This is a genomic window from Ruegeria atlantica (genome assembly GCF_013032455.1).
Classification (GTDB): Bacteria; Pseudomonadota; Alphaproteobacteria; order Rhodobacterales; family Rhodobacteraceae; genus Ruegeria; species Ruegeria atlantica_B.
Map to the genome: position 1 here is coordinate 514,161 of NZ_WQCF01000001.1, position 56,917 is coordinate 571,077.

At 56.4% G+C, this 56,917-nt stretch carries 56 protein-coding genes and 1 tRNA gene (2 of these 57 only partly in view); 19 read left to right on the forward strand and 38 right to left on the reverse strand.

Translation table 11 applies throughout. From position 1 onward, the window contains the following. Positions 1 to 1,581, reverse strand: the 5' portion of a protein-coding gene (locus GOW93_RS02505) for a thiamine pyrophosphate-binding protein (protein ID WP_170381482.1). 114 nt of this gene lie to the left of the window's left edge; the window shows 1,581 of its 1,695 coding nt (coding positions 1-1,581); its start codon is at positions 1,579 to 1,581; the stop codon falls past the left edge of the window. A gap of 112 nt (positions 1,582 to 1,693) precedes the next feature. Here GOW93_RS02505 and GOW93_RS02510 point away from each other — a divergent pair, with 112 nt between their 5' ends. Both GOW93_RS02510 and GOW93_RS02515 read left to right on the forward strand, forming a co-directional pair. Beyond that, positions 1,694 to 2,398, forward strand: a complete 705-nt coding sequence (locus GOW93_RS02510) for a GntR family transcriptional regulator (protein ID WP_170381483.1) — start codon at positions 1,694 to 1,696, stop codon at positions 2,396 to 2,398. Continuing rightward, on the forward strand, positions 2,395 to 3,105 hold the full coding sequence (locus GOW93_RS02515; RefSeq protein WP_170381484.1) for an aspartate/glutamate racemase family protein: 711 nt from the start codon (positions 2,395 to 2,397) through the stop codon (positions 3,103 to 3,105). Before GOW93_RS02510 ends, GOW93_RS02515 begins: the two co-directional genes overlap by 4 nt. Before the next feature lie 558 nt (positions 3,106 to 3,663). Here GOW93_RS02515 and GOW93_RS02520 read toward each other — a convergent pair. The 14 genes from GOW93_RS02520 to GOW93_RS02585 all read right to left on the reverse strand — a co-directional run bounded on the left by GOW93_RS02520 (position 3,664) and on the right by GOW93_RS02585 (position 12,613). After that, positions 3,664 to 3,975, reverse strand: coding sequence for a hypothetical protein (locus GOW93_RS02520; RefSeq protein WP_170381485.1), 312 nt, complete (start codon positions 3,973 to 3,975; stop codon positions 3,664 to 3,666). A 15-nt stretch (positions 3,976 to 3,990) separates the two neighbouring features. Next, positions 3,991 to 4,596, reverse strand: a complete 606-nt coding sequence (locus GOW93_RS02525; RefSeq protein WP_170381486.1) for a virion core protein, T7 gp14 family — start codon at positions 4,594 to 4,596, stop codon at positions 3,991 to 3,993. 3 nt (positions 4,597 to 4,599) lie between these two features. Continuing rightward, positions 4,600 to 4,881: a hypothetical protein gene (locus GOW93_RS02530; protein ID WP_170381487.1), complete on the reverse strand. Its 282-nt coding sequence runs from the start codon at positions 4,879 to 4,881 to the stop codon at positions 4,600 to 4,602. Positions 4,882 to 4,982: 101 nt separating this feature from the next. Beyond that, on the reverse strand, positions 4,983 to 5,303 hold the full coding sequence (locus GOW93_RS02535; RefSeq protein WP_170381488.1) for a hypothetical protein: 321 nt from the start codon (positions 5,301 to 5,303) through the stop codon (positions 4,983 to 4,985). Next, positions 5,300 to 5,917, reverse strand: a complete 618-nt coding sequence (locus GOW93_RS02540) for a hypothetical protein (protein ID WP_170381489.1) — start codon at positions 5,915 to 5,917, stop codon at positions 5,300 to 5,302. Before GOW93_RS02540 ends, GOW93_RS02535 begins: the two co-directional genes overlap by 4 nt. A gap of 28 nt (positions 5,918 to 5,945) precedes the next feature. Continuing rightward, on the reverse strand, positions 5,946 to 6,686 hold the full coding sequence (locus tag GOW93_RS02545) for a hypothetical protein (protein ID WP_170381490.1): 741 nt from the start codon (positions 6,684 to 6,686) through the stop codon (positions 5,946 to 5,948). 20 nt (positions 6,687 to 6,706) lie between these two features. Further along, entirely contained in the window at positions 6,707 to 7,186 is a 480-nt protein-coding gene (locus GOW93_RS02550) for a hypothetical protein (RefSeq protein ID WP_170381491.1), read from the reverse strand. 4 nt (positions 7,187 to 7,190) lie between these two features. Beyond that, the gene (locus GOW93_RS02555) at positions 7,191 to 7,691 is read right to left on the reverse strand and encodes a hypothetical protein (RefSeq protein ID WP_170381492.1); all 501 of its coding nucleotides are present in this window, start codon (positions 7,689 to 7,691) and stop codon (positions 7,191 to 7,193) included. A gap of 92 nt (positions 7,692 to 7,783) precedes the next feature. Then, positions 7,784 to 9,088, reverse strand: a complete 1,305-nt coding sequence (locus GOW93_RS02560; protein WP_170381493.1) for a DEAD/DEAH box helicase family protein — start codon at positions 9,086 to 9,088, stop codon at positions 7,784 to 7,786. Between the two features lie 155 nt (positions 9,089 to 9,243). After that, entirely contained in the window at positions 9,244 to 9,885 is a 642-nt protein-coding gene (locus GOW93_RS02565) for a hypothetical protein (protein WP_170381494.1), read from the reverse strand. 244 nt (positions 9,886 to 10,129) lie between these two features. Beyond that, complete coding sequence (locus GOW93_RS02570) at positions 10,130 to 10,885, reverse strand: hypothetical protein (RefSeq protein ID WP_170381495.1); 756 nt, start codon at positions 10,883 to 10,885, stop codon at positions 10,130 to 10,132. A 121-nt stretch (positions 10,886 to 11,006) separates the two neighbouring features. Further along, on the reverse strand, positions 11,007 to 11,450 hold the full coding sequence (locus GOW93_RS02575; protein ID WP_170381496.1) for a hypothetical protein: 444 nt from the start codon (positions 11,448 to 11,450) through the stop codon (positions 11,007 to 11,009). Between the two features lie 43 nt (positions 11,451 to 11,493). Beyond that, positions 11,494 to 12,300: a restriction endonuclease gene (locus tag GOW93_RS02580; protein ID WP_170381497.1), complete on the reverse strand. Its 807-nt coding sequence runs from the start codon at positions 12,298 to 12,300 to the stop codon at positions 11,494 to 11,496. Positions 12,301 to 12,421: 121 nt separating this feature from the next. Next, positions 12,422 to 12,613, reverse strand: coding sequence for a hypothetical protein (locus GOW93_RS02585; protein ID WP_170381498.1), 192 nt, complete (start codon positions 12,611 to 12,613; stop codon positions 12,422 to 12,424). A gap of 1,797 nt (positions 12,614 to 14,410) precedes the next feature. Here GOW93_RS02585 and GOW93_RS02590 point away from each other — a divergent pair. Next, on the forward strand, positions 14,411 to 15,763 hold the full coding sequence (locus GOW93_RS02590; protein WP_170381499.1) for a hypothetical protein: 1,353 nt from the start codon (positions 14,411 to 14,413) through the stop codon (positions 15,761 to 15,763). 153 nt (positions 15,764 to 15,916) lie between these two features. Then, positions 15,917 to 16,336, forward strand: a complete 420-nt coding sequence (locus tag GOW93_RS02595; RefSeq protein ID WP_170381500.1) for a hypothetical protein — start codon at positions 15,917 to 15,919, stop codon at positions 16,334 to 16,336. A gap of 139 nt (positions 16,337 to 16,475) precedes the next feature. Here the strand turns inward: GOW93_RS02595 and GOW93_RS02600 are convergent, their stop codons facing one another. After that, on the reverse strand, positions 16,476 to 17,813 hold the full coding sequence (locus GOW93_RS02600; RefSeq protein WP_170381501.1) for a tyrosine-type recombinase/integrase: 1,338 nt from the start codon (positions 17,811 to 17,813) through the stop codon (positions 16,476 to 16,478). A gap of 100 nt (positions 17,814 to 17,913) precedes the next feature. Beyond that, positions 17,914 to 18,000: transfer RNA gene (locus tag GOW93_RS02605), tRNA-Leu, on the reverse strand. A 140-nt stretch (positions 18,001 to 18,140) separates the two neighbouring features. On the opposite strand from GOW93_RS02605, the gene GOW93_RS02610 reads away from it, so the two are divergent. Both GOW93_RS02610 and lipB read left to right on the forward strand, forming a co-directional pair. Next, the gene (locus tag GOW93_RS02610) at positions 18,141 to 18,800 is read left to right on the forward strand and encodes a DsbA family oxidoreductase (RefSeq protein ID WP_170381502.1); all 660 of its coding nucleotides are present in this window, start codon (positions 18,141 to 18,143) and stop codon (positions 18,798 to 18,800) included. A 39-nt stretch (positions 18,801 to 18,839) separates the two neighbouring features. After that, positions 18,840 to 19,496: a lipoyl(octanoyl) transferase LipB gene (gene lipB / locus GOW93_RS02615; RefSeq protein ID WP_170381503.1), complete on the forward strand. Its 657-nt coding sequence runs from the start codon at positions 18,840 to 18,842 to the stop codon at positions 19,494 to 19,496. Positions 19,497 to 20,005: 509 nt separating this feature from the next. Here lipB and GOW93_RS02620 read toward each other — a convergent pair. Beyond that, entirely contained in the window at positions 20,006 to 20,425 is a 420-nt protein-coding gene (locus GOW93_RS02620; protein WP_170381504.1) for an HIT family protein, read from the reverse strand. Positions 20,426 to 20,729: 304 nt separating this feature from the next. Between GOW93_RS02620 and ctaD the strand changes: the two genes are divergently transcribed. The 3 genes from ctaD to GOW93_RS02635 all read left to right on the forward strand — a co-directional run bounded on the left by ctaD (position 20,730) and on the right by GOW93_RS02635 (position 23,665). Then, a complete protein-coding gene (gene ctaD, locus GOW93_RS02625; RefSeq protein WP_170381505.1) occupies positions 20,730 to 22,388 on the forward strand; it encodes a cytochrome c oxidase subunit I in 1,659 nt (552 codons plus the stop codon). Positions 22,389 to 22,529: 141 nt separating this feature from the next. Beyond that, positions 22,530 to 23,129, forward strand: a complete 600-nt coding sequence (locus GOW93_RS02630) for a 2-hydroxychromene-2-carboxylate isomerase (RefSeq protein ID WP_170381506.1) — start codon at positions 22,530 to 22,532, stop codon at positions 23,127 to 23,129. Between the two features lie 44 nt (positions 23,130 to 23,173). Further along, positions 23,174 to 23,665, forward strand: a complete 492-nt coding sequence (locus GOW93_RS02635; RefSeq protein WP_170381507.1) for a DUF2244 domain-containing protein — start codon at positions 23,174 to 23,176, stop codon at positions 23,663 to 23,665. Positions 23,666 to 23,698: 33 nt separating this feature from the next. On the opposite strand, the gene GOW93_RS02640 is transcribed toward GOW93_RS02635, so the two are convergent. Then, entirely contained in the window at positions 23,699 to 24,178 is a 480-nt protein-coding gene (locus GOW93_RS02640; protein ID WP_170381508.1) for a GatB/YqeY domain-containing protein, read from the reverse strand. Between the two features lie 183 nt (positions 24,179 to 24,361). On the opposite strand from GOW93_RS02640, the gene carA reads away from it, so the two are divergent. Both carA and GOW93_RS02650 read left to right on the forward strand, forming a co-directional pair. Further along, positions 24,362 to 25,528, forward strand: coding sequence for a glutamine-hydrolyzing carbamoyl-phosphate synthase small subunit (gene carA / locus GOW93_RS02645; RefSeq protein WP_170381509.1), 1,167 nt, complete (start codon positions 24,362 to 24,364; stop codon positions 25,526 to 25,528). Between the two features lie 84 nt (positions 25,529 to 25,612). Beyond that, positions 25,613 to 27,490 carry a glycosyltransferase gene (locus tag GOW93_RS02650; RefSeq protein WP_170381510.1) on the forward strand — a complete coding sequence of 626 codons (1,878 nt, stop codon included), beginning with the start codon at positions 25,613 to 25,615 and terminating at the stop codon, positions 27,488 to 27,490. Here the strand turns inward: GOW93_RS02650 and GOW93_RS02655 are convergent, their stop codons facing one another. Then, a complete protein-coding gene (locus tag GOW93_RS02655) occupies positions 27,491 to 28,138 on the reverse strand; it encodes a GntR family transcriptional regulator (protein ID WP_170381511.1) in 648 nt (215 codons plus the stop codon). It lies immediately after the preceding gene. Positions 28,139 to 28,238: 100 nt separating this feature from the next. On the opposite strand from GOW93_RS02655, the gene GOW93_RS02660 reads away from it, so the two are divergent. The 3 genes from GOW93_RS02660 to GOW93_RS02670 all read left to right on the forward strand — a co-directional run bounded on the left by GOW93_RS02660 (position 28,239) and on the right by GOW93_RS02670 (position 30,492). Then, the gene (locus tag GOW93_RS02660; protein ID WP_170381512.1) at positions 28,239 to 28,883 is read left to right on the forward strand and encodes a pyrimidine 5'-nucleotidase; all 645 of its coding nucleotides are present in this window, start codon (positions 28,239 to 28,241) and stop codon (positions 28,881 to 28,883) included. Positions 28,884 to 28,970: 87 nt separating this feature from the next. Continuing rightward, complete coding sequence (locus GOW93_RS02665; RefSeq protein ID WP_170381513.1) at positions 28,971 to 29,219, forward strand: hypothetical protein; 249 nt, start codon at positions 28,971 to 28,973, stop codon at positions 29,217 to 29,219. Between the two features lie 76 nt (positions 29,220 to 29,295). Then, entirely contained in the window at positions 29,296 to 30,492 is a 1,197-nt protein-coding gene (locus GOW93_RS02670; protein ID WP_170381514.1) for a UbiH/UbiF family hydroxylase, read from the forward strand. A 9-nt stretch (positions 30,493 to 30,501) separates the two neighbouring features. Here the strand turns inward: GOW93_RS02670 and GOW93_RS02675 are convergent, their stop codons facing one another. After that, positions 30,502 to 31,629, reverse strand: coding sequence for an aminotransferase class V-fold PLP-dependent enzyme (locus GOW93_RS02675; protein WP_170381515.1), 1,128 nt, complete (start codon positions 31,627 to 31,629; stop codon positions 30,502 to 30,504). A gap of 233 nt (positions 31,630 to 31,862) precedes the next feature. Here GOW93_RS02675 and GOW93_RS02680 point away from each other — a divergent pair, with 233 nt between their 5' ends. Further along, complete coding sequence (locus GOW93_RS02680; RefSeq protein WP_170381516.1) at positions 31,863 to 32,564, forward strand: GntR family transcriptional regulator; 702 nt, start codon at positions 31,863 to 31,865, stop codon at positions 32,562 to 32,564. Between the two features lie 6 nt (positions 32,565 to 32,570). On the opposite strand, the gene GOW93_RS02685 is transcribed toward GOW93_RS02680, so the two are convergent. Beyond that, the gene (locus GOW93_RS02685; RefSeq protein WP_170381517.1) at positions 32,571 to 33,029 is read right to left on the reverse strand and encodes an Lrp/AsnC family transcriptional regulator; all 459 of its coding nucleotides are present in this window, start codon (positions 33,027 to 33,029) and stop codon (positions 32,571 to 32,573) included. Continuing rightward, positions 33,026 to 33,481: an Lrp/AsnC family transcriptional regulator gene (locus tag GOW93_RS02690; RefSeq protein ID WP_170381518.1), complete on the reverse strand. Its 456-nt coding sequence runs from the start codon at positions 33,479 to 33,481 to the stop codon at positions 33,026 to 33,028. Before GOW93_RS02690 ends, GOW93_RS02685 begins: the two co-directional genes overlap by 4 nt. A gap of 131 nt (positions 33,482 to 33,612) precedes the next feature. On the opposite strand from GOW93_RS02690, the gene ilvC reads away from it, so the two are divergent. Continuing rightward, on the forward strand, positions 33,613 to 34,635 hold the full coding sequence (ilvC, locus tag GOW93_RS02695; protein WP_170381519.1) for a ketol-acid reductoisomerase: 1,023 nt from the start codon (positions 33,613 to 33,615) through the stop codon (positions 34,633 to 34,635). A 132-nt stretch (positions 34,636 to 34,767) separates the two neighbouring features. Continuing rightward, a complete protein-coding gene (locus GOW93_RS02700; RefSeq protein ID WP_170381520.1) occupies positions 34,768 to 35,670 on the forward strand; it encodes a DMT family transporter in 903 nt (300 codons plus the stop codon). Here GOW93_RS02700 and glmM read toward each other — a convergent pair. From glmM to GOW93_RS02745, 9 genes are all read right to left on the reverse strand, one after another. Continuing rightward, positions 35,667 to 37,010 (reverse strand): phosphoglucosamine mutase, encoded by a 1,344-nt coding sequence (glmM, locus tag GOW93_RS02705; RefSeq protein WP_170381521.1) that lies wholly within the window; start codon positions 37,008 to 37,010, stop codon positions 35,667 to 35,669. The two genes, GOW93_RS02700 and glmM, sit on opposite strands and share 4 nt — an antisense overlap. Before the next feature lie 35 nt (positions 37,011 to 37,045). Then, positions 37,046 to 38,044: a dihydropteroate synthase gene (gene folP / locus GOW93_RS02710; protein ID WP_170381522.1), complete on the reverse strand. Its 999-nt coding sequence runs from the start codon at positions 38,042 to 38,044 to the stop codon at positions 37,046 to 37,048. Further along, positions 38,041 to 38,961, reverse strand: a complete 921-nt coding sequence (locus tag GOW93_RS02715) for a dihydroneopterin aldolase (RefSeq protein ID WP_170381523.1) — start codon at positions 38,959 to 38,961, stop codon at positions 38,041 to 38,043. Before GOW93_RS02715 ends, folP begins: the two co-directional genes overlap by 4 nt. 101 nt (positions 38,962 to 39,062) lie before the next feature. Next, positions 39,063 to 40,436: a multicopper oxidase family protein gene (locus GOW93_RS02720; protein WP_170381524.1), complete on the reverse strand. Its 1,374-nt coding sequence runs from the start codon at positions 40,434 to 40,436 to the stop codon at positions 39,063 to 39,065. A gap of 73 nt (positions 40,437 to 40,509) precedes the next feature. Continuing rightward, positions 40,510 to 41,121, reverse strand: a complete 612-nt coding sequence (locus GOW93_RS02725) for a cell wall hydrolase (protein WP_170381525.1) — start codon at positions 41,119 to 41,121, stop codon at positions 40,510 to 40,512. 216 nt (positions 41,122 to 41,337) lie between these two features. Beyond that, positions 41,338 to 43,878 carry a putative PEP-binding protein gene (locus GOW93_RS02730; protein WP_170381526.1) on the reverse strand — a complete coding sequence of 847 codons (2,541 nt, stop codon included), beginning with the start codon at positions 43,876 to 43,878 and terminating at the stop codon, positions 41,338 to 41,340. 64 nt (positions 43,879 to 43,942) lie between these two features. Continuing rightward, complete coding sequence (gene glyS / locus GOW93_RS02735; RefSeq protein WP_170381527.1) at positions 43,943 to 46,144, reverse strand: glycine--tRNA ligase subunit beta; 2,202 nt, start codon at positions 46,142 to 46,144, stop codon at positions 43,943 to 43,945. A gap of 9 nt (positions 46,145 to 46,153) precedes the next feature. Beyond that, complete coding sequence (gene gltS, locus GOW93_RS02740; RefSeq protein WP_170381528.1) at positions 46,154 to 47,368, reverse strand: sodium/glutamate symporter; 1,215 nt, start codon at positions 47,366 to 47,368, stop codon at positions 46,154 to 46,156. Between the two features lie 7 nt (positions 47,369 to 47,375). Next, the gene (locus tag GOW93_RS02745) at positions 47,376 to 47,897 is read right to left on the reverse strand and encodes a DUF6446 family protein (protein WP_170381529.1); all 522 of its coding nucleotides are present in this window, start codon (positions 47,895 to 47,897) and stop codon (positions 47,376 to 47,378) included. A 91-nt stretch (positions 47,898 to 47,988) separates the two neighbouring features. Between GOW93_RS02745 and GOW93_RS02750 the strand changes: the two genes are divergently transcribed. Continuing rightward, entirely contained in the window at positions 47,989 to 48,621 is a 633-nt protein-coding gene (locus GOW93_RS02750; RefSeq protein WP_170381530.1) for a MarC family protein, read from the forward strand. A gap of 8 nt (positions 48,622 to 48,629) precedes the next feature. Here GOW93_RS02750 and GOW93_RS02755 read toward each other — a convergent pair whose 3' ends face one another. Next, positions 48,630 to 49,559: a glycine--tRNA ligase subunit alpha gene (locus tag GOW93_RS02755; protein WP_170381531.1), complete on the reverse strand. Its 930-nt coding sequence runs from the start codon at positions 49,557 to 49,559 to the stop codon at positions 48,630 to 48,632. Positions 49,560 to 49,764: 205 nt separating this feature from the next. Between GOW93_RS02755 and GOW93_RS02760 the strand changes: the two genes are divergently transcribed. After that, positions 49,765 to 51,504, forward strand: a complete 1,740-nt coding sequence (locus tag GOW93_RS02760) for a serine protease (protein WP_170381532.1) — start codon at positions 49,765 to 49,767, stop codon at positions 51,502 to 51,504. A 51-nt stretch (positions 51,505 to 51,555) separates the two neighbouring features. Here GOW93_RS02760 and GOW93_RS02765 read toward each other — a convergent pair whose 3' ends face one another. The 5 genes from GOW93_RS02765 to metZ all read right to left on the reverse strand — a co-directional run. After that, positions 51,556 to 53,130, reverse strand: a complete 1,575-nt coding sequence (locus GOW93_RS02765; RefSeq protein ID WP_170381533.1) for a thiamine pyrophosphate-binding protein — start codon at positions 53,128 to 53,130, stop codon at positions 51,556 to 51,558. After that, positions 53,130 to 54,578: a TrkH family potassium uptake protein gene (locus GOW93_RS02770; RefSeq protein WP_170381534.1), complete on the reverse strand. Its 1,449-nt coding sequence runs from the start codon at positions 54,576 to 54,578 to the stop codon at positions 53,130 to 53,132. The genes GOW93_RS02765 and GOW93_RS02770 overlap by 1 nt, the downstream gene beginning before the upstream one ends. A gap of 50 nt (positions 54,579 to 54,628) precedes the next feature. Further along, positions 54,629 to 55,312, reverse strand: a complete 684-nt coding sequence (locus GOW93_RS02775; RefSeq protein WP_170381535.1) for a hypothetical protein — start codon at positions 55,310 to 55,312, stop codon at positions 54,629 to 54,631. Positions 55,313 to 55,576: 264 nt separating this feature from the next. Then, complete coding sequence (folE2, locus tag GOW93_RS02780) at positions 55,577 to 56,680, reverse strand: GTP cyclohydrolase FolE2 (protein WP_170381536.1); 1,104 nt, start codon at positions 56,678 to 56,680, stop codon at positions 55,577 to 55,579. A 168-nt stretch (positions 56,681 to 56,848) separates the two neighbouring features. Beyond that, positions 56,849 to 56,917: the 3' end of an O-succinylhomoserine sulfhydrylase gene (gene metZ / locus GOW93_RS02785; protein ID WP_170381537.1), read on the reverse strand. 1,122 nt of this gene lie beyond the right edge of the window; the window shows 69 of its 1,191 coding nt (coding positions 1,123-1,191); its start codon lies beyond the right edge, outside the window; its stop codon occupies positions 56,849 to 56,851.

The window sequence follows — 56,917 nt, forward strand, 5'->3', positions numbered from 1 at the left end:
CTCGGGGTTTTTGACCGTCCATGATTTCACACCAAAGGCCGACGCCACAGCCGCGTGATCCGTGCGGTTGAAATCGACGTTGTAATATCGCTGACCGAACCCTGCATTCTGGCCAGCTTTGATCCAGCCAAAGACCGAATTCGAAAACACGATCGAGGTGATCGGCATATTGTGTCGCACCATCGTTTCGAACTCACCGCAGGTAAAACCAAACGACCCGTCGCCCATGACCGACAGGGTTTTGACGGATGGCCGCCCCACGTGCGCGCCCATCGCTGCCCCCAGCGAATAACCTAACGCCCCATGCGCCCGGTTGGTGATGAAATGCCGCCCCGGTTTGCGCCAGCGATAATGTGCGCTGAAATACGGGCAAGGAGTACCGGGATCAGCAACGACGATCGCGTCATCGTCAAGGATATCCATCAATGAGGCCATGACCGCCTCGGGCGCAATTGGGGCTTCTCGGCTTGCCGCAAGGGGTGCAAACGCAGCCATCTTTGCCTCCCATGCTGCGCGGGCCTTGGCCCCACCACCAAGGCTGGGCAGGTCCTGCCGCGTCTCCAAAGCAGTGGCCAGAGCCTCCAGCGCCAGACGGGCATCGGCGCAGATGGCTACTTCGGTCTGATAATTCGCACCGATCACCATCGGGTCGCTGTCGATATGGATGATGGTGGCGTTGCGGCCCGGACTGCTCCAGCGTTCCGTGGTGACCGACCCCGCGCGGCAACCGATGAACAGGACCACGTCGGCCTGATCAATGACCGCACGCGTTGCAGGGATGCCGCCGTTCGACCCGACGACACCCAGGGCCAGCGGATCGGTTTCAGCAATAGAGCCCTGCCCCGATACCGTAGTCGCAACCGGCATGTCCAACAGACCGGCAACGCGGCGCAGCGCGCCTTCGGCGCCAGACAACACCGGACCACCGCCACAAACGGCCACGGCTGATTTTGCCTTGGCCAAAATCTCGGCCGCTTCCTCAATCGCTTCGGTATCTGGTGCAGCACGTTCCGCAGGATAGTTGCGATGCCGTGCGTCGGCCCAGATCTCGGCCTCGTCCACCTGCGCCTTCTGCGTATCAAAGGGCAACGCGAGATGCGTCGCGCCGGGGGTTCCGGTGGTCATCGCCCGGAACGCAGCCCGAACCATGGCTGGTAATCGCGCCGCGTCGTCCAATGAGGCATTCCACTTGGCCAGAGGCCGGAACAATCCGGGCTGATCCAATTCGGTCAAAGGGTACTTGCCGCGGCTGGTCGTCGCGACATCCGAGGTGATCGCAAGAATCGGAACCGAGCTTTCGTTGGCCTCGACAACACCCGGAAGGATATATGTCGCGCCTCCGCCCGAAGGGCCCTCGCACACGCCGGGCTTGCCGGTCACACGGGCATAACCATCGGCCATATAGGCCGCGTGGCGCTCATCGCGGGTCAGAATATGCTGAATACCATGATCCATCCGCGCCATCGCATCATAGAATGGCAGCGTGGTATCACCGCAAAGACCGAACATATGCTTCACGCCATGCGCTTCGAGCATGCGTACCATCGCCTCGGCCCCAGTCAGATAATTGGTCCCCGTCATTGCTTGCGTTCCCTACACCACACGATTGCACACACGACTGTATACACTTTTGTATATTGATTTCAAGAACTGGCTGTGGCACCTGTTCACTGCAATCGAAGGGACAAACGATATGGCAGGGCCGCGCGTCGATGACATCTATGATCAGGTCAAGGCGATGGCGGTTTCATTCCGTCTGCGCCCCGGGGATCGCTTGAACGAAGTAGCCCTTTCCAAAGAGCTGGGCGTCAGCCGCACGCCGCTGCGCGAGGCACTGAACCGGCTGGTGGCCGAGCGGCTGTTCGACTTCCGCCCCGGACAAGGTTTTTTCTGCCGCCCGCTTGATGCCCAAGGCGTATTTGACCTGTTCGAACTGCGTCAGATAATCGAGGTCGCTGGCGTTCGCGCTGCATGCTCCAAGGCCTCGGATAAAGACCTTCTGTCGCTCCGTGATGAACTCTACGCGACAGGGATCGACATTACCGGCCTGACGGTCGAGGAAGCCGTCAACCGCGACGAGGCGTTCCATTTGGGCATCGCCGCACTGTCCGGCAACGCAGAGCTTTTGCAGACGCTGACCCGAATTAACGAACGCATTCGTTATATTCGCTGGATATCGATGAGCATGGACAGGCTTCATCGCTCTAAAGATGAACATAAACGGGTCATGCAAGCCCTTCTGGATCGCGACGCAGACGAGGCAGCACGTGTGTTAGGAACGCATATCGCCAAGCGGATGGATCAGGTGCAAGAGGCGGTAAGGCAAGGAATATCCAGCATCTATATGGATGGACCCGACGTCATTTCGACCCGCATCATTGAGGAGGCACAAACATGATCGCCCAAGGCGGAAAATCCATCTACGGCGCGTCCGTCGGCATCCTCATGCTGGACGCGCAATTTCCGCGTATTCCCGGAGACATGGGCAATGCGCAGACATGGCCGTTCCCGGTGCTCTATCGCATTGTTCGCGATGCATCGCCCGACCGGGTCGTTCGCCACAAGGCCGAGGGCATGCTGGATGCATTCATCGAGGCTGCCCAAGGGCTGGTAAAGGATGGGGTGGATGGGATCGCCACAAATTGCGGGTTCCTGTCGCTGTTTCAGAAAGAACTGGCAGAGGCGGTTCCGGTTCCGGTTGTCACATCCTCATTAATGCAGGTTGATATGGTCAACCGCATACTTCCAGCCGGCAAACGCGCCGGGGTTCTAACAATCTCGGCCTCTTCTCTGACCCAGGATCACCTGCTGGCTGCGCAGGTGCCGCTGGACACCCCCATCGGTACCACCGAGGGAGGCCGTGAGTTCACAAGGGCCATTCTAAAAAATGAATTAGAGTTGCACGTGGAAAAAGCCCGCGCAGACAACGTCGAGGCTGCCCGTGCGCTTAAGTCCAACAACCCGGATCTGGGTGCAATAGTTCTGGAATGCACAAATATGTGCCCCTATGCGCGCGACATTCAGCGGGAGACAGGTCTGCCAGTTTACTCGATGGTGACGCTGGTCAGTTGGTTCCAAGCGGGGCTGGCACCTCAGGCTTATTAGCCGCTTAACGCTGGTCCGAAGCCAAGCTTGTATCAACAAAGTCGGATAGGTGCCTAAAGAAATGTCCAAACAACGCGAGATTGGGAGGACTGTCTCAGCAGACTCGTAATACGAGTTTTCTATTTTCAAACGATTTTAGGAGTTATTCTGGTGCGGTCGAGAAGCATCTAGAACAATCGAACTAGCGCCTATGACCCCTTATTTTTATGAGCAAAACGCCCTAGGGCAGCCTTCAGGTTTCCCCAAATGTGTGCTGTCCTAAGGCGTATTGTGTGTTGTGGCACCTGTCAAGCGACCTTGGCTTTCTCGTCCAGATAGGTGACCAGAACACGAAAGGTCGCGCTCTGGTGCCCACGCTTGATCAGGTCAATGCGCTTGCCTTTGGTCTCTTCAGCCGTACGTCTCTGAGACGCCTTTGCTCCGCTTCATGGGCAGCAATGCGTTCGTGAAGCCTGCGGAGTTCTTCAACCGGGTCCGCGTAAACGATGGTGCGGATGTACCCGCCGTCTGGGGTACGGGTTATCGTCTCGGTGGCGTGAGGGTGTTGCTTCCGCCTCTTCATGATCGTTCTGCTTTCTGGTCCAGATACTCTACCAAAACGCGGTAGGCCGCGCTCTGATGCCCGCGTTTGATCAGACCAATACGCTTGCCTTTGATCTCTTCGACCGCTTCGGCCATCTGATCGGAATTGAGCCAGCGGGTGTGACCGTCATCCGGCTGACCGTAGTACTCTAAGGCCAACCCTCGGGCGACGATAGCGGCCCCTCTGGTGCGGAACCTTCCCATGTGCCGGAACTCGCCTTCAACTTTGACAAAGGCTTTCCATAGGCGACGACTGGCGTCCAGTTTGATGCCGGGGATTTCATACATGGCGATCACTCGTCTTTAAGGTTTCTCGGAAAGGTCATCTTTCCGGGCTTCTGCGATTACTTTGAACTTGTCTTTGTACGCATCCATGACACCCAGCCCTGCCTGAACACCGTACCCGAGGGCGCTGGGCTTCTGGGGCGTCGGGAGGCTTGCGACGGTGCGCGTGTAGTTGGTCGCCAGAGCATCACGTTCAGCATTAAGCTGATCAGTCGTGTTCTCTAGGTTCATGTTGATGCGATCTTTGTTGGTTGCGTGCTGGCCGTAGAGGTCACCCAGTAGGGCGTCCACGCTAAAGCCTGTCACACCGCTGCCCGAGGCACCTACCTTAGCGGAGGCGACGGCGCGGTTGGCTGCGTTCTGGTGGTCGATCTGCTGCTCAGTCGCTGCTTCGGTTTCCTGCTTCTGGCGCAAGTTGATCTGGTCAACACTGTCTTGCATGTCAGTGCGTGCGATCGCTTCCATGTTGGCGTTTGTCTTGGCTTGTGCTTCGGCCTGAGCGGAGGCTTGGCCGTAGGCAGAGGCAGCACCAATCACAGATAGTCCAGCGGAGATGGCAGGAGCGGCAGTAGAGATTGCGGTCACGGCTGTTTGAAGCGCAGGTAGGATTAGGGGTAAACTCATGATTTATCCTTCGAATGTTGGAACCCCTGCCCGCAACAGGACAAGGTAGGAACGGTTGAACTCTTCGCTGGCTGCGGTCTTTACGCGCTGAGCAACGTCGAGGTTTGCCTTGGCTTCCACGTAGTCCAGAGCCAAAACTTTTGCCTCTGTCTCGGAACCGTCAAAATCGGCCATCCGTTCAGTCACGGCTTCGATCTCAACGCGGGCATCAGAGGCCCTCAGGCCAGCCTCTCGGAGTTCCTTATGGGCAGCCCCTAGGGCGGTGATTATATCGGTGTAGGTCATTCTTATTTCTCTCCAAGACCCAAAACGCAGAAGGCCCCAAACAATCACCACGAGGTAAACCGTAGTAGCTGCTCAGGGCCTCATCAGGGGCGTGTTAAGGGTCAGTTGATGGTTGTCGGAGGCGGTGCGCTATCCGCATCCTCAGGGAACTCAGGCATGCCTTCGAGTGCTTCTTCTAGGGCACTACTGCGCCGAACCTTCTCTTTGGCTTCGGCCTCTTCTGCCTCACGTTTCTTATCCTCTGAGTTGAGGAACCTGTGAGCTTCTGCCAGCCAGCTAGCCTTAGGTTCAGAACGCGAGACAACCGCACCAGAGGCAGGGTCAATCTCAGGGACACCATTCGTCAGGCCGTCGAGGAACTTCTCTCTCAACAGAACCCTGATTTGTTCGATGCCCCCATAGTGGTCTTCACGTTCGCTCATTTGGAACCATACGCTTTCCGCTTGGTCTTGGCTGTCAGGTCTGCAACCTGCGCCTCTAGCTCTGCAATCCGTTCCGCGTCGGACTTAGGAATAACTGCACTCTTCGACGTGTCGGCATCCTGAGCAGCGACCTGTCGAAGCATGTTGGCACGATGCTTGTTGAACTCGTCGTCTTTAGCTTTCTTGGCTGCCTTAACGGCCTCAGCCACAGGGTCGGCTGGGGGTTCAACCTCGGCGTATGTGTAGCCGTAGTATGGGCTGTTCTCGCATCCGGCAGGAATGGGACCAGACATTCGCATGACCGCGTTGCCACGTCGGACAAAGTGGAACTTTATTTTAGACGGCTCCAATACAGTCTCAACAGCACTCAAGGCTGCTTCTTCGTCATCCTTAGCGCGTTGGTTTAAGAGTTCCTTGTAGGCGTCCACAACAACAGCCTCAGTGCCACCTGCACGCAGGCGTTCTTGTTTCAGCCGCTCAGCCGTGGCTTCGGCTTCCTTGGCGATCTGTTCAGAAAGTTCCTTGGCAGCGATCTCACTTTCACCGCGTTGGGCTTCTGCCTTCAGGTCATACGAGCGGATACCTTGGGGCAGGAATTGGTCTTGTTCATTCATGGGTAGTAAATCCTTTTAGGGGGTTGGGTTATGCGTAGACCTTGTCGAGAACGGCTTTGATGCCGGTCATCGACCCATCGGTCAGGAAGTCGGCAAAGGCAGCTTTGCTTTCAGCCAAAAGTTCGGGGTCATTTGCGATGACTTGCGCCACCATGTCGGGGTCCATGCCAGCGGCAGCTACTTGCTCGGTCAGGTAGTCAAGACCATCCTCAAGTACATCGGCAATATCGTTGACGGCATCTTCAACTTCCTCTTCAGTGGCACCTTCGCCTAGCGCCTCTCGGACGGCGTCAACGTCAATCGTGTTATCGTCTTCAATAGCCTGTCCAAGGATGCTGCCTGTCGTCTCTTCACCCATGCTGTCGACCAGCGAGTTCACAATCTCTGTGTTCTCTTCACCCAGCAGTTCGTCCAAGTCCTGCGGACCCAGCGCTTCATCAACGGTGTCGTCATCGTCGGACCCTTCGGGCTTGCCTTCAGGTGCTTCCTGAGGAGTTGCCTCAAGTTGTTCTTTGGTGATCAGACCAGCAGCCAATGCGGCCTCAATAGAAGTACGGCTTGCGGGATTGCCGGGTTCAATCTCAATGGTCTGTACGCCGCCATCATTACGGATGGTTTCAGCGATGTTGCTGGGCGCTTCCTGACCAGCGATGAAATCACCTTCATCGGTAAGGCCGCTTTCCATAAGGACGCCATCGGTGACGCCTTGGTCATCCATAGCTGCGGCAGCTTGTTCTAGGCTCATGCCTTCATAGGGGTTCATTGTCATTCAATCCTTTCGGGGGCGGGTTATGCGTGTGATTGTTCTCGGGCGATGCGGCGGAAGTTCCGGCGCTTGCGCTTGTCGACGTCCTGTTTGATCTGCTCGACTTGTTCAGGGGTGATCTTTCCAGCCGCCAGTTCAGCGTTCAGGCGTTCCTCTAAGGTCGGCCCTGAGTTGGCTGCTTTCATGTGCCTGAAGTGACCCTTGGCGTTGCCGTAGATCGTTCTCAGCAGAGCGTTGCTAATGTCTACGCGCAGGTCCACTTGCTCTGCCTCAACGCCAACCTGAGCGGCGAAGTGAACGCGGACACGGTTGTAGAGAGTGATCGGGTCAACGTGGCTTACAATCACCTTCCAAGGGGCTTGCTTGTGGTCGCGCCATTCGAAGGAAAACAGGTCTTCATCCTGCGCCTTGGTGATTTTCCAGAAGTCGTCACCGCAATACTCGCTGGATGACGTCTGATTGCGGCGGGGAACGTTCGCCACAACGATACGCTTTGTGTTCATGGTCTTATCCTTTTGTTGGGAGTGTGTCGCTGAATACGTCGTCTTCAGAGGCAGAGATGGCCTCCAAACCCTTCGCCAAGAGACCAGCGACAATCTCTTGGTTCCCAAGTTCAAACGGAATTTCTGGGTGTGCTTCGGCAAAGCGTTCGCGGACTATGTCCAGCAAGACATACGTGGTCGGCTTCAACCTCACAGGCACGTTCACGGGCAGCTTGTAGCCCTCGTAACCAAGGGCCGAGCGGCGATCTCTCATCTTGTCCAGCATGCGGCCCACTTCAACGTCACCAAACATGTCCCTCAGGACGTTCTCTAGGCGGGTCGTTTGGATGCGCCTTATGGGGTGACTGGCAGACCTCAGAGACTTGCGTTCAGCTTCGGCCTTCTGCATCGGCGTCATGTATCGCTCGCGGGCGAACTCAGTTCTTGCCTTGCGGCCTTTGACTTTGCCGGGGATGAGCACGCGCTTCTTTGGTCCCGTCCTAGGGGGCACCATAGGTTTCGGCATGGGGTATCCTTTCGAAATAGAAAAAGCCCCACCTTCGGTCAGGAAGGCAGGGCCAGGAATTTGGGTGTGGTGGTGAACTTGGCGGGTACTGCTTAGGCAGCCATCGGCAATTGTTCAGGTTGGGCCGAGTTGAGCCAATTGGTCAGGATGCGTCTCATCCTGTCAGACGGGACGTAGACGGTGACGGGTTCCCCTACCCGTACACGGGAACGATAGAGCCACTGCACCAACTCGGTCAGGGCGTACTGTTCGCCCCACTTGTCCGCGTCCTTCTTTAGATAGCTGCACAGCACAGGATTGGGGTGTTGGTCGTACAAGTAGAGGGCACATGAACAGTTGATGTAGTCGTTGATACCTCGGGTCTGGTTGGCAACCCATTGTAGACCGCCCTTCACTTTCCACTGCCCGTCTACCTCAGACCAGCGACCGTACAGTCCGGTGCTTTTCATCATCGCACTGGCCTTCCTGCGTTTGTCGGCACCACCATCGAAGTAAAGGTTGGCCGCGCAGGTGATCATGATGTTTTCCTTGGGGATGTCCCTGAGGGGGCCGTCAAAGTACATCTTGCGGAGTTTGCTGCCCAGCGTCTTAGCGACACCGGGAGGCAGCCGATTGGTCTGACCGCTGTGTGTCAGCTTCATGGGCTTCCCTTTGACGACGGGTAAGTCCATATTCTCAACGGTGATCAGGTCGCGCTGGGCACGTAACCAGTCAGCTTCACCTTCATACTTTTTGACCTCATACGGCTCACCTATCCGGTCGAGATAGGCGGCGATCATGCTGCCCTCTGTGAGATACGTCAGGATTGTCAGGCTGGCGGGGGCTGTTAGTAGCGCCGTGGGGATTGCCAGTACGATGGGCCGACCATCCTCAGCAACGAAAAGGCGACCCCTTGAGGCTTCCTGCAGTAGTCGGCCTAGGGTGCCCATAAGTCCCGTGTTGGTCATGTGCTGAAACCACAACGGGTTTGGGCTGACCTTCTGTGTATGTGGATCGACGCTGGCAAAGCCCGTATCCAGCACCTGTTCCTGAAAGTTCCTCTTACTGATGGCAGGACCAATCTCAAGAGGCGTCGGGCATTCGTCGATCACCAGACGGTAGCGGGCTAGCAGACCAGCCATCGCCAGATGTTCAAGGCGAATGTACAGGGCATGGGTACAGACGATATTCGCGCCAGCCTTGAGCAGCCCCTCAATGTCTATCGTTTTGTTGTTGCCCTCGGGGACTGTGAGCATGGCCTCAGGGGCACCCGATACTATTCTTTGAACCTCTGACAATCTCGGGGTCACTACCAGTACAGGCAAGTGTGTGTCTGGGTTCCACCGTTTTAGTTCGTCGATAAGTTTGGTGGTCTTTCCTGTACCGCAAGGTTGGTCAATGAAAGTGATCTTGGTCATGTCTACCTTCCTTATGGTGACAGGTGATGGGATTGATTTGGGGAAAGGCGGCGGGCGTCCCGAAGCACACATCTAGGACGCCCGCCAAGGTCCCCTCACGGCCAAAGGATAAGAAACGCCAAGGGAGGGAACGAAACTATCATGTGTTATTCATGTTATGGGTGTTTTTGGTAACCCGCTGTTTTCGGAGCATTTTCATATGGGTTCTGGTGCAAGACACTGTTTCGGCTGTCAAACTCGGCAATTAGCCCTGCTTCGACGTCTGATGCATCCAGACCAGCAGCCAGTTCCCGTGCCTTTAGTGTCGCCTTGTTCATCTCGTGGAACCATTCGGAGTTGCTCTCTCTCGGTGCTACTTCAGCTTCCAATTCGGTCTCAAATTCCGCTGCCCTATGTTGCCGCCACTCTTTTACCTTCATGGCCACCCACTGGCGGCGACGCTCGGCAAGCTCATTGGCAGCCTTCTGTTCTGCCCACTTCTCTCTCATGGTCTCACTGCGCTTTTGATTGGCGGCGGCTTGCTTGGCTTCACGCTCGATCTGGGGCTTGGTCAGGGGCTTCCTGTTCTTCTGGTGCGCTTTCTTCTGCTTCTGCGTTTGCTTCGGCATGAGGGAACGGCACAGGGCCACGCGGGATTTACTGGCGTAGACCTTCCGGCACAGTTCCTCGCGCTCTGCCCTCGGCTTGTATTTCATCTTCATGGCCTTCCAGAGATTGGCGAAGGCGTCCTGCTGGGGTCGTGTCAGTGGCTTGAAGCCCATGCTCTGGGGGGTGGGCATAGTCCATGTGTCTGTCATGGTATCCTTTGGGTGATGTTGGGGGGCTTGTGCAGATGGCCGGATGGGTGGCCATAAGGCTGCCTCAGCGGCGATTGCGACCGTTCTGTCTGTGCAATAGTGGGGGTGTTTCACGAGCTTCACCCGCTGAATTGCGGCAAGGAATTGAATACGCTCAAAGTTTCCCAACATTCGACAACAACACAAACGTGCGCCTCAAACGATGTCTTGTGAGCTTGGGAAAGTCATGTGCTTTCGCCAAAGATCAAGCCTTGCGATATTGTTGTAGAATACCGACCAGCTTTTTTAGAGTTGCTTCATCTTTGCCATAAGTTTCTAGGAATGCGCGCTTGACGATGGCACAGGCACGTTCGCTTTCGTACACACCTGATAGAACAACCTCAGCGGCCTGCTGCGCTAGGTCGGTATGAACGACCTTCCTTTTGGCCTCTCGAATGGAAGGCTCGACCTTGCCGATCTCTTTTTCGATGGTGTCCAGCTTTGTCTGGGCCGCTCGCTTTTCCCCTTCAGTCGCTGCTGGGTTGTCCCTCAGGGCACGTAGTCTTTCCACCTTGCGTAAGTCGTCCAACGTCGGCGCTCGGGTCTCAACTTTCTGCGCCGCTTTAAGTCCCGCCTTAAACTTCGCGTGAAGTCCCCGCACAGTCCTAACCTTAGGGTGCGCCTCTTTGGTGGCCGTGAAGTCTTCCGGGTTGGCTGCTGCCCACATGGCTGCGAGACGGTCGTGCGGATGCGTGTCTGCCAAGTTGGCATTCACCACCCACTGACCGAACTTGTTGTCGCTCGGGAACAGTCGCCGCCCGTCGTTCAAGGCAGCGCCGTAAACAATCCACCCTTCCATTGTCTTCTCTTCCCCAAGGTGGACCAAACGCAGCCCTTCACGGGCACGTTCAGCGCACACCTCTTCGTTCGCTAGGGCGATGCCTGTTTGGTTTGGCAGGGTGTCAAACGCCCCTGCGGAACCGAATTTGATGGCGTGATCTTGGGTCAGAAAGTCTTTCATAGGCAGTGTCCTGTTGTTGATGACACCACCCACGTAAGGCGCGATTAAAAACCTATCAACCTTTTATTTTTGCTTAATTTTTCTGATCTTCGTGCGTTGGTGACATACAAGTCACTCGTGCCTATTGAAGCCCCTGAAAACTATAATTGTGCGGGGGATTAGGTATCCCTTTTACGGCTGCAAATTTTTTTGCGTGTCCGTGTTGCGCCGCCCTCTTCTCCCCTTCAGTCGCCGCTGGGTTGTCCCTTAGGGCACGCAGACGTTCGACCTTGCGGAGATCGTTGAGGGTCGCCGCTCGGGTGTCGGGCTTAGGGGCTGCCTTGGTCTTCCCGATGGCGAGGACGTCAGCGATGCTCTCGCATTCGTCAAAAAGTGCAGCGCTCTGCACCTTTTCCCTAGCCACCCGCATGTAGTCAGCGGCGGTTCGATAACTGAAAGAGAGCGCGTCACTCTGGCACCAAGCCTTGAAGTCCTTCCTCTTTTTCTTCTCGGCTTGCAGCATCTCTCCGATCTCCGCAGCGATTTCCTTAGCGGTGCGACCTAGCGCCACCACTTCACGGTGCATTTGGTTGATGGCTTTGGCGCGCTGGGCAATTTACAGTTAAAGTCTAACTAACTTTTGAGACCCAACGAATGATTTCTTGATAATCAGCAAGGTTCATTCTGTATTTATTCCTTTGCTGGAAATCCCGCGCGCCCTTTGTGAACCTCGAAGTAGTGACTACAAGACCACCTGTCGCTCGTTTATCTTCGACTACACCGTATAGCTGCCTTACAATTCCAACTCCTACTGGTCTCGTCGGCGCATAGCGCTTGGCTTCGACCAAGAACAATTGGCTCCCGAACTCTGTAGATTTTGAAGCCAAAATGTCTTTCCCCCCATCACCACTAGGAGGGGTCAATTTAGTTTCATAACCTCGTCGATTTAATAGTGCTGAAACAAAAACCTCAAATTCTCGGAAGCTAAAATCATACATGATCGAAGGATTATCCTTGATCTCGTGAAACAGGACAGCATCAATAAGTTGAAGCTCACCTAACGAATGCCTAGGGACTAGCTGACCTTGTTGCAGTGGTAGACCATCTAGGCCAACCAAGGTTTCAATTTCGATAGGCTTATTTAACCAATCATTGTGTTCCTTAATTCCTCGGAGTTCGAAGTATCCATCGCCGCTGAGCCGACAGGAAATCAAGTCGTCGAAATCACTATGTTCAATCGCAAGCGACCTGAGAAGCTGCCGATAGAGCGCTTGTGGCAAGTCTCGACCAGTTTTGGGGAAAACTATGGGAGGAAATATCTTCTCTCCTTGAAACTTAACTTGGAACTTTATGGAGCCGGAACGCTCCACCACATCAGCATCAAGCTTTCGCAATGCTCGATCTATATGACGGGAATTAAATCGTGTAATCGTCAAGGCATTCTCCCTAGGCGCAGTCTAAATTGCATCTGGTCATCTTCGACAACAACAAAGGCAAAAACAGATGCTCGAAGGCACCCCTCCCCCACCAGAAGGGTACCTCAAGTCTCACCTTCCTTTACCCGAAGGTGCCTGAAGCAGCAGAACCCCCTGCCCGCACCTTCTTGTGGTTCGTGAAGGTCACCCTGTAACGGCCAACGTCAAGGAAGGTCTCACCCGGTCCTTCACGGGTCACCTTAAGGGGCACTGAATGCGGGTAACGCTCGACGAGCAGATCAAAGGGGCCGACGCAAAAGTCAAAGACGATCATTCTACTATTCCTATTCTTGGTAGTGATGCAACGATGCGATGCAACGCATAGATGAATCCTCAAGGAATCGCCGTCAACCCTTTATTTTTATGACATTTTTGGGAATTTCCCGCGGGTGGAGAGGTAATACTTCAGGGGCCTCATCAACACCTCTCGGTTCGCCTCATGGGTCTCTGCGTTCTCGTAATGGCGTGGCTATGGCCCCCAGTCTACCCAAGTGTGTTCTATGAATTCAGCCTTTACGCCTGTCCCTAATGATCGGGTACAGAATAGCGATAAGGACAGCCACGGGAACGACCACCCAGATCAGGTCTCTTATCAGATACTGGTTGATATTAGTGGTAAGTGACATCTGCTCTGCAAAGTCCCAACTAAAGGTGAGGACTAAGAAGGCGGCTAAGAGGATGTTGAGGGTTCGCAAGGTGCAATCTCCGCTTGTGTTTGGGTAATGCTTACGACCCTCTCAGGCGATCTTCAATGCGCTCTTGTTGTTGTTGCTGCCGATGTGCCAACCAATTTGCTAGACCCACTGCTCAAACCGTCCACTTTGTTCTTCGCATACCCACAACGTCCCCTGCGTGGTACCTGATGGTGTGACTTCACGATGACTGATGGAAGACCATAGGTCGATCACCTAACGTGGTACCAAAAGGTGTTATATTACGGTGGCCTGATGGGTTCCTGAGGTTGTGACTGAAGTGTCTGCTTAAGGTGTACTGGTCTGTACGCCCTATTGCACAGAAGCATAGCCGTTGAGGAAAAAGACCATGGAAGTTGGGTGCGCTGTCTGCGCCTCTAGTGGTGCCTGACGACGCAAAAAGGATTGTATATCCCCCGCATGTCCCTTGTTTTCTGCACTCTGGCGGCCTGCTGGTGTCCTAAACGGTGACATGAGGTGAACCTAGGTGTGCTGTCTGTGTGCTGTTTAGTGGTTCGATCAGGGGGCACCGGGGGGGTACGCGCGGCATCTATATATATCTCTGCCACTCACAATTTTTCGCCAAAAATAAGGAACGCTGATGGCGGCAAAGACCATGGAAGAAATGAGCATTTAACCAGCCCCACCAACACCTTAGCAGAACCTTTTGGGGCTACCTCTACGGTCAACCTTTAGGCTCTCCTGTATGTTCCCCCTGCCGATGACACTGAGAGCTTCCCCTGAAGGTACCCTGTAGGCTTGCTCTGAAGGTACCCTGTAGGCTTGCTCTGAGGCGTCCTGAGGGATTTGTGGTGGTGGGTAAAGGTTCAACCACTCTCATCAACCAACCAAAGCCGAAAGGCTCTAGGGTGCCCCTGATGGTCTCCCTGAATAATTCAATTACCCTATCAGGTGCTAACCTTAAGGTGCAGACTTACCTGTTCTTGCGAACATGGTGATGAAGTATGTGCCGGAAGTGATGGCAAACCATCATCCATCCTCAATTGGTCTTTCGGAGCGAATGCGACCCTTGAGTGTCCCCTGATGGTGCCCCTTAAGAAGGGACTGAACTAAAACTTTTATCTAACGGGAATGGGGTCTTAAGCACCTTATTTATATAGAAAAAAATGACCCCTAGGAGAGTTCATCTCTCCCGACCTCTTTCTGGTGCTGTCTAACGTCAGCTTCAAGTGGGCCTAAAGATGATCAAGAAGTACAGTTAGGGTAAGACGGAAACGGTGCCCAACACATGCGTAGAAAATCCTAGATACCTTCAGGCGGCAGTACGCCCGTTGAAGTTAACAAAGGAAGCCTCTAACAAATAAGCAAAACTTCAACAGCAGCCCTTACTCGGAAGCACTAAGGTACAGGAACTTTCAATGTCTCGTTGGTCTGATCAATTTTCCAAACACCAAATCCACACAACCATCAAAAACGCATTTGAAGCATTGGATTTTGATCCAGAAGGTTTGGACAGTGAGGTCGAGGCCGAATGGCGACGGCTTCGAAAGATATTTAACCTAATCAAGAATATCTTAGATGAGACAGACCCCGAATTTTATCCAGAGAACCTTCTCAACAACTTGAGCAACCACCTACAACAACAAGTGGTCGCACAAATTTCAAACTATGGTGCCAACGGAAATGTTGGCCACCTTAGAAATGCAAATGATCAGCTAACTAGCCAGATACCAACGATCTACCAAATTGCGGGACTAACGCAGCCTCAAAAAACACGCGAGACAATCACGGATTTAGAAAGTGCATACGACGAGTTCTGTAATGCTCTTGAGAAGACAAAGACTGAATTTGAAACGGTCATTGATGGGAACAATTCTGAAATTGCTGATTTGGAAGTTCGCTCAGCCGCTCTTTCCTCTTCCATTACCGAGTTACAATCTACCACAGATGGCCAGATGTCCCTTTGGCAAACTGAGTTCACTGACGCCCAATCAACGAGAGCGCAGGAACACTCCGATGCTCAGTCGAATAGAGCGCAGGAACATTCCGAAGAGCAAGCGACTAGAGCCAAAGAACACTCCGACGCTCAAATCCAACGCGGTAAAGAGTATGATGAAGCTCTCCGTGAATTTAAAACGACGGCAGAGAACGACAGGACCGAAACAACAGCCAGTCACAACAAAGCATTTAAAGATACCTTCGATCAATACGCAGCGAACGTGTCTACCAAGACGAAGGACATAAACGATAAACACGCATCAATTTTGGAGATACACGGACTTGTCACTAATGACGGCGTTGCCGGTGGCTACAAAAGAGGTGCTGACGACGAAAAGAGAGCGGCCTTTTGGTGGAGCGTTGTGTCTATGGTGTGCTACCTCTTGATACTCGTTTGGGTGGTGTCTAAGGGCAAACTTGGCTTCGGTATATCCAATGGTTCTGGGATTGACTGGCCAGTTGTCGCTACAACAATTTCCGTCACTGCCGTTGCATTTGTCGCCGCGCAATTTGCAGGTAAACAGTCACGCATCCACAGAATGAATGAACAGCGGATGAGGTGGTTCTCTTTCGAAATCGCCGCAATCGACCCGTTCCTTTCAAGTTTAGAACCCGAAGACCAACAGGAATTGAAGAAGCAGCTTTCAGAAAGGCTGTTCGGGCAAGACAGAGTTGTTGAAGACAAACCGACTAAGGTTAAGGGCATTGATGCAGAAACATTCAAGAGTTTGAGCGAACCCATTATTGAAGCGGTTAAATCCGTTAGGTCATGAGCGGAGAAACCAACACGCAACGGTAATATTAGCCTGTGTCTGAAAGGACCTCAGAGCCTACTTAGGTATTGGCTAAAAGATTCGTTTAAGTGGCAGCTTTTCAAACGCATACAGACAGATTAACCACCAAACAGGCATAAAAAGGAAACTATCGTGATTGTTGCCCATTCCCCCAAAATTTCGCTTACCTGTGCCATAGCCGGTGCGTTCTTTCTTGCCGCGTGCGCACCCTCGCCAGCAGTGCAGGAATACGCCTCAGAAAACGCAATCTCTCTGCGGTACTCAGCGTGGGATAGCGTTCCAACTCTTACTGCAGAAGCGCAAGACAAAGCGACAAAGCACTGCGCAAAGTTCGGGAAATTCGCCAACTACAAGGGCGGCAATGCCGTTAGCCCCTTAACAGCGGAAGAAATTCATACTTTTGCCTGCGAAGACGTCAAAACCGACGACAGCTTGATAATTGCCCGACAAAGCGAGCGTCCTGATACCTACGTCTACCAAACTCAGGTTAACCGCCCTACGCAAACTAATTGCACGGTTTTTGGCAACACGGCAAATTGCACGAGTTACTGACCGAAACCGGGAAGTACATAGAACAGATTTCGGTCAATCATGTTAATGAAGGTCCACATTAGCCCCATTTGCAGACCTTCGCTTTAGGCGCAGGTTAAGCGCATGATGGGATGATTGACCTTTTCACTCGACAAGCGACTTAAAGCCCAGCCTTCACGCCCCACCTAGCGAACTCTCTAAGCCGTGCCTCACGTCCACCATAAGTATTCTCAGCAACCGATTGAGCGGAGTGCCCGAGATACCCGTGACGTACCTCTACAGGTGCCCCTGCGTCCCTCAGCTTGTCGCTTGCCCTATGGCGTAGCCCGTGGACCTTCATGCGCTTGTCATCAGTGTTCTTCCTTACCGCTTTCATCAGCGCCGCAGAGGCAGCCGTAGGGCCTCCGTCACGGCCATAAGAAGGGAACAGAGGCTCATCGCCCTTACGCCCCTCTACACGCGCCCTGAGGGATTCATTGAGGCTGTCTGAGGCTATCGGAACGTACCTGTCACTGTTACTGTTCTTGATGCCATTGATTTCGTTCGGAGTGATCAGGATAGACGGGGTTTCCCCAGTGAGGTCAACGTCGCTAACGCGCAGACCACAGGCTTCACCTAGGCGCATCCCGGTAACTTTCAGCACCCGCCACATATCAGGAAGGTCTTGGCTACGGCCACCCTCTAAGGTCTTCTGCACGGCGTCGACAACTTCATCAGATAGAGGGACGCTCTTGTCCAGTGAGCTAACCTGTTCCTTAGGCCACGGCAGGCGCTCGAAATGGTTTCGCTCAGAAGGTATCTGCAATTCCCTGACGGCATGGTTGTAGGCAGCGGCTACTATGATCACCTCACGTTGACACGACTTGAGGGCCAGAGGTTGTCCGTTGGCTTTCTTGAGACCGAGCAAATGGTCCATAAAGCTACGCGCTGTCTGACGGTCGATGCTCTCAATGCTTACATCTTCAAGGGGCCTGCCTAGTGCATCACTCAGCCGATTGAATGTGCGATCAATTCTGACCATCGCCTTTCGATCATCAGCCAGACCCTTGTCCTTGGCGTAGGTGTCCCGCATGTCGGCCAGCGACGGTTTCGGGGGTTCCCGATACGGGTTCAGGACGGCAGCAACAACTTCTGGGTTCTCCCCACGGGCAGCCAGACTGTGCCCCACTACCCCACGCGTCCAGCTATCGTCAGGGTCCAACCCTTGAGCACCCGCCACGTAATGTTCTGCAAGGCGCTGGGCGTCGATGAACTTCTGAGTAGCTGAACGAGTGTCCACCTCAGGGTGTTGCCTAAGGGTGTCCTCAACGATGGCGTCAAAATTTCTCAGGTGAAACTGGTACTCGCGCTGAAAAGCTGCCCCATCACGAGCCTTAATATGCTTCTGGTAAGCGTCCTCACCACGAATTTCACGCACTCGCTTGGGCCACCTTCTGCGGAAGCGCCATTGAGTTTCGCTGATTGCGTCGACGTAACTGATCTTCATTCTAAGGGCCATTGTGTGCTGTCCGTGTGTGCTGTTTGCGTTATGCGACACACTCGGAAAATGCTGAATGCCCTTGTTTATAAGGCCGAAAACTAACTGATCAAGCTAGTTCTGGTGCGGTCGAGAAGACTCGAACTTCCACGGGAGTTACCCCACAGCGACCTCAACGCTGCGCGTCTACCAATTCCGCCACGACCGCACTGCCAATGACTTGGTAGAGGGGCGTATAGACGCTGAAGATCGAGATGTGAAGAGACAAAAACACACAGGTTTGAATTCCTTCCGGCGGGTCATATCTTTACGACCGACACACCCCAATCTCCCTTCAGGAGCGCGATCATGCCCGAGACCGACACACGACCTATTGTTCAAATCGACATTGTCTCGGATGTGGTTTGTCCTTGGTGTATTGTTGGGTTTCGGCAGCTTGATCTGGCGTTGCAGCAACAAAATGTTCTGGCGAAACTTCGGTGGCACCCGTTCGAATTAAACCCGACCATGCCGCGCGAAGGTCAGAACCTGCGTGAACACATCGTGGAGAAATACGGATCAACGCCAGAACAGAGCCAACAAGTGCGCCAGCGATTGACGCAGCTTGGGGTCGAACTGGGGTTTACCTTTAATTTCAACGATGACAGCAAGATCGTGAACACCTTTGCAGCTCATCAGCTATTGGACTGGGCGGAAACCCAAGGGCGCCAGCACCCACTGAAGCTTGCCCTGTTCAAAGCGTATTTCACGGATCAGCAGGATGTCTCGGACGTCGAGGTTTTGCTTGATGCAATTCAGACCGCCGGATTGGACCGCGACGCCGCACGTGCAGTGCTAGATTCTGGTACCCACGCCGGACCAGTACGCGACAAACAGCAGTTTTGGGCCAACCACGGCATCTCGGGCGTTCCCTCCATGGTATTCGGGGGCAAGTATCTTCTGACTGGCGCACAAGGCACCGACACATACGCGCAGGTTCTGGAACGTTGTCTGACCGAGATCGCCTGACCCCTTCCCCTTGCCGTTACCGCGCGATAAGGAGCCATCATGGAATGGAAGATCACCGACGGTTTGACTGATTACACCGAGGCCGTTGCCTTCATGGAGGCTCGGGTGGCGGCAATTTCTGCTGGCGAGGCGGATGAGTGTGTTTGGCTGCTTGAGCATCCACCGCTTTATACAGCGGGCACCTCTGCCCGGATCGAAGATTTGACCGATCCTGACCGGTTTCCTGTCTACGAGGCCAAGCGCGGCGGAGAATATACTTATCACGGGCCTGGCCAGCGCGTGGCTTACGTCATGCTGGACCTTAACAAACGCGGCAAGGACGTGCGGGGCTTTGTCAAAAAGCTTGAGAATTGGGTGATCGCCGCACTGGCGGAATTCAACGTAGCAGGTGAGATCCGCGATGGTCGGGTCGGCGTCTGGGTAAAACGGGATGACAAGCCTCTGACCGTGACAGGCCAACCCGCCGAAGATAAAATCGCGGCTATCGGGCTACGCCTGCGCAAATGGGTCAGCTTCCATGGCATCTCGATCAACGTCGAGCCGGACCTCGAACATTTTTCCGGCATCGTGCCTTGTGGTATCACCGAACACGGCGTGACCTCTCTGGTCGATTTGGGGTTGCCGGTAACACTGGCGGATATCGACGCTGCCTTGCAAAAAACCTTTGCTGAATGCTTTCAGCCTGACCAAAGCTGACCTTGGCGCGAATCGATTCCCTCAGCAGTTCGATTAACAATAACCCCCTAATAACACTCTTTGTTTCCGGATTGGATTCAATCAGTCGATAAGCTCATTCATTTTGGGTTTAATTCTGCCAAAATACACTCTGATGAATACAAAAGAGCCATTCAAGGTTAATCTAATCTTACCGTTCTAGAGTGAGTGGTGTGTTAAACCGGTGATCCTGGGTCTCCCAGGTGTCGGACAAGTGTTTGGTTACGAGTCTGCCGTTCCGACCCCAAATCGGAACGGCAATTTCTTTCCAGGATTCGTATTAAACGACCTTGAAGCGACATTGGCTGTTGTTGAACCGCTTTGCCTCCAGAATACGCGGGGGTGGGCGTTGATTTGAACGATACCCAAGCACGCCGCCCAATTGTCCCGCATCGCAACCGTCTGTGATGGAGTCACGATCACGTGTGTGTCGTTTTCATACATTCGGTGACCATGACACGCGTCTTGGGCTGCACAAGACAAAGACGTAATCAGGCCAGCGCTCCTTTGACCCGCTCTGCATGCTGAGCGATCAGGTCAAAGTCCCCCATGTTTCCGGGCGGACGCATCGGAACACCTTCCTGTCGCGGCAGGATGTGGAAATGCAGGTGGAATACCTCCTGCCCGCCTGCGGCTTCGTTGAACTGTTGAACCGTCACACCGTCGGCATCAAACGCCTTGACCACCGCCTTCGCCAGTTTCTGCACGGTCGACATGACGGCGGCCAGTTGCTCGGGCGAGGCATCCAGCAGATTTCGGCAAGGCGTTTTGGGAATTACCAACAAATGACCGTCTGACCGCGGCATGATATCCATGAAGGCCAGCGTGTCGTTGTCCTCGTAAACGCGGGAGCAGGGAATTTCCCCGCGCAGAATCTTGGCAAAGATGTTGTCTGGATCGTAATCGCCCATTTCTAACCTCCGGTTTCTTATCTTGTGGCCAGTTCTGCGGCCCACGTTCCTGGGGGTCAAGGCGGAACTCTGCCTAGCGGCGCGCTAGGCCATTTTCGATGCCTTGAAATCCGGGCGGCAATTGCCAATTAAAGCGCATTCAAGGCCAAAAAATCGCGGGTCACCCTCCTACCCGCGACAATTATTCTTGATCCAGATCAAACTCGGCCATTGAAGGCGCCCCCTTCGCAATCTAAAACCAGCAGGAATCCCGCGCGCTGGAGAGGTCCGGCTGCGCGGTGCAGTTGCAACAGGAGGCACCTAAATGGCAGACGCAGCCATTCATGGTCACGAGCATGAAGATAATCGCGGTTTCTTTACCCGCTGGTTCATGTCGACCAACCACAAGGACATCGGGATTCTCTACCTGGTCGTTTCGGCACTTGCCGGTCTGATCTCGGTACTGATGACCGTTTACATGCGGCTCGAACTGATGCACCCCGGTGTTCAGTACATGTGCCTGGAAGGCTTCATGGCCGACCCATGTACCCCCAACGGACACCTCTGGAACGTCATGATCACCTATCACGGTGTTCTGATGATGTTCTTTGTTGTCATCCCGGCCTTGTTCGGCGGTTTTGGCAACTATTTCATGCCGTTGCAGATCGGTGCGCCGGATATGGCGTTCCCACGAATGAACAACCTGTCCTTCTGGCTGTACGTCGCTGGTACGTCGCTGGGTGTGGCCTCGCTGCTGAGCCCGGGTGGTAACGATCAGGCCGGTTCAGGCGTAGGCTGGGTTCTGTACCCACCGCTGTCCACGACTGAGGGCGGCATGTCCATGGACCTTGCGATTTTCGCTGTACACGTATCGGGCGCCTCCTCGATCCTCGGCGCGATCAACATGATCACCACCTTCCTGAACATGCGTGCTCCGGGCATGACCTTGTTCAAGGTGCCGCTGTTCAGCTGGTCGATCTTTGTCACCTCGTGGCTGATTCTGCTGTCGCTGCCGGTTCTGGCAGGCGCAATCACCATGCTGCTGATGGACCGTAACTTCGGCTTTACCTTCTTTGACCCAGCTGGTGGCGGTGACCCGATCCTGTATCAGCACATCCTGTGGTTCTTTGGCCACCCGGAAGTGTACATCGTGATCCTGCCCGGTTTCGGCATCATCAGCCACGTGATCGCGACATTCGCACGCAAGCCGATCTTCGGTTACCTGCCGATGGTCTGGGCGATCATCGCGATTGGTGTTCTGGGCTTTGTCGTGTGGGCACACCACATGTACACCGTTGGCATGTCGCTGCGTCAGCAGGCCTACTTCATGCTGGCCACGATGGTCATCGCGGTACCTACAGGCGTTAAGGTCTTCTCGTGGATCGCGACCATGTGGGGCGGCTCCATCGAGTTCAAGACGCCCATGCTGTTCGCCTTCGGTTTCCTGTTCCTGTTCACCGTTGGTGGTGTGACCGGTGTGGTTCTGTCGCAGGCCGGTATCGACCGCGCCTACCACGACACCTACTACGTGGTTGCTCACTTCCACTACGTGATGAGCTTGGGTGCCGTCTTCGCGATCTTCGCTGGCGTTTACTTCTACTTCTCGAAAATGACCGGTCGTCAGTATTCCGAGTTCTGGGGCAAGGTTCACTTCTGGCTGTTCTTCATCGGCGCCAACCTGACATTCTTCCCGCAGCACTTCCTGGGCCGTCAGGGTATGCCGCGCCGCTATATCGACTACCCCGAGGCATTCGCTCAGTGGAACTTTGTATCGTCGATTGGTGCGTTCATCTCATTTGCTTCGTTCCTGCTGTTCTTCGGCATCGTGATCTACGCCCTGCTGCGTGGCGCGAAAGAGACCCGTCCGAACCCGTGGAATGAATACGCGGATACGCTGGAATGGACCCTGCCCACCCCGCCGCCCGAACACACGTTCGAGCAGCTGCCCAAGCAGGAGGACTGGGACAAAGGCCACGCGCACTGATCCCGTCAGAACCAAAGAAAACCCCGCCAGATCGGCGGGGTTTTTTCTTTGCGGCACAGGGTTCATGGTCAAAAGTCGCCAGATGCACAAAAATCGGCTATTCTGTTGTTGGCGACACATCCGGCAACCCGGGGGTATCCTATGCCTGCAATCGACTTTTGGTATTCAATCGGCAGCACCTACAGCTTCCTGACGATCATGCGTCTGGATGACTGGTGCGCAGAGCATGACGTTTCGGTGAAGTGGTGCCCGTTCAATGTGCGCACAGTGATGTCGGAACAGAACAATATTCCATTTGCCGGAAAACCGACCAAGTCCGCGTATATGTGGCGGGATATAGAACGTCGGGCAGCCAAGTATCATATTCACGCCCGGTTACCTGCACCCTACCCGATTTCGGACCTGGCATTGGCCAATCAGGTTGCACTGCTGGGCATGGGCGACGGCTGGGGCAAGGATTTTACTCAGACGCTTTATCGGATTTGGTTCGAAGAAAATATCGAAGCTGGCAGCGAAACAGCCATCAGCGAAGCACTGCATCGTTGCCAACAAGATCCGCGCCTGGTTCTGGCCCGCGCGCGCAGCCCTGACACGATTGCGGCCCTTGAGGCGGAAACGGACCGCGCCCTGAAATTGGGTGTATTCGGCGCGCCCAGCCTTGTTGTTGGCGGCGAGGTGTTCTGGGGGGACGACAGGCTGGATGACGCTCTGTCTTGGGCACGCGTCGGTCATGTAGCCTGATCATTTTCAGTCGACACGCACGTGCATTACGCTAGTTTTCTGCTATGCCTTACCAGTGGACTCAAACCTCTGAGACCGAACAGCAATTGCGCCTTTGGCCGCATAACTCATTGCCGCGGCGCGGGGCGATGATCGTAATCTTTTCCGTGTTTCTGTTTGGCCTAATCCCCCTGCTGGCGATGCTGGGTTCGGTCATCCTGTGGGGGCTGCTCCCCTTCCTGCTTCTGACCGTCTTGGGGTTATGGTTGGCCATTCAGTCCAATTATCGCGCCCGCAGTGTGTTTGAAGTTCTGACCCTCAGCGGAACGCGGGCACGGCTGATCCATCAATCTCCGGGCAGAGATAAGCAGGAATGGTCGTGCGATCGCTATTGGGCGCGCCCCGAGATGCATGAAAACGATGGGCCAGTACCACACTATGTCACCTTGATCGGAGACGGGCGCGAAGTTGAAATCGGTGCTTTCCTGTCCGAGGAAGAGCGCATAGCGCTATACGATGAACTGATACAAAAACTGCGCGAACCAGTCGCGCAGTAATTAGCGTTTTAAGAAGAGTGCAATCTTAACTGCTTAACTGTTTGACCCGGCGCATAGATGGTCTTTGACCATCGGTCCAACCTTACCGAAATCCATTTGACCGGTATAACGGGTTTTCAACTCGCCCATGACCTTGCCCATGTCACGGATGGACCCTGCCCCTGTTGCAGAGATCGCCGACTGAATGGCTTTCGAAACCTCTTCGTCATCCATCTGCTTGGGCAGAAATTCCTCAATGACCTCAACTTCACGCAGCTCGCGTTCGGCCAGATCCAACCGTCCGCCTTCTTCGTAAGCGCGCGCACTTTCCTTGCGCTGCTTTGTCATTTTCCCAAGTATTCCAAGTACTTCGGCGTCGCCGCAGCCCTTGACCTCTTCATTGTCCGAGGCCCGCGAAGCGATATCTCTGTCCTTGATTGCGGCGTTGATCAGCCGCAGCGTCGACAAGCGCTCAGCAGCCTTGTCTTTCATTGCTTGCTTCAGGGCGGCATTCACCCGTGATCGCATATCCATATGGTCTGTCCATCCCCATGGCAAAGGAACCCCGACCATATCGAAACAAAAAGCGCGACACAACAGGGGGCAAATATCGCTAAACCATTGTTTTTCCTCAATAGCCCAAAATTTGAACATACTTGACCCAGCGCCCCAACCCCCTTAGGTATGCGCCGATTTACCCAATAGGAGAGTCGCCCGATGGCCCAGAACGCCCCGTCCAAGCCCACCGCATGTCTGGCATTGGCCGACGGAACACTGTTCTACGGGATGGGCTTTGGCACCACCGGTCAGACCGTGGCCGAGCTGTGCTTTAACACCGCCATGACCGGGTATCAGGAAATCATGACTGACCCCTCTTATGCAGGGCAGATCGTGACCTTTACCTTCCCTCACGTCGGCAATGTCGGCGTCAACCTCGAGGATGACGAAACCGGTGATCCAGTTGCCGCCGGGATGGTTGTCAAATGGGACCCGACCGAGCCTTCAAACTGGCGCTCGGCCGAAGAACTTAAAACATGGCTTGAACGTCGTGGACGCATTGCCATCGGCGGAGTGGACACGCGCCGCCTGACCCGCGCCATCCGTCAGCAAGGTGCCCCCCATGTGGCGCTGGCCCATGACCCCGAGGGTAATTTCGATATCGAGGCTCTGATCGCCGCAGCGCGCGGATTTGCCGGGCTTGAAGGCATGGATCTGGCCAAAGAGGTCACCTGCGCCCAAAGCTATCGCTGGGATGAGATGCGGTGGGCCTGGCCTGACGGCTATACCCGTCAGGAAGCGCCTGTGCACAAGGTTGTCGCCATCGACTATGGTGCCAAGCGCAACATTCTACGCTGTCTCGCCTCGGCTGGCTGCGACGTGACCGTCCTGCCCGCCACCGCAACGGCGGCAGAGGTTCTGGCGCATAGCCCCGACGGTGTATTCCTGTCCAACGGCCCTGGCGACCCGGCAGCAACCGGCGAGTATGCCGTTCCGATGATCAAAGAGGTTCTGGACACCACCGACCTGCCCGTCTTTGGCATTTGTCTTGGCCACCAGATGTTGGCACTGGCGCTGGGTGGTCAGACAGTTAAGATGAACCACGGTCATCATGGGGCCAACCACCCTGTGAAGGACATGGAGACTGGCAAGGTCGAAATCACTTCGATGAACCACGGCTTTGCAGTCGACGCTCAATCGTTGCCTGAAGGCGTAGTGGAGACCCACCGTTCATTGTTTGACGGGTCGAACTGCGGCATCCGCATGACCGACCGCCCGGTTTATTCAGTACAGTACCACCCCGAAGCTTCGCCCGGTCCGCAGGACAGTTTTTATCTGTTCGAGCGCTTTGCCGATGCAATGGCAAGCCAGAAAGAGCAGGCATAAACACCGCTTCGAACATAGTTAACCCGCTGTTAACCTAGTTTTGACAACCTTGACGCCAAGTAACCGCGTCGGGGTTGTTTCTTTATGGTCGAACTGAACCTGCAGCATTTCGCGCATGCCGCGCCGATCCCTGCACAGGCAAGTAAGCCTCTGGGCGCTTGTCTGATCGACCGTGGACTGATCACTCAGTCGCAATTGGTCAAGGCTCTTGTTCTGCAATCCTGGCAACAGGCACCGTTGGGTGAAATTCTGGTGTCCGAAGGTTGGGTGACTCGTCAGGATGTGCAAGATGCTTTATCTGAGCAGCATGGTTTGCAAATCGCCGATCTGGACCGCCAACCTCCGCCCCCCGATTTGTGCCAGATCATGCCTGTCCAATTCTGGTTGACCCACAACGTCATACCGTGGAAGCGAATTGGTCCTGTCCTGATGATAGCGACAGCGCGCCCGGATCGCTTTCAAAAGGTCCACGCGGAACTGAAAGGGTGCGGTCGAACGATTATTCCTGTGCTTGCCGGAAGCGATCAAATAGACGATGCGATCTCTCGTGTGTTTTCTACCCCGCTTGCCAAAGCCGCCGAATCCCGGGTGAAAATAGAACAAAGCTGCCGATCCTGGTCACTGCGATCTCCGGTTTGGCCGGGTGCCATTCTGCTGGCGATGATCATCCTTTTTCTTGCTTTTCCCATGGTCGGGCTTTCATTCCTGGTTGCAGCAGCGGTCATTAGCTTGGCCCTATTCACATCCCTGCGCATAATTGGTTTGCTTGCCTTTCACTGGCGCCGCCCCACTCACCGAACAGAGACCGCAGATTCCAGCCCGCCTCAACCCCTGCCCTGTGTGTCCATCATGGTACCTCTGTACAAAGAGCGCGAAATCGCAGATGCCCTTATTCAACGGCTGACGCGGCTGACCTATCCCAAGTCTCTGCTGGACATCATCCTGGTACTTGAAGAAGCCGATAAGATCACCCGCTCCACCTTGGCCGAGGTTGATCTGCCCAGTTGGATCAGAACCATCGAAGTACCAGCACTCAACGGTCTAACCACCAAACCCCGCGCAATGAACTATGCACTGGATTTCTGCCGCGGCGACATTTTGGGTGTTTGGGATGCAGAAGATGCGCCACAACCGGATCAGATTGAGCGTGTTGTCCGAAAATTTGCGAGGGTGGAAGAGGACGTGGTCTGCCTGCAAGGTGTTCTCGACTACTATAACCCGCGCACCAATTGGCGATCGCGCTGCTTTTCTATCGAGTACAACAGCTGGTTCCGTGTTGTCCTTCAGGGTATCGCGCGACTTGGTCTTGTTGTTCCCTTGGGCGGGACCACTTTCTTTTTCCGCCGTGAAAAACTGTTGGAATTAGGTGGGTGGGATGCCCACAATGTAACTGAAGATGCCGATTTGGGGGTGCGTCTGTCCCGATCCGGTTATCGAACCGAAATGGTTGACACCGCAACGTTTGAAGAGGCCAACTTTCGCGCCTGGCCTTGGGTGCGACAGCGTTCGCGCTGGCTCAAGGGGTTCATGGTGACCTATCTGGTTCACATGCGAGCCCCAATGCGCCTTTTTCGCGACCTCGGCCCAGTACGGTTTCTTGGCGTTCAGGCCTTTTTTCTGGGAACCGTTATCCAATTCCTGCTGGCCCCAATCTTGTGGCTTTTCTGGCTCACGAGCTTTGGACTTCCCAGCCCGTTAGATCCGATCTTGCCCGCAACGATGACGGCAGTCCTGATCGGGCTGTTTCTGGCCGCCGAGATCACGAATGCGGTCGTCGGGATCGTCGCTGTATCCGCACAGGAAAGGCGGTTCCTTTTGCCATGGATTCCAACCATGCCGTTGTATTTCCCACTTGGCGTGCTGGCTGCGTATAAAGCTCTTTGGGAACTGATACTTAACCCGTTCTTTTGGGACAAAACGCAACACGGGCAGGCCAGCGAGGAAAGTCCGCCGGCCGAATGATCAATTCTCGCGCAGAACTGCATCCTGCTTCAGGCGAGTCATGAACGCAACCGAGATATGCTCTTTGAGCGCACGCCCCGCAGCCTCTTCATCCCGCGCAGCGATGGCTTCGACAATGCCCTTGTGCTCGCTCTGCGCTATCTCACCGCGCCCTTGCACGGCCAGAGAGGTAGTGGCCATCAGCGCCATAGTGCGATGAACAAGGTCCAGTTGCTGCACTAGATACCGGTTGTGAGAAGCAAGATGAATTTGCTCGTGAAAACGCCGGTTCGCGCGCGACAGGGCCGTGGGATCGTCGACCAAGGCATCGTCCTCGGTCACCATATCCTGCAACACCTTGATCTCTTCTTCGGTAGCGTGCTTGGCCGCCAGCTTCGCGGCCAACCCCTCAAGCTCTCGCCGCACCACATACAACTCGGCCATTTGGTTGTGGTCCAGCGACGCGACGATAAGCGATCGCCCGTCGCGCTCAAGCAACGACTGCGTCTCCAAGCGTTGCAGCGCTTCGCGGATGGGCGTCCGTGAAACCCCGAACCGTTCCGCCAGTTCGCTTTCGACCAAACGGTCGCCGGGCTTGTAGACGCCCACGTCGATCGCTTCGAGAATAAGGCTATAGGCGTCTTTTGTCGGCTGTCTGGACTGGGGCATAGTGTGGTTCGTCTCCTCGTTCGGACATGTCTATCCGCCACACACCCTGCGGATCAAGAGCGGCATTGAAAAGCTTGCTCATGCGCCCTAAACCAAAGCCATGGTCAAACCTGCCTTTGCTCACGTCACCCAATGGGTGTTCGACCTCGACAATACGCTGTACCCGCCGCATATGCGCCTGTTCGATCAGATCGAAGTGCTGATGACGGATTACGTTGTACAGGCAATCGGCGTCGACCGGGCCGAGGCGGATCGGCTGCGCTCTCACTATTGGCGGCACTACGGCACCACGCTGGCAGGGCTGATGGCTGAGCACGATCTGGACCCCGACCCCTATTTGCACGCTGTTCATCAGGTCGACATGAGCCACATGGACCCTGATGCCCAGCTAGCCGATCACATCCGGTCGCTACCCGGTCGCCGCATCGTTTACACCAATGGCAGCGCACCCTACGCCGAGCGCGTGCTTGAGGCGCGTGGCCTCAGCGGCCTGTTCGACGCGATCTATGGTGTGGAACACGCTGGCTATCGCCCCAAGCCCGAAAAAGCAGCGTTCGAGGCGATCTTTAAACAGGATGGAATTGAGGCCGCAAAGGCGGCCATGTTCGAGGATGACCCCCGAAATTTAGCCGCTCCGCACGCGATGGGAATGCGTACGGTCCATGTCGCGCCGGAACCTCATGAGGCCGACCATATTCATCACCATACAGACGATCTGACCGCGTTTCTATCCCGCCTGCGATAGGCTGTCACACTGCGACGATCTGCACATTCTGCAGGTGCAGCATAGCCCCTATATGCGCCTCAGCGACGAACAGAATCGGAGAACCCCATGAGCGCGATCGAGATGCCCGGACGCCTGCCAATTTGGCAGCGCCTGTTGTTTGCAATCCCCGTTTTCGGCTGGCTGGCCCGTGATGCCGCCAAAGGTGAGGCCGAAGATTGGTATTACACTGCCGCCGCGATCTTCAGCATGTGGGGCTGCTCTGCCCTGCTGTTTGGTCTGCCAGGACTATACATCCCTGCCGTCATGATGGTGCCGATGATGTTCATCATCCTCCTTCTGATTTCGCGCGGCTGACATACGAGACAGGATGTCACTTGGCACCGACCTTGGAACCGAACTAGGTTCTGCCCAAGACTCGGAGACCAAGGCCATGACTGACAGCTGTGACATCCTGATTTCCGGTGGTGGAATCGCCGGGCTGACCGCTGCGGCGGCCCTTGGAACTGCCGGATTCGACGTAGTTTGCGTCGACCCCACTCCCCCCATCACCGAGCGTGATGTGGACGGGTCCGACCTGCGGACGACTGCGTTTCTGCAACCAGCACACGGGCTGTTGGAGCAATGCGGACTGTGGGCACGGCTGGATGAACATGCCGCTCCCTTGCAAATCATGCGGATCGTGGATGCGGGCGGCGATGTACCCGAACCACGCGTAGTACGTGACTTTAACGCCGCCGATATATCCGACCAACCGTTTGGCTGGAACCTGCCGAACTGGTTGCTGCGTCGCGAGATAGTGGCGCGACTGGCCGAACTGCCCAATGTCGATTTCCGCCCCGGTACAGGCACCGTCAGCCTGTTCACCCGCACCGCCGAGGCGCGCGTAGGGCTGAGCGACGGAAGCCGCATTCGCTGCAAATTGGTGATCGCTGCGGACGGGCGTAACTCTCCCATGCGTGAGGCCGCCGGGATCAATGTCCACACCACGCGATACGGTCAAAAGGCGCTGGCCTTCGCCGTTACTCACCCAATCCCGCATGACAATGTTTCAACCGAGATTCACCGTTCGGGCGGACCGTTCACTCTGGTCCCACTACCCGACTGGCAGGGCCAGCCTTCCTCTGCGATTGTCTGGATGGAACGCGGCCCTCGTGCGGTTGAATTGCTGAACACCGAACCCGAGGCATTCGAGGCGCTGATGACCGAACGCTCCTGCGGGCTGTTCGGGCCGCTGAAACTGGCCTCGCGCCGAACGATCTGGCCGATCATAAGCCAGTCGGCGGAACGGCTGTCGGGTGAACGCATCGCCCTGATGGCCGAAGCGGCCCACATTGTACCCCCTATCGGTGCACAAGGGCTGAATATGTCGCTGGGAGATCTGCGCAGCCTGCTGGATCTTGCCCACGCCCGCCCCGAGGGTCTGGGCGATGCGCAGATGCTGGACGCCTATCACAAGGCCCGACACACCGAGATCGAGATGCGGGTCAAAGGCATCGACTTGTTAAACCGCGCCTCAATGATCGAAGCGCGGCCGCTGCGCGATGCGCGGGCGATGGGATTGAATGCGCTCTACTCCCTGCCGCCCGTGCGGAAAACGCTGATGCAGATGGGTCTCGGCGTGAGCTGAGACTCAAGATCACAGAACCTGATCCAACACGCGCTTGAGCCGCGCAATTGTGCCATCCACGTCATACAGTTTATCCAGCCCGAACAAGCCCAGACGGAATGTGCTGAACCCCTCAGGCTCATCACATTGCAGCGGAACACCGGCTGCAATCTGCATGCCCAACGCGACAAATTTCTTGCCGTTCTGAACATCGGGGTCCGAGGTATAGCTGACCACAACTCCCGGCGCGCCAAACCCCTCGGCAGCAACCGAAGCAACACCTTTCTCTTTCAGCATTGCCCGGACACCGTTGCCCAAAGCCCATTGCGCATCTCGCAGTTTTTCAAAGCCATAGTCGCGCGTTTCGACCATTGTATCCCGAAATGCCTGCAAGGCATCGGTCGGCATGGTGGCATGATAGGCATGCCCACCGTTTTCATAAGCTTGCATGATCTGACGCCATTTCTTCAGATCTACAGCAAAACTATCCGACGTTGTTTCTTGCAAACGTGCTTCAGCCCGATTGGACATCATGACCAAACCGGCGCAAGGCGATGCGCTCCACCCTTTCTGCGGGGCTGAAATCAAAACATCCACACCGGTCGCCTTCATGTCGACCCACGCACAGCCAGAGGCGATGCAATCCAACACCATCAACGCACCGACCTCATGCGCAGCTTCTGCCATTGCGGTCACATAATCCTCTGGCAAGATGAGGCCCGCAGATGTTTCAACATGCGGCGCAAAAACCACATCAGGACGCTGCTCACGAATTGTTGAAATTACCTCTTCGATCGGGGCCGGAGCAAATGGCGACGGGCTGGAGTTTCCGGTCTGCCGCGCCTTGAGCACCGTAGCCGACGCTGTCAGCGTTGCAGATTCGATGATCTGGCTCCAGCGATAAGAAAACCACCCATTTCGTACGACCAGAACATTGGCATTACGTGCGAACTGGCGCGCCACGGCCTCCATGCCGTAGGTGCCGCCGCCTGGGATCACGGCAACGCCGTCCGCCTTGTAAACATCCCGCAACATAGAAGATATATCACGCATGACGGTTTGAAACCGAGCTGACATGTGGTTCAAGGATCGATCCGTGAACACAACTGAGAATTCTTCCAGCCCATTCGGGTCGATGGTTTCCAAAAGCGCTGGCATGATTTGTCCTTTCAAAGTGCGTTCGGGTTTCATGAGTCTGTACTTTGGGATGTTATGACGCTTGCTGCGCAACGGCAATTGACGCGACGGAACTCAATTTACTAACGCAAAATTAACCTCAAAAACCGTCAATTGAATGATTACTTGACGCCAAATAGTGTCACCACCCCTTTACACCCTGAGGTGTTTCTGAACAGATACATTCACTTTGTAGAAGAAAGGCATTACTTCTCGTGACTGCTCAAAAGCGGATCAGTTTTCAGGTTGTACGTGACGAAGTCAAGCGGCGGATTGAAAGCCGAATCTGGCCACAGGGGTCTCTGCTTCCGACCGAAACGCAGCTTGCCGAAGAATTCAATTGCGCGCGCGCGACCGTTAACCGCGCCCTGCGCGAACTGGCCGAACAGGGCTTTGTCGAGCGTAAGCGCAAAAGTGGCACGCGGGTCAAGAAAGAGCCCAGCAAACACGCGAAACTGGAGTTCTCGCTGGCGCGTCAAGCTGTTGAGAACCAGAATTCCACCTATCGCTATGCTCTTGTTGAGCGAAATGTCGTGTCCAGCCCCGGTTGGCTAGCCTCTCAGCTAAACGTTTCGCCGGATGCGCGGGTATTACACGTGATCTGCATGCACTACGCCGACAACCGCCCCTTTCAGCTTGAAGAGCGTTGGATCAACATCGAAACCGTACCCGAGGTAGAGCATGCGGATTTGAACACGCATGGCCCACATGAGTGGTTGCTGAACATAGCCCCCTTTACCGAAGCCGAGATCGCATTTTGCGCAATTTCAGCCGACGGGCGGCTTGCTGAATTTATGGGCACTACGACTGGCACCTCGATGATTCAGCTTGAGCGCACGACTTGGAAAGACGGTTTGCCGATGACCTTTGCTCGGATGACGCATCATCCCGGCTTTTGCATCCGCACCAAGTACTGATCCCAGTCACCCGATCGGGCCTGGCAGGCGCTCTTCGCTGAGTAGAACGTTTGCCTCAACCTCACCAGCCCCGGGCAATGTCATGATCCGTCGCCGTAGGACCCGTTCGAAATCCGCCAAATCGCGTGCCACAACTCGCAGGCGATAGTCATACAAGCCTAAGACATGCTCAACAGTCTGCACTTCGGGGATGGCGGCGACGGCGCGTTCGAAATCCTCCAGGCTGACCTGTCCTTTGCGCGCCAGCTTGACGCCAAGGAAAACGGTCACACCAAACCCCAGCGCCTCTGCATTCAGGCGTAGACGGCGCCCCTTGATGACGCCCGCCTCTTCCATCCTACGAATGCGCCGCCATGTGGCTGGCTGTGACAAGCCCAACTTACGCCCCAACGCCCCTGCACTTTGCGTCGCGTCCTGTACCAGCGCGCGCAGAATCTGGCGGTCGAGGTCATCCAGCTCGATCATACCGGCAACACTTCGTTGCGCTTGACGCGGGCGATATGCATCAACGCCTCGATATCGGCGATATGCGGCAAAGTCAGAATGCGATCACGATAGAGCTGCTGATAGTTGGACATATCCCGCGCCAACACCGATAGGCGCACGTCCACCCGCCCCAAAAACGTCTGAATTTCGACCACCTCGGCAACCAGACGCGCGGCGGCTGTGAATTCATCAAAGGCACGGGGCTGCGTTTTGTCCAGCGTCACACGCAACGAGACCTCAATTGCATAGCCCAAGGCGGCCCAGTCGATAACGGCCTCCTGCCCCTGTATGATGCCAGCGGCCTGCATCTTCTCAACCCGCCGCCAACACACACCTTGGCTGATCCCGCAGCGCTCGGCCAGTTCGGCCATGGACAGCGTTGGTTCCGGCTGCAGATGGCGCAGAATACGTCGATCCATGTCGTCAAGCATGATTTTCCCGAGATATCAGATTGGCACGAATAATTTTTCATCTTTTTCCAAAATACTCAATGGAAAACCGCTCGCCAATAGCTCCACGCCCAACTAAAAGCTCAGCAACCGTAACAGAAAGGACCGAAATCATGCGCGTCTATTACGATCGCGATTGCGACATCAACCTGATCAAAGACAAAAAAGTAGCCATCCTGGGTTATGGCTCGCAAGGTCACGCCCACGCGCTGAACCTGCGCGACTCGGGTGCCAAGAATCTGGTCGTCGCCCTGCGCGAAGGCTCGCCCTCGGCCAAGAAAGCTGAAGGCGAAGGTCTACAGGTGATGGGTATCGCCGAAGCCGCTGCATGGTGTGACGTCATCATGTTCACCATGCCCGATGAACTGCAGGCCGAGACCTACAAGAAATACGTGCATGACAACATCAAGCCCGGCGCAGCTATCGCGTTCGCCCACGGCCTGAACGTCCACTTCGGCCTGATCGAGCCGAAAGAAGGCGTTGACGTCATCATGATGGCCCCCAAAGGCCCCGGCCACACCGTGCGTGGCGAATACACCAAAGGCGGCGGCGTACCTTGCCTGGTCGCAGTGAACAACGACGCGACAGGCAAAGCGCTGGAAATCGGCCTGTCCTATTGCTCGGCCATCGGTGGCGGCCGCTCGGGAATCATCGAAACCAACTTCCGTGAAGAGTGTGAAACCGACCTCTTCGGCGAACAGGCCGTTCTGTGCGGCGGTCTGGTCGAACTGATCCGCTGCGGCTTTGAAACTCTGGTCGAGGCAGGCTACGCGCCTGAAATGGCCTATTTCGAGTGTCTGCACGAAGTGAAGCTGATCGTTGACCTGATCTACGAAGGCGGTATCGCCAACATGGACTACTCGATCTCGAACACTGCCGAGTACGGCCAGTATGTCACCGGCCCGCGCATCCTGAAATACGACGAGACCAAAGCGCGCATGAAAGCGGTTCTGAATGACATCCAGCAGGGTAAATTCGTCCGTGACTTCATGCTGGAAAACGCCGTTGGTCAACCGACCATCAAAGCAGCCCGTCGCGCCAATGACGAGCATCAGATCGAAGAAACCGGCGCCAAGCTGCGCGGCATGATGCCGTGGATTTCGGCCGGCAAAATGGTCGACAAAGAAAAGAACTAAGTCTGACTATCGTCAGCAGAAGGGCGGCCCTCAGTGGCCGCCCTTTTTCGTAAAGACCGTCAATCAACCTGTTGTAAAAACTGACGCTTCACGCGATCAATCACCGCAATGATTTGCGAGGTCAGCACAAAAATGGTCGATCAGCCCTCATCGCGCGACTGGAGTGGAGTTATTGCCCTCGGCCTCATCTGGGGCGGCACCTTTATGGTCGTCGCCATGGCGCTTGAGGGGTATGGGCCTGTAACCGTTGCAACTGCACGCACCACTCTGGGCGCATTGACCTTGCTGGCTATGATGGTCCTGACGGGGCGCAAGCTACCTACCGGCGACCTGAAACTGTGGGGCTACATCGTCGTCATCGGCGTGTTGTCCACCGCTCTGCCGTTCATGCTGCTCAGCTGGGGTCAGCAATATGTGGCTTCGGCCTTTGCCGGCCTTTCAATGGCGGCCATTCCCTTGATGGTTCTGCCGCTGGCGCATTTCTTCTCGGACGAACCGCTGAACGCCCGGCGTTTTGTTGGTGTATCGCTGGGATTTTGCGGGGCTCTGGTTTTGATCGGCCCGGGTCTGGCGCAGATCGGACAAGGGGCCGAACCCTTGGCACAACTCGCCTGCATCGGTGCTGCGCTTTGCTACTCCTGCGCGTCGATCTTTACCCGGCGCTGCCCGCCCATCGACCCCGTTGCATTGGCCGCGCTGTCGCTGGTCGTTGGGGCGGTGTTGTTGCTGCCGTTCATGTTGATGATCGAAGGCATTCCCGACTGGGAAGGCACGCGTCCCGGTCTGGCGATCATCGCACTGGGGCTGCTGCCCACTGCTTTTGCCACCCTATTGCGTGTCTCGATCATCCGCAGCGCAGGGTCTGTGTTCCTTACACTTGTCAACTACCAAGTACCCATCTGGTCGATGGTGCTCGGGGCGTGGATTCTGTCCGAGGCCCTGCCACTGCGGTTTTACATCGCGCTGGCGATGATCCTGACGGGGCTGGCAATCAGCCAGTGGTTCAGCCTGCGCAAGATGCTGTTCGGGCGTTAACTGGCGACCGCTTCGACCTCGGCCACGATGCCATCGACGACCTGTGTCAACAAAGCGTCATCCTCGCATTCGGCCATCACTCGGATTAAAGGCTCAGTCCCCGATTTGCGGATCAACAAACGCCCCTGCCCGTTCAATCTCGCCTCGGCATCGGCAATCGCGGCCTTCACGCTGGAGGTTTCGAGCGGAGCCTGCCCTTCGCCGTAGCGTACGTTCTTCAACAATTGCGGTACGGTTTCGAACTGCACGGACAACTCAGATGCCTTACGGTCTGAATGGACCATCTCGGCAAGGAAATGCAGACCTGCCATCAAACCGTCACCAGTGGTGGCAAAATCACTCATGACAATGTGCCCCGATTGCTCACCACCCAGATTGAACCCACCTTCGCGCATCCGTTCGACGACATACCGGTCGCCAACGGCTGTTCGTTCCAACCGCAATCCTTGCGCGGCCAGGTGCCGTTCCAGCCCAAGGTTTGACATCACAGTCGCAACCAAAGCACCGCCTTCAAGACGGCCGGCCTTTGCCCAGCTGGTCGCCAGAAGAGCCATCAACTGGTCACCATCTGCTACCTGACCATTCTCATCGACCATCACAACGCGGTCGGCGTCGCCGTCCAGACAAATGCCCACATCCGCGCCATGGGCCACTACCGTCTCGGCCGCCAACTGAGGTTTGGTAGATCCGCAATTCTGGTTGATATTTTTACCATTCGGCGCAATCCCCACTGGAATGACCTCAGCGCCCAGTTCCCACAGAACCTCGGGTGCGGTGCGGTGCGCGGCACCGTTGGCGCAGTCGACCACCACTTTCAACCCGTCCAGACGCAAATCGCGGGACAACGAGGATTTCACCCGTTCGCCATACCGGAACCGTGCATCATCCACACGGCGGGCTCGGCCTATGTTTTGTGCTTGCGCAGGTTTGACACCCTCTTCGATCAGGCGTTCGATCTCCAGTTCTGCTTGATCGGACAGCTTGTACCCGTCAGGACCAAAGAACTTGATACCGTTATCATCAGCCGGGTTATGGCTGGCCGAAATCATCACCCCTAAATCAGCCCGCATCGAGCGGGTCATCAACCCAACCGCAGGGGTCGGGACCGGGCCCAGCAACAGCACATTCATCCCAGTCGAGGTCAGCCCCGCAGTCAGCGCATTTTCCAGCATGTACCCGGACAGGCGTGTGTCCTTACCGATAACCACCCGATGCGCACCGGATTGATCACGGCGAAAATACCGCCCTACAGCCGCCCCAATACGCAAGGCCATTTCGGCCGTAATCGGATAGGTGTTCGCGGTGCCCCGCACCCCGTCAGTTCCGAACAGCTTGCGCATGGTAGTTCTCCGTTCATTTCTTGCCTGCGACCGGATTACCGGACGGCGGCCCATAGACGCAAGGCCTGAACGGTTTCGGCCACGTCATGAACCCGGACGATCTGCACGCCCTGAGACAACCCGGCCAGTGCCACTGCGATCGATCCCGGTGCGCGGGCGTCTTTGCGCGGCTCGCGCCCGATCTCTCCGATGAGGCCCTTGCGCGAGACACCCAGCAAGATTGGACAGCCCAACCCATGGAACAGGCTGAGGTTTTGCAGCAGGGTCAGATTATGCTCCAGTGTCTTGCCAAACCCGATACCAGGATCAGCAACAATCCGGTTGCGGTTGACGCCCAAGCGTTCCAGTTTCTCGATCTGCGCTTCAAGAAAATCATAAACGTCCAGAAGAACATCATCGTATTGCGGATCATCCTGCATCGTGGCCGGATCACCCTGCATATGCATCACACAAACGGGCGCGCCGACCTCGGCACAAAACGGGGCCAATTGTGGATCAAATGTAAAGCCCGACACATCATTGATCAGACCTGCCCCAGCGTTCCATGCGGCCTTGGCGACGCTGGCCTTACGAGTGTCGATGGAAATGAGAGCCTGCGTTTCAGCACGGATAGCCTCGATCAAAGGCTTGGTGCGGGCGATTTCCTCATCCTCGGGTACAAACGCAGCCCCAGGACGTGTCGATTCACCGCCGATATCCAGAATTCCTGCGTCATGCGCCACCATCTGTTTCGCGGCGGATACCGCAGCCTCGACCGAATTATGCACACCGCCGTCCGAAAAACTGTCGGGGGTCGCGTTCAGGATGCCCATGATTTGCGGTCGATCCATCGCAAGCCCCGCGATATCGGCGCGCGGTCCGGTCAGGCGCTTCAGTACTTCTGTCTGGATATCTCGCGCGGCTACTATCGCTGGAGGAGAAGTGCGAGACAACCGTTCTGCATGGGTAAACCACAGAGATTGCCCGGCGAGCGATACAGCACCATCAAGCCGGGCAGCGCCATGTTGAACCAGCGGTCGAAAATATTCGGTCACAGTTTCCCCTGATCCACGGAAATCGCGCGCAGAGGCGTCTTCGGCGCGTTTGGCAAGGCACCGCCGATCACCATCATCTCACTGGCCTCAAAGGTGGCCGCGAACCAGGCTGCCAAAGCCACAGCATCTGATGGCGCAGCCGATGGGCCATCAACCGCATCCAGAACAATCTTGGACGGCGCCCAAACGCAAATCTGGCCGTTCTTCATTGCCCAATCCAATTCTGTTCGGGTGGAAACAACCACACACCGATGATCCCGTGCTGCCAGAACCCATGCGTTCTGCTCGATGGCCAGCAGGTCAATCCGGCGCTGTGTCATCGCGTGGCCGGTCTGCGGCACCGCCATATCCGACGCACCGACGCAAAGGATCAGCGGCCGCTGACGGTTTTCCAGTTGATCAATCCAACCGGTCAGATTGGGCGACGCAATAGCCTCATTCGAAAGGAACACCAGACGCGGATGTGGGCGTTCTTCCTCAACCACATCATGATGGGCTTTATCCCTGCCACGCACGATTTCCACGCCCAAGGCCCCAGGGCCGCGATCAAGTTTTTCTATGCGGACAAAAGCCCTTACAGCCTGAGGTTCAAGTAGAATACGCTCAGCCACACGATCTGCCAAAGTCTCCAGCAGATTCAGCCGTTCAGCGGCCAGTTCATGCGCGATGGCCTCGGTCACCCGGTCATAGGACAGGATGCGGTCAACATCGTCATCAATCGGATCGGTTAGCGGGCGGACTTCGACCACGATGTTAAAGCAGATGCGCTGCGTTGTTCCGCGCTCGGCCTGAAAAGCGCCGATCTCGACCTCGACGATATGGTCCCGTAATGAGATACGATCCAACGGCCCCCGCGTTGCGGTCGCTTCAGACCGCTCGGATGGGTGCGCAAAGGCAAGACGGATTTCAGAGCTCATACGACAGACCTTTTCGGGCTTTTGGACTGATCTACCCAAATTATACGATGCGCGGGCGTATAACACTGCAACAAACGCCATTCTAGTCGTCGATTGCGTCGTCAGGTGACGCGAAACCAACTCATCATACCAGAGGCAGCATGACCCAGCATGTGACAGTGCAACAACCAATCACCGGGATTATCCGCAACCAGAGCGATTTGACGCGTTTGCCCACGTTCGACCAGCACGGTGTCGCGCCACGGGCCAAGTCTACCATCAGCCAGTATGAGGCGAAAATGATGTCCGTGCAGGTGCATAGCATGCGGAAAGGCCGTTTCGTTGACAAACTCAATCCGATGCACGCTGCCCCGCTGCGCATCAAGAAACGGATCCTGCGGTCGCTCCGCGTATCCGTTCAACGCCCAGAACCGGCCTAGTTGTACCAATTCACGCCCCGAGAGCAGCGTTTCGCCCAGATGCGCGGATTCAAGCCAGCGCATCGCACCGCCCTGCAATGTCATCCTATGTAATGGCGCGCTATCGAGCGTCACCGCAGGCAAGGGATTCGGCGGCAGTGGCGCAATGCTAGGCTGACCTGTGCGTGCGGATTGACCAGACACTGCGAAGCGAACCAGCCCAAAAGCACCCTCCCGCTCGCGGCTGACAAGCCCGGCAACCTTGTCAGGCTGGGCCTCTACATCCACAACCAAATCAGCACGTTGGGCAGGCGCCAGTGGGAAACTATCTTCAACCCGCATCGGGGTTTCCAGCGGCATTCCATCCAGTGCTACAATCCAGCCTACCAACCCATCCAGAGAAAGATCATAAATTCGGGCGTTCGACGCATTTACCAGCCGTAAACGCAGCCGGTCCCGACTGCGCACAGAAAAAGCTGGATCAAACTGGCCATTGACCGAGACGAGATTACCTAACCGTCCAGCGTGGCTTTGATCATGACCATTGTCGAAATCGTCGACGATATGAGCGGTTTCCGGATCAAGACGCCAATCATCCAACATCAGCGTCAGATCATGATCGACATCAAGCGGTTCGGCTTCCTCAACGATTAGAGGGCCGTAAAGGCCGCGCGCCACCTGCTCGACCGAGCGGTTATGCGCATAATACCAATAGGTTCCCGCATCGGGGACCAAAAAATCGTACCGAAAATCTCCGCCCGACTTAACCACGTCCTGTGTTAATCCCGGCACGCCATCCATCGCATTGTCGATCCGAATACCGTGCCAATGGATGGTGGTCGGCTGAGGTAGGTCGTTTACCAGCCTGCGCTGAAGCCGCGCACCCTGAGCTAACCGGATCTCAGGGCCGGGTACGCCACCGCCATAGCTCCATACCGGTGTCTCAGGAAAGCCATCCGGGGCGATCTGCTGAATAGCCTTTCGCGCAACCAGGTCAGTACTGGACGCCCGAACAGCCTTGGGCAATACCGCCAGCGCGGTCGCCGATTGCAGGAAAAGTCTGCGTGAAAACGTCATTGCGGGCCTCCTGGCCCGCAACATAGGTCAAAAGACACCCCGCGCCATCAAGGTTCCAGCGCGGGTGCGGCAATCAGTTGCTCGCTGTCCGATAGTTGTGACGGTAGAAAACGTGAACGCCAATCCGTGCAGTTTCCTTGTACACGCGTGACCATGACGGGCGAACCGCCGTGGTGTGATAGTGCGTGGCACCTTCTGTCAGCTCTTTTGCGATCCCATCAATGGCTGCGCGCGCAACTTTGGAGACGCGTTCATATGCCTTCTTCTCGTGGATCACTTCCTTGTGGCCATCGCAGGTATACGTGAACTGGCACTGGTACTTCTTGCCGGTCCCTTGCTTGATCACGCCACACAGAGAGTCCGGAAACCGGGTGCTATCCACGCGATTCAGGATGACTTCGGCGACAGCGAATTGACCGCGCACGCTTTCGCCGCGCGCTTCAAAGTACAGCGCCTCGGCTAAACATTTGAAGTTTTCGTCCCCGGTGGCTGCGGGCTGTTGGTCCAGCCAATCCTTCGAGTACGAAATCTTTACAGGCTCAAGCGTTTTTTTGGGCTTGAACAGATTCAGATAGTCGCGAAAGGTCTGTCCGGGCACTTCGGTCCGGGTGACTAGTTCACGTTTGGCAGTATCGGTGGCTTCCCTTTCAGCGAAAGACACACTCGGCAGCACGGTTGCTGCCATTGTGGCAACAGCCAGTATGTATCGTAGCATCAGATAACCTCGCACAGGCACATTTCGCGCCGTACCCTCCCCCGGCGGGCGCGACGAGGCATTTAGCGCAGTCTGGCCGAGACGTCCAGATCAGATGAAAACGCAAGTGAAAAATCGCCCGTGAGGAAAATTAATTCCATCACAAGGTTGCCTAAAAACCACTAATCCTAGGGCAAGCGACCTGTGTCAACCCCCAAGTCTGGACGAAATCGCCAGTTGAGCGGAAGCCAGCCGAGCAACAGGCACCCGGAACGGAGAGCATGACACATAGTCAAACCCCAGATCGCGGCAAATGGCGATTGATTCGGGGTTACCGCCGTGTTCACCGCATACAGACAGTGTAACATCCGGCTGGACTTGCCGTCCACGTTCCGCCCCTAGTTTCAGCAATTCCCCAACGCCGTCGGGATCGAGCACATGGAACGGGTCTTCAATGAAAACACCCTGACGCACATAGGCGGACATGAACCGGCCCGCATCGTCGCGCGAAAGGCCATAGGTCATCTGGGTCAGGTCGTTGGTACCAAAACTCAGGAACGAGGTATGCGGAGCAATATCATCCGCCCGCAAACAGGCACGCGGTGTTTCTACCATAACGCCGAGGCGATATTCAAATTCCCGCCCCTGCTCGCTCGCCACTGCTGCCGCCACAGAGTCGATGCGGGATTTAACCAGCTCGACTTCTCGCTTGGCCGAAACCAAGGGGATCATCACCTCGGGGACGACAGGCGCACCGTCTTTGCTGGCTTCAAGCGTCGCTTCAAAGATGGCACGGGCTTGCATGTCGTAGATCTCGGGCACGGTCACTCCCAAGCGCACGCCGCGCAGGCCCAGCATTGGGTTGTATTCCGTCATGGCCGCGACCCGCCGCTCAACATCCGAAACCGGTAGGTCCAGCGCCTCAGCCAGTTCCCGCTGGCCACTGCGTGTGGTCGGCAGGAACTCGTGCAACGGTGGATCGAACAGACGAATGCAGACGGGTTGGCCTTCCATGATACGGAAAAGCTGAACGAAATCATCGCGCTGCATGGGCAAAAGACGCTCCAATACCGCCGCGCGCCCCGAAGAGGTCTCGGCAAAGATCATCTCTCGCATCACGATCAGGCGGCCGGGGTCAAAGAACATATGCTCGGTCCGGCACAGGCCGATCCCCTGCGCCAGAAAATTCCGCGCAGTTTGCGCATCGGCTGGCGTATCGGCATTGGCACGTATGGCAATATCGCGTTCGTCGTCCGCCCATCCCATCAGCGTCTGGAAACAGTCGTCCAACGCAGCCTCCAGCATCGCGGGTTGTCCTGCAAGCACCTGTCCCGAGGTGCCGTCGATCGTAAGCGTGTCGCCTGTTTTGAACACGCGACCATCTGGTGCGGTCAGCATCTTTTTCTTGGTCTGGAACCGCATCTCGGACGCACCGACGATGCAGGGCAGGCCCAAACCGCGCCCGATCACAGCGGCATGGCTTGTCATACCACCCTTTTCAGTCAGCACGGCGACTGCTGCATGCATCCCGCGCACATCCTCGGGCGAGGTTTCGCGGCGCACCAGAATACAGGGTTCTGCCCGCGCGGCACTGGCTTGTGCCTCGGCAGCCGTGAAAACGATCTTGCCCGTTGCCGCGCCGGGGCTAGCAGCAATACCGGTGGTAAGAACATCGCGGCGGGCCTCAGGATGAACTTGCCGGTGCAGCATCTCGTTCAAGGAATGAGGGTCGACCCGCATAACTGCTTCTTGCGGTGGGATGATCCCATCTTCGGCAAGACGAACAGCGATCCGCATAGCAGCCCGCGCGCTGCGCTGTACGCGCACGCCATCCAGAATATGCACGTCGCCGTTCTGGATGACGAACTCAACCTGCATTTCCTCGCGCAGCTTGGCGCGCATCATCGCGGCATGCGCCTTGAGACTTTCGAAGGCTTCTGGTGCAACGTCTTCCAGCGACTTACCGCGCGGATCCTTTTCAAGATAGAGCGCAGCCACGCCTTCACCCAGCGCATCACGCCCTTGGCTCTGGCTTAGGTACCGGCCTGTGATCTGCGGCAACCCCGTTGTCGGATCCACCAGTTGCAACACGCCCGAGCCGCATTCACCCTGACCGACACCTGGTATCATCTCTTGAATGACCAGCCCCAAACCCGCATCCGCCGGCGCCCCTTTGGCTTGGCGCAGCAGGCGGGCCGACGTTCCATCCCACGCCCGCGCCATCGATCGCAAAACTGCGATCAACTGCTCTCCGCGATCTTGCGGGAACACCTCGTCGGTCTCATCCTCATAGGCCCGCAGCGTCTGTCGAAGCCCCTCTCGGCCATCCGCTTCAATATCATCGAACACATCCGCATCCAGACGGGCCACATGGATCGCATAGCTTTGGACAAAGCGCAGATAAAGCGCGGCGGCGGCTTCTGCGCCCATCGAATCCGATAGATCCACATAACGGGCGTCATTCATGCCGATATTCAAAATCGCACCGGGGCCGCCCCAATCGGGGTCTTCAGAACTGGGCCGTACGCACAGCAACGAAGTTTGGTCGAATTGATCGAGGATAGCCGCGATATCCGGCACCTCACCTTCCGCGATTGTATGCACCGCGTCAAAGGACAGTGCCACTGTTCGCGGCACTGGCAAATCAAGCCGGACGAGCCGTTGCAAACATTTGGCTCGGCCACCATGAGTTTCGGTGGTCACCGGAGCTTCGGCTGTGATCAGAGTGGTATGCGGGTTATTCTGCACTGCGGCACCTTTTGGTTTGCACGCAGCATAAGCCCCTGCACCAATGGCGCAAGGGCGTTATGGCTTAGCCTTCGATCTTGCTGAGGTCTGCGACGCTGGAACACACCTGACGAATCTGGCTCAGCAGGTTCAGGCGGTTACGGCGCAGGATATCGTTGTCGGTATTGACCTGAACATCCTCGAAAAACGCATCCACCGGACCGCGCAGCGCGGCCATTGCGGACATGGCTGCCGGGAAATCCTCGTCCTTCAGCGCCACGTTGATCTCACCCTGCGTCCCATCCAGAGCGGCAAACAGCGCCTTTTCGCTGTCCGTTTCGGCAAATTTCACATCTGCACCGTAGGAGTATTCGACGCCATCCTTCTCCTCGGCCTGCGTCAGGATGTTGTTGGCGCGCTTGAACCCCTGCACGAGGTTTTCGCCATCCTCGGTCGCTATCACCGTGTTCAAAGCACGCGCACGTTTGACCAGCAGGTTGAGGTCGTCATTTCCCTCCATCGCGATGCAGGCGTCGATGATGTCGTGGCGAATGCCCTCGTCGCGGAGGAAAACTTTGAGGCGGTCGTGGAAGAAGGAGAGGAGGTCTGCAGGCACAGCCGTGATGATGGCACTTGCCGCTTCAACTTGATGCGCCAGATCATGCACGCGTTTGGCCGCCGCGTCCTTTTCCTCGTCATTGGCTTGCGCCTGCTGAGCCTTTGCACCCAACAATGCAGCTTTCCATTCAGGTAGCTTCAAAAGAACCTTCAAAGCAGCTTCCAATAGCTCGGCCAGCGAAAAGCGCAGATCATTTTCCAGAACAAGCCGGGTAACGCCCAACGCAGCGCGGCGCAGGGCAAACGGGTCTTTCGAACCGGTCGGTTTCTCATCAATCGCCCAGAACCCGGTCAGCGTGTCCAGCTTGTCGGCCAGCGCCACGGTCACCGAAAACGGCGCGGTTGGCACGTCATCCGACGGACCCAGCGGCGAGTAATGCTCCTGCGCCACGGCGGCCACGGCGGCGTCTTCACCTGCGGCCTCGACATAGTACCGTCCCATAAGCCCTTGAAGTTCGGGGAATTCATAGACCATCTCGGAACTCAGATCGGCCTTGGCCAGACGCGCGGCTTTCTCGGCCTGATCCGCATCTGCTCCGGTCACCGGGGCCAGTTCGCGGGCCAGTGCGGCGATGCGGTCGATACGCTCGGCCTGCGTGCCCAGCTTGTTGTGGAAGGTCACATTCTCCAGCGCGCGGGTCCAGTGGGCGATGTCCGATTTGGCGACGCGCAGGTCGTTCTCCCAGAAGAACTTCGCATCGGCCAGACGGGCCGACAGAACCTTTTGGTTCCCCGCCAGAATGGTCGCGCCATTGTCTGCGGTTTCACGGTTGGCGACGGTGATGAAACGCTCAATCCGGTTGGTTTTCGGATTGCGGACCGAGAAGAATTTCTGATGCTCTTTCATCGAGGTCTGCAGCACCTCGGGCGGCAGTTCGAGGAATTCGTCATCGATCTGCCCCATCAAAACCACCGGCCATTCGACCAGGCCGGCAACCTCGGCCAGCAGGCCCTTGTCATCGACCACTTCCAGACCGGCGGCAAAGGCCATGTTCTGAGCATCATTCCAGATATGTTCAGCGCGGTCGGCGGGGTTGAGAACCACAAAAGCGCGCTTTAGCTTGGCAGCGTAATCATCGAAAGAGGTAACCGCGAACCGATTTGGTGCCATAAAGCGGTGACCTGTGGTGGTGTCGCCGGATTTGATGCCATCGACATCAAGCGGCACAACCTGCGCGCCCGCCTCATCAGACAGGATGCACAGGATCGAATGCAGCGGGCGCACCCAGCGCAGCGGGCCACTGCCCCAGCGCATCGACTTAGGCCAAGGAAAGTTACGAATGGTGGCTTCAAGTACCTCGGCCACGATCTCGGCCGCCGGACGGCCTGCTTTCTCGATGGTGGCGAAATAGACCGCGCCTTTGGGCGTGTCTCGTTCTTCCAACTGGTCGCGGGTCAGGCCCGCGCCGCGCAAGAAACCTTCGATGGCTTTGTCGGGCGCGCCAACCTTGGGCCCTTTGCGTTCCTCGCGGATCGTCGGACTTTCTGCCAGCAACCCCTCGACCGCCAGCGTCAGGCGGCGCGGCGTAGTCAGCGCGGCGGCCCCTGCGTATGTCAAACCGGCCTCGACCAAGCCATCGGTGATCCGCTTTTTCAAATCCTCACCTGCGCGGGTCTGCATGCGCGCGGGGATTTCCTCGGAAAACAGTTCGATCAGCAGGTCGGGCATTTTCGGTCCTTAGAAATTGACGATCGTCTGGATGACGATGGCATTGGCGATATCCACAAAGAAGGCGGATACAAGGGGCAGCACGATAAAGGCAATAGGCGACGGGCCATATCGCTTGGTAACTGCGGTCATATTGGCGATAGCGGTTGGTGTTGCACCCAAAGCAAAGCCACCAAATCCTGCAGACAGAACTGCAGCGCGGTAGTTGCTGCCCATCACCGGGAATAGCACCCAGATCACGAATGCCACGGCAAACAGGGTTTGCGCGGCCATGATCACGACGATGGCCAGGCCCAGCTCGGCAATTGTCCAAAGCTGCAGGCTCATCAGAGACATCGCCAAGAACGCACCCAGCGAGAATTCCGAGATCAGCGCCAGCGAGGGCGTACGCGACACAGGTGGTGCTTTGGGAGCGATAGCCGTGCGCAAGTTGGCGATGATGATACCCATGATCAGGCAGGGTACGAACAAGGGTAGCTTCAACCCAGTGGCTTCGATTGCTCCGTTCAGAGCATAGCCAAAGATGATCGCCAGATTCAGATGCAGCAGAACCCGCATGATGGTCAGGTGGTCAATCTTGGCCTCAGCCTCGTTCGGGTTATCAGGCAAGCCAACCGTGTGCTCTTCGTCCGGTCGGTCCGGGGTCAGACCTTTGCCCTCGATCAGCAATCGGGCAATCGGCCCGCCCACCAATGCCGCCAGCACAAGCCCCAGTGTCGCCACCGCCACACCCAGTTCGGTCGCACCGGTCATGCCAGTCACCGCGCCGACCTCGGGCGCCCACGCGATGGCCGTGCCGTGGCCGCCGATCAAAGAGGCCGATCCGAACAGCACCCCGGCTTGAGCCGGATACCCAAATGCAACCGCGCCTACTGCACCAACAGCGTTTTGCGCAATGATCGTGACCAGCGTCAGAACAAGCAACAACAACAGGGGCTTACCGCCGGAAATTAAATCGGACAGCCGTGCATTCAAGCCAATCCCGGCGAAGAAGACGACCAGCAGAAAGTCCCGCGAGGCAAGGTCGAAATTCAGCTCTAGACCTACTGTCAAATACAGAAACAGCAGCGCGAACGATGCCAGAAGACCACCCGTTACCGGCTCGGGGATATTGAACTGGCGCAACACCGCAACGCGGGCGTTAATCTCAGCCCCAATTAGATAGACGGCGATGCCAAGAGTAGCAGTTAGAAAATTGGGAATCTCGATTGCGGCGTCGGTCATTGCATCCTCAGCTTCCTGGGCGCGGCGGGCATTCCTCACCCACCACCGTTCCGTCATATGCCTTTTCACCGCAATTGTTCAGCGCGTGCCAGACAAAGCCTTTCCCATCTGTGGTCACTGTCACAATGCGGTCCACGCCATAATGGATGTTCTTGGTGCCCATAAATGCCTGCGCCCGCCCCGACTTCAGCGCCTCGGCGATTGCCACGGCGTCATAGCAATCAAACCAACCCGGCGCTGTCAGCGGTTCGGGATTTTCGACTGACTGAAAGGTCTCCAGTTCCTCGCTCGTCAGATTGGTTTCGAAACACGCCCGGTATCGGATCGGTGAACTGTCCGCATCAATTGCTTGAAACGCCGAATAGGGTATCGGTTGCGGCTCAGCCGCCCCTTTCGCCAGCAATGCCACATCCTGCCCCGGTCTGGCTTCAACGTTATAGTAGAACCCGTAGACCTGCAGGTAATACATGCCCACCCCGGCCAACACCGCGGAAACAAGAAGGATGATTGCAAGCAGTTTTCCGGTCATCTTCTGAACATCCCGATCACGCGGCCTCTTTCAACTCAGCAGAAAATAGGCCAGTTTCCAATCTGATACAGGTCGGAACGAGGCTATTCGAATGGACATGACCCTTGCCGTTGGGTTCTTCGGCGCGCTGTTTGCGATCATGAACCCAATCACCAACCTGCCCGTGTTCCTGAGCGTAACCGACGGGCTGACGCCAACCGACCAGCGTAAGGTTGCGGTGAAAACGGCCACTTATTGCCTGATCCTCGGCGGCTCCTTTGCGGCCATCGGCAACCAAACCCTGGGTCTTTTCGGGATTAGCGTCGATGACCTGCGCGTTGCAGGTGGACTCGTCGTGCTCATGATCGGACTGAACATGCTGAATGGTAACGAAAGCACCTCGCACCACGGAACGAAGGGGGAAAAACAAGCCTATCCCGAACCCGCGACAGTCGCCTTCTACCCGCTGGCCTTTCCTATTCTGGTTGGCCCCGGCACGATCACGACGCTGATCCTCTACGCCCATCATATTTCCAAGCCTACAGATGCCATCATCTATGCAGGCGTGTTTCTGGTCGTCCTGCTCCTGCTGTTCGTTACCTTTTGGAACGCCTCGGCCCTGGCCAAACGGCTGTCGGACAACGCCCGCGTGATCATGAGCCGTTTCATGGGCATGATCTTGTCGGCCATCGCAATCGGCATGATAGCGGATGGCCTGAAAGTGCTGTTGCCGGGATTGGCCTGAGCGCCCCATCAGGCCTCGAACCCGGCGGCTCCGGTCTGGACAAAAGCGTCGGCGCATTGCTTGGCCAGCGCCCGAACCCTGCCGATGTAAGCCTGCCGTTCCGTTACCGAAATTACGCCCCGCGCATCCAGCAAATTGAAAATGTGGCTGGCTTTGATGCACTGATCGTAAGCGGGATGCGCCATGATAATGCGCTTGCCAGTTTTGGGATCGTCATGTTCCTGCGCCAGAATGCTGGCGCATTCGGCCTCGGCCTCTTCAAAATGGCGCAACAGGACCTCTGTGTTGGCCACGTCAAAGTTCCAGCGGGCGTATTCTTCTTCGGTCTGTTTGAAGACATCGCCATAGGACAGCGGGCTTGGGGATTGCGGATCGTTAAACGGCATGTCCATCACATGGTCAATGCCCAGCACATACATCGCTAGACGTTCCAGACCGTAAGTCAGCTCGCCGGATACCGGCGCGCAGTCATGGCCGCCGACCTGCTGGAAATAGGTGAACTGGCTGACTTCCATGCCATCACACCAAACCTCCCAGCCTAATCCCCATGCGCCCAGCGTAGGGCTTTCCCAGTCATCCTCGACAAAGCGGATGTCGTGCAGGTTCATGTCAATGCCAATAGCCTGAAGGCTGCCCAAATACAGCTCTTGCAGATCCGGCGGGCTGGGTTTGATCAGCACCTGATACTGGTAGTAGTGCTGCAACCGGTTCGGGTTCTCACCATATCGCCCATCGGTCGGACGGCGCGAAGGCTGGACATAAGCCGCAGCCCAAGGTTTTGACCCCAATGCACGCAATGTCGTTGCCGGGTGAAACGTGCCTGCGCCAACCTCCATGTCGTAGGGCTGCAGGATCGCGCAGCCTTTCGAGGCCCAATAGGTCTGAAGCCGCAGGATAATTTCCTGAAAAGAACGTGGTGCGCTGGACGGTTCGGTCATGACATTCCCTTTGGGCACATCCGCGCCCGGTTCCGGTCGGTTTTGCCCTTCCTATGCAAGGGGCCAAGGGGCGTCAACGGGCCAATGGACCCCGGCTGTCACTGCGCCGCCACACTGGAAATTCCCCGTATTACGGGCATGGCTTTCTGGGCCTCAAATCGCATACTCTGCCGCAAAGCTAAAACACTGCGGACACGGGCAGACAATGATACGCATATTCACTGCAATTTTGTTTCTTTTAAATTTCGGCGCGCATAACGTTTCAGCGCAACAGGATGCTGGCGTCTGGGTTCAGGTCGAAGCCCGCCCTTCGCTGCGCGAAGCGCAAGAACGCGCGCAGGCCTATGCAAGTGTCCTGCCCGATGTGAACGGGTTTCGCTTGAACTCTGGCTGGTATGCCATTGTTATTGGGCCTTATTTGCGCAGTGACGCCGAGCAGGTTTTGCGCGTTTACCGCGCCGAGGGGCAGATTCCGGCCGATAGCTATATTGCATTCTCTAATTCTTTGGATCAGCAATTCTGGCCCATCGGAGCAAATATCCTGAACCGGAGCCTGGTGACGCCACCGGTCGAAAGCACGCCGCAACCCGACCCAATCGTGTCGGGACTGACGCCCGTACCTGCGGATGAAACACGCGCCCAAGCTTTGCAATCCGAACGTCTGCTGACCGCGCAAGAACGTCGTGACCTGCAAACCGCCCTTCAAGCCGCGGGGTTTTACAATTCTACGATCGACGGTGCATTCGGTCAGGGGACGCGGCGCTCGATGGGTGACTGGCAGCGTTTCAACGGTTTTGAATCCACAGGCGTTCTGACAACATCACAGCGCAAGGCGCTGATGGACGACTACTACGCACCCCTGATCAGCGTTGGCATGGAGCGTTATTCGGACTCGCAGGCAGGAATCGACTTGGACCTACCGCTGGGAGTCATTGGCTTTGACCGCTACGAGGCCCCGTTTGCGCATTTCAAAAGCAAAGCGGATCTTGACGCCCAAGCACTGCTGATAAGTCAGGAAGGCGACAAGGCCACACTGCGCGCCCTTTACGAGGTAATGCAATCGCTTGAGATTGTCCCTCTGGACGGGCCCAGAGAGCTGCGTGACAACCGCTTTACGCTGGAAGGTCGTGGCAATGGCATCGTATCCTATACACAAGCGGCGTTGGACGATGGTCAGATCAAGGGCTTTACGCTGGTTTGGCCCGAGGGGGATGAGGACCGCCAGGCGCGGGTTCTGGCCGCGATCAAAGCCAGCTTCGCGACAAATAGCTCCGTATTGGACGCTGGCGCGGGCGCGGATGCAGAACAAAAGATCGATCTGATCTCTGGTCTGCAGATTCGCAAGCCGCGCCTTTCCCGCTCTGGTTTTTTCACGGATACCAGTGGCACGATCCTGACCGTGTCCGAGGCCACCGACAGTTGCACCCGGATCACCCTGAACGACGATCAGGAGGTTCAAGTAGCTTGGGCTGATGCCGATCTAGGCATAGCTGTCCTGCGCCCCCGCCGCAGTCTTGCCCCGATCAATATTGCCGAATTCAGCGATTCCAAACCCCGTATTCAGTCTGAGGTCGCGGTATCCGGTTTCTCGTATCAAGGGGCGTTGGGCGCGCCGACCTTGACCTATGGCCAGATCACAGACGTGCGCGGGTTGAACGGGGAAGACGGCGTGAAACGTCTGGCCTTGGCCGCCCAGCCAGGCGACGCAGGCGGCCCTGTCTTTGATGACGCCGGTCAGGTTGTCGGCATGTTGCTGCCTACACCGTCTGACGGGCGCACCTTGCCCGCCTCTGTCAGTCTGGCCGCCACCGCCGAGCGGCTGAACACCGTCTTGGAAAAAGCGGGTGTGACCGCTCAGCCCGGTCAGCCGGGTTCGGAAATTTCACCCAATGAGCTGAGCCGCAGAGCCAATGGAATGACCGTACTGGTGCATTGTTGGGACTAAAGCGATCCACAAATTAAAAGCGCCGCCTTTTCGGGCGGCGTTTTTTAATAGCTAAACGATGTCGGGCGTTAGCCGGATCAGGGTTGGAACAGGTGCTTCAAAGGCCGCTCGGACTGCGGTCTGCATCTCGTCCAAGCTGGACGGCGCAGCAGATAAGGCGCCAAATGACTCGGCCAGCTTGCAGAAATCCGGGTTGCGCGCGATCACTGCGTTAGGCGCGATCTGGCCGCGGACCATACTGTCCTCGATCTCTTTCAGCTTGCCGTTATCCCAAAGAATAATTGGCAGCGACAGGCCCAGTTCGACCGCCACGCCCAGTTCCGCCATCGTGTATTGAAACCCGTAATCCCCTGCGATCACCGCCGTTGGCTTACCACGACGCGCAACGGCTCCGCCAATTCCGGCCGGCAAGCCATAGCCCAGCGTGCCGAATCCGGTCGGATGGTGCCAGTGATAAGGATAGCCCATGTCCCAAACCTCTTTGGCGACATAAGCGAGTTGGGTCATGTCGGAATAGATCATCGTATCCGCAGGCATGGCCTCGCGCAGAGCATCGAGCACCGGTACAATACCCGGACGCTCCGCATCCACCTCAGCCCTCCAGCGGCTTCGTGCTTCGGAAACTTCCTCAGGTGTCCAGCCCGTCGCGGGATTCACATGATCTATCGCCCCCCAAAGCGCCTTGGCAAAGCTTTGACCGTCCGCCTGCAACTTGATTCCTGCGCGGTGGTGGTCAGACAGAACCTTGGGGTCGAGATCAACGCGCACCAAGTGGGCGGAGTGCCCTAATTTGTCGCGCCACAGATCGACTTCGCCGAGTTCCGCGCCTACCACGACCACAAGGTCAGCCGAACCGATGACCTCAGCGCTGCCGGGACGCGGAAGCATTGCTCCAAAATCCAACGCGTATCCCTGCCCCGCCATGCCGCGCCCGGCAAAGGTTGTGAAACAGGCCGCGCCCAATTGGGTCAGAATCTGCCTCCACAGACTGGACCGCGCGCCACCACCCAGAATAAACAATGGCCTGCGCGAGATGTTCAGCAAGGATAGCACCGGCGCGACATCAGGTGGCAAGACCTGTGCGCGTAGACCGGGTTGATTGGGAAACGGTGCCGGATCGGCCTCGGCCTCAAGCTGTGCAATAGGCACCTGTATGTGTTTCGGGCGCGGACGTGAAAGTTCGAATTCTTCAAAAGCACGCTCGACCAAACCATAAGCCGCCTCGGCGGTGTTCGCCTGACGCGACCAATCCGTCACCGTCTCGGCCGCGGCGCGCTGATCCTTCATCTGGTGCAATTGTCCGTGAACTGCCTGCGTTTCGTCCAGACAGGATGACATCACCAACAGCGGCACCGAATCCGTGTAGGCCTGCCCCATTGGTGTCATGATGTTGCACAGCCCTGGCCCTGTAATTACACAGGCGACGCCCGGTTTGCCAGTTGCGCGGGCATAGCCATCGGCCATGAACCCGGCCCCCTGCTCATGCCGGGCCAAAACATGGGTGATCCCCGCCTCTTCTATGCCCCGGTACATTTCCTGATTGTGCACGCCGGGAACCCCGAAAATCACATCAACGCCGCGGTCTTTCAGCATGTGCGAAATCTGGGCACCCAGTGGTCTTCTCATCAGTTTCTCCAGAATTGAACGGTGAACAGAGCGTAAACGGCCAGCAACTCAAGCCGCCCGACCAACATACCGATAGACAACAACCACTTGGCCGTGTCGTTTAGCCCTGCAAAATTTCCCGAAGGTCCGATCTGCGCACCCAGCCCCGGCCCCACATTGGCCAGCGCCGTGGCAGCGCCCGAGACCGAGGTAATGAAGTCCAGCCCCGTCAAAGCAAGCGCCCAGGCCAACACGCCCAGCGACAGAACGAAGAACATAAAGAAGCTCATAACCGAGGTCAGGACATCCGTTCCGATCGTGCGCCCGCCATATTGGGGGATAAAGACACCATGCGGTGACCGGATGCGGCGGATCTGTGTTTTGATCGACGCAAATAACAGCTGATAGCGGAATATCTTGATCGAACAGGCCGTCGAGCCCGCACAGCCTCCGATCAAACCGATTAAAAAGAACAGCATGACTGGGAAACTGCCCCAGCCCATATAATCGACACTGGCATACCCCGTGCCGGAAATGATTGAGGTGATGTTGAAGAGCGACTCGCGGAACGCCTGTTCCCAATTGTGCGGAAAGACCGATGTCAGGAACACTGCCATGATCACGACCAATACAATGATCGTGGCAAGAAAGGTCTGTATCTGACTGTCTTGCCAGAGGGGGCTGGTATTGCCATTTGCGAATTGGACATACCGGACAAAGGGCAGCGCCGCGAGGATCATGAAAACCGAGGCCGCGTACTCGGTCGGGCCGGAGAACGCCGCGAAGGACGAGTCATAGTTCGAGAATCCGCCAGTCGCGATGGTCGTCATCGCATGCACTGCGGCGTCAAAGAAACCCATGCCCAAACCGGCGTAAACCAGAGCACATACAAAGGTCAGAAAGACGTAAATCAGGGAGATCTGGCCGGCAATCTCTTGCGCGCGCGGTAGGATTTTCCCCATCGTTTCAAAACCTTCCGAACGGAAGATCTGCATCCCGCCTACTCGAAGCTCGGGCAGGAACACCATAGCGACCACAATGATCCCGATACCGCCCAGCCATTGCAGCACCCCGCGCCACAACAACAGCCCTTGGGGCAAATCATCAAGGCCGGAAATAACGGTCGAACCGGTGGTGGTTAGCCCGGACATCGCCTCGAAATACGCATCGACAAAGCGCAGTTCCGTCGCACCCAATTGAAACGGAATTGCACCAAAAAACGGCAAAGCCACCCAGACACCGGTGGTCAGCAAAAAGGTCTGACGGATTGTCAGACCTTCGCCTACCCCGTTGGAACAGCTGATAGACAGCACAACACCGGTCAGCATGGTTATGATGCCGCTTTCCAGAAATACATGCCACTCGCCCCGACCTTCGATGAGGTCCGCAAGCATAGGCAGCAGCATGGTCGCCCCAAGAATGGCGACCAACAGGCCAATCACATATCCAACCGGGCGCATGTCCGTCATGAGGCGCAGCGTTGGCGCGCCTGCACGACTGTGTCAAGCGGATGTCCCGATTACTCGTCCGTTTTACTTGCGGGTGTGGGCATTGCGGGCGGGTTCGACGGCGCGCGCGTCCGGCGCTGTGGTGGTGCAGCCTGAGCAGGTTCAGCCTTTGCTGCTGTTCGAGCCGCAGATCTTTTTGCGGGTTTCGCCGCAGCCTTAGGGGTCGCAGGTTTACGCGCGGCGGGTTTTGTCGGAGCTTTTGCAGCCACTGGCGTAGCTGCAGGTTTTACGGCAGCCGGTTTGGCCGTTTCCTTTTGGGCTGCGGGTTTGGCTGCCGCAGCGGTTTGACGAGCTCGAACCGCAGGCTTTGCGGGCGCAGCCGCGGGTTTCGGTTCTTGCGGTTTTGTCTTGTTGGCCGAATTTGCCGCCGCTGGAGCAGCCGGTGCCTTGGCCGTGACCCGCACTGGTGATTCGGCCTTAGGTTTGGGTGCCACTTTGGCCCGAGTCGCGGATTTGGCTTTCGGCGCTGGTGCTGCCTTGGGCTTGGTGACAGCCGCTTTAGACTTGAATTCTGGCTTGGGTGCTGCTGGCGCAGGAACCGAGCAGGATGCGTGCAGCGCGTGCACCGGAACGAACGGTAGCTCCATCGCCGAGTTGGCAAAAATTTGCATGATCTTCAGTTGGTTGCTAACCGCATAGCCGGCCATACGAATAGCCGCCACCTGGAATTCCAGCGGTTGGGTAATCGGATTCATTCGTCATTTCTCCTGTAAAAGCGATACAGCCGTTAAAAGAAAGATCGTCCGCACTCCGTCCGAATTTCTCGAACGGGATAACAAGGCCTGAAGTCCCGGGGCGTCGCACGTCTCGGTTTCCTTTCAGAGTGGCATGATCGCACGCCACGGCTGCATACTTAGATATTTTAGCGCGAAAGGCAGTGCGCGCGCAGCATAATTCGCTGCGGTGCGGCAAAAATTCGCCTATAGTCTAACTTTGAGACTTTCAGTCGCGCTGCTCAATCACCCAACATGGAACAGAGTCGAGAACAGGCGCGGGTCAAGGCTGGAGGAAACAAAGGTCGGACCTTCGGTCAGAACAGACACCGCATCATGGCTGTGCAAGCTTTCCTGATGGCTGGCCACCACACGGAAATCACCGACATGGTGATCGGCCAAAAGCTCGGCACAGAACAGGCGTGCGGCGTCTTCCACAAAGATTGGGTTGGCAGCGTTCAGTTCTGCAAATGCCTGCTCGTCCTCGCGTTTGACCATTACTTGCGTTTCGGTCGGCACCGCGCGACGGCAGAGCGCAATCAAGTCTTCGAACCACAGGCAATCCGCGTCACAATCCACTACAACCGAAATCCGTGCGACAGAACGCTGCGAATGCGGCGTTGCAAGCTGTCCGCGCTGCGAACGGGCATGTTCGCTGAGTTCCAGAGAACACGGACAGGTCGAGGAATAGACATAGTCCAGATGCATGATCTTCTGGCGCACGCCGTTCTGTTCGACCAGTTCCAGCGCGATGTCATAATACTGATAGCCTTCCAGCCCCGAGCGCAGGCTTTTCACGCGATCCGGGTAGGAAAAGCGCATCTGAATGCGCGCATCAAAACTGTCCAGATCGGTCATGTAATCGTCCAGCGCAGCTTCCATAACTTCAAAGCTGAACGTGCGCTCGGCATGTTTGTAGAACGAGCGCATGATGCGGGACATGTTGATGCCCTTTTTCTCGGCATCAAGGCTAACCGTTCCCGTGACCGAGGTTTCCAATGTCAGGTCTTCACCCTGTTTGCGGTGGAACCGGATCGGCAGGCGGAAATTCGAGATCCCCACATGTTGCAGCTGCTGTTTGGCCCCTCGGATCAAGCTGGATGGACCGTTCTGAAGATCTGGCAGGGTCGCGCGATAGGCTGCGTCAACCTCAAACTCTTCAGGATAGTCACGTGACAAAGAAGGATAATTGACCGGAACAAGCCCCGGCACCAGACGTGCAATCGCCGGATCAAGCTGACTGATCTCGGCCTCAGTTACGGACTCGGCCCACTTGCGCAGGATTTTCAGCGCAGCGGCGGCCTCATCACTGTCAGGTGCGTTATCAATGTCACGTGGGTGCAGATTCATTGATCAGGGCTCCTCGGTTGGTCGCCGGACTATATACAGCTTCGACGCATTTTCCAGTTTAACCGTATACGCGCCAAAGCACAGCCCGGATGAGTTTCCACACAGAAGGTGGCACTTATGCCCAATACATGCGGTATCATCCAGGGCTTAGCAGGATATAGAACGGTTTTAGCGCTGAGAAACGTCCAATGCTCGCTTAATATCGGCAAGCAGGTCAGCAGCGTCTTCCAGACCAAT

Bases quoted from the DNA above. Each gene is read 5' to 3' on its own strand.
- GOW93_RS02775 (WP_170381535.1), bottom strand. From the start codon at position 55,312: ATGAATCCGATTACCCAACCGCTGGAATTCCAGGTGGCGGCTATTCGT.
- GOW93_RS02715 (WP_170381523.1), bottom strand. From the start codon at position 38,961: ATGAGCTCTGAAATCCGTCTTGCCTTTGCGCACCCATCCGAGCGGTCT.
- GOW93_RS02550 (WP_170381491.1), bottom strand. From the start codon at position 7,186: ATGAACACAAAGCGTATCGTTGTGGCGAACGTTCCCCGCCGCAATCAG.
- GOW93_RS02555 (WP_170381492.1), bottom strand. From the start codon at position 7,691: ATGCCGAAACCTATGGTGCCCCCTAGGACGGGACCAAAGAAGCGCGTG.
- ctaD (WP_170381505.1), top strand. From the start codon at position 20,730: ATGGCAGACGCAGCCATTCATGGTCACGAGCATGAAGATAATCGCGGT.
- GOW93_RS02700 (WP_170381520.1), top strand. From the start codon at position 34,768: ATGGTCGATCAGCCCTCATCGCGCGACTGGAGTGGAGTTATTGCCCTC.
- GOW93_RS02650 (WP_170381510.1), top strand. From the start codon at position 25,613: ATGGTCGAACTGAACCTGCAGCATTTCGCGCATGCCGCGCCGATCCCT.
- GOW93_RS02750 (WP_170381530.1), top strand. From the start codon at position 47,989: ATGGACATGACCCTTGCCGTTGGGTTCTTCGGCGCGCTGTTTGCGATC.
- GOW93_RS02665 (WP_170381513.1), top strand. From the start codon at position 28,971: ATGAGCGCGATCGAGATGCCCGGACGCCTGCCAATTTGGCAGCGCCTG.
- GOW93_RS02525 (WP_170381486.1), bottom strand. From the start codon at position 4,596: ATGAGTTTACCCCTAATCCTACCTGCGCTTCAAACAGCCGTGACCGCA.
- GOW93_RS02520 (WP_170381485.1), bottom strand. From the start codon at position 3,975: ATGTATGAAATCCCCGGCATCAAACTGGACGCCAGTCGTCGCCTATGG.
- GOW93_RS02565 (WP_170381494.1), bottom strand. From the start codon at position 9,885: ATGACAGACACATGGACTATGCCCACCCCCCAGAGCATGGGCTTCAAG.
- GOW93_RS02510 (WP_170381483.1), top strand. From the start codon at position 1,694: ATGGCAGGGCCGCGCGTCGATGACATCTATGATCAGGTCAAGGCGATG.
- GOW93_RS02725 (WP_170381525.1), bottom strand. From the start codon at position 41,121: ATGGCAGCAACCGTGCTGCCGAGTGTGTCTTTCGCTGAAAGGGAAGCC.
- carA (WP_170381509.1), top strand. From the start codon at position 24,362: ATGGCCCAGAACGCCCCGTCCAAGCCCACCGCATGTCTGGCATTGGCC.
- GOW93_RS02685 (WP_170381517.1), bottom strand. From the start codon at position 33,029: ATGATCGAGCTGGATGACCTCGACCGCCAGATTCTGCGCGCGCTGGTA.
- GOW93_RS02590 (WP_170381499.1), top strand. From the start codon at position 14,411: ATGTCTCGTTGGTCTGATCAATTTTCCAAACACCAAATCCACACAACC.
- GOW93_RS02765 (WP_170381533.1), bottom strand. From the start codon at position 53,130: ATGAGAAGACCACTGGGTGCCCAGATTTCGCACATGCTGAAAGACCGC.
- GOW93_RS02575 (WP_170381496.1), bottom strand. From the start codon at position 11,450: ATGCACCGTGAAGTGGTGGCGCTAGGTCGCACCGCTAAGGAAATCGCT.
- GOW93_RS02660 (WP_170381512.1), top strand. From the start codon at position 28,239: ATGGTCAAACCTGCCTTTGCTCACGTCACCCAATGGGTGTTCGACCTC.
- GOW93_RS02560 (WP_170381493.1), bottom strand. From the start codon at position 9,088: ATGACCAAGATCACTTTCATTGACCAACCTTGCGGTACAGGAAAGACC.
- GOW93_RS02670 (WP_170381514.1), top strand. From the start codon at position 29,296: ATGACTGACAGCTGTGACATCCTGATTTCCGGTGGTGGAATCGCCGGG.
- gltS (WP_170381528.1), bottom strand. From the start codon at position 47,368: ATGACCGACGCCGCAATCGAGATTCCCAATTTTCTAACTGCTACTCTT.
- GOW93_RS02770 (WP_170381534.1), bottom strand. From the start codon at position 54,578: ATGACGGACATGCGCCCGGTTGGATATGTGATTGGCCTGTTGGTCGCC.
- GOW93_RS02760 (WP_170381532.1), top strand. From the start codon at position 49,765: ATGATACGCATATTCACTGCAATTTTGTTTCTTTTAAATTTCGGCGCG.
- GOW93_RS02585 (WP_170381498.1), bottom strand. From the start codon at position 12,613: ATGATCGTCTTTGACTTTTGCGTCGGCCCCTTTGATCTGCTCGTCGAG.
- GOW93_RS02745 (WP_170381529.1), bottom strand. From the start codon at position 47,897: ATGACCGGAAAACTGCTTGCAATCATCCTTCTTGTTTCCGCGGTGTTG.
- GOW93_RS02655 (WP_170381511.1), bottom strand. From the start codon at position 28,138: ATGCCCCAGTCCAGACAGCCGACAAAAGACGCCTATAGCCTTATTCTC.
- GOW93_RS02570 (WP_170381495.1), bottom strand. From the start codon at position 10,885: ATGAAAGACTTTCTGACCCAAGATCACGCCATCAAATTCGGTTCCGCA.
- GOW93_RS02675 (WP_170381515.1), bottom strand. From the start codon at position 31,629: ATGCCAGCGCTTTTGGAAACCATCGACCCGAATGGGCTGGAAGAATTC.
- glmM (WP_170381521.1), bottom strand. From the start codon at position 37,010: ATGCGCAAGCTGTTCGGAACTGACGGGGTGCGGGGCACCGCGAACACC.
- GOW93_RS02640 (WP_170381508.1), bottom strand. From the start codon at position 24,178: ATGGATATGCGATCACGGGTGAATGCCGCCCTGAAGCAAGCAATGAAA.
- glyS (WP_170381527.1), bottom strand. From the start codon at position 46,144: ATGCCCGACCTGCTGATCGAACTGTTTTCCGAGGAAATCCCCGCGCGC.
- GOW93_RS02630 (WP_170381506.1), top strand. From the start codon at position 22,530: ATGCCTGCAATCGACTTTTGGTATTCAATCGGCAGCACCTACAGCTTC.
- folE2 (WP_170381536.1), bottom strand. From the start codon at position 56,680: ATGAATCTGCACCCACGTGACATTGATAACGCACCTGACAGTGATGAG.
- GOW93_RS02515 (WP_170381484.1), top strand. From the start codon at position 2,395: ATGATCGCCCAAGGCGGAAAATCCATCTACGGCGCGTCCGTCGGCATC.
- GOW93_RS02755 (WP_170381531.1), bottom strand. From the start codon at position 49,559: ATGACCGAACCGTCCAGCGCACCACGTTCTTTTCAGGAAATTATCCTG.
- lipB (WP_170381503.1), top strand. From the start codon at position 18,840: ATGGAATGGAAGATCACCGACGGTTTGACTGATTACACCGAGGCCGTT.
- GOW93_RS02540 (WP_170381489.1), bottom strand. From the start codon at position 5,917: ATGAATGAACAAGACCAATTCCTGCCCCAAGGTATCCGCTCGTATGAC.
- GOW93_RS02535 (WP_170381488.1), bottom strand. From the start codon at position 5,303: ATGAGCGAACGTGAAGACCACTATGGGGGCATCGAACAAATCAGGGTT.
- GOW93_RS02690 (WP_170381518.1), bottom strand. From the start codon at position 33,481: ATGCTTGACGACATGGATCGACGTATTCTGCGCCATCTGCAGCCGGAA.
- ilvC (WP_170381519.1), top strand. From the start codon at position 33,613: ATGCGCGTCTATTACGATCGCGATTGCGACATCAACCTGATCAAAGAC.
- GOW93_RS02530 (WP_170381487.1), bottom strand. From the start codon at position 4,881: ATGACCTACACCGATATAATCACCGCCCTAGGGGCTGCCCATAAGGAA.
- GOW93_RS02720 (WP_170381524.1), bottom strand. From the start codon at position 40,436: ATGACGTTTTCACGCAGACTTTTCCTGCAATCGGCGACCGCGCTGGCG.
- GOW93_RS02635 (WP_170381507.1), top strand. From the start codon at position 23,174: ATGCCTTACCAGTGGACTCAAACCTCTGAGACCGAACAGCAATTGCGC.
- GOW93_RS02545 (WP_170381490.1), bottom strand. From the start codon at position 6,686: ATGACAATGAACCCCTATGAAGGCATGAGCCTAGAACAAGCTGCCGCA.
- GOW93_RS02600 (WP_170381501.1), bottom strand. From the start codon at position 17,813: ATGGCCCTTAGAATGAAGATCAGTTACGTCGACGCAATCAGCGAAACT.
- GOW93_RS02610 (WP_170381502.1), top strand. From the start codon at position 18,141: ATGCCCGAGACCGACACACGACCTATTGTTCAAATCGACATTGTCTCG.
- GOW93_RS02620 (WP_170381504.1), bottom strand. From the start codon at position 20,425: ATGGGCGATTACGATCCAGACAACATCTTTGCCAAGATTCTGCGCGGG.